Origin of the sequence: Shouchella oshimensis (assembly GCF_004375095.1) — a bacterium.
In the GTDB taxonomy this organism is placed as follows: domain Bacteria; phylum Bacillota; class Bacilli; order Bacillales; family Bacillaceae_D; genus Shouchella; species Shouchella oshimensis.
Genome location: NZ_SNUX01000004.1, coordinates 114,547 through 172,217 on the forward strand (window position 1 = coordinate 114,547; position 57,671 = coordinate 172,217).

The following is a 57,671-nucleotide window of genomic DNA, read 5'->3' on the forward strand; positions in this document are numbered from 1 at the left end:
AGAAGTAGGGTTACCTAAGTCTGTATACAGTAACACAACGGAAAACCCATCTTTTATACACTGATGGCATAAAGCAGTGACGCAACTTGTAGCGTATCCTTTTTTACGAAACGGTCTTGGTGTGTATACTAAATTAATTGTCACACTTTGACCAATTTTTCTCGTAGCATTCGCCATCGCTACAGGAATGCCATCCACTTCTAATAGATATAAACCACCTTTATCCAGCTGCTGTCGTGCGGTTTTTTCAGCTTCCTTTACCGTAATGCGCTTCTCTGATAGATTCGCTTCATCGTCAAATTCTTGAATCCATTTTGCAACAAATGGAAGATCTTCTCGCTTCATCTTTCGAATCGTTCCGCTAGTTAAAGGAATTAAAGATGCATGATTTAATTGATACAATCGCTGTTTCATTATTGTCAGCACAGAACTTGATCTCACTTTAGCTAATAGGTGAGCCAGTCGCAGGACCGGTTCCTTGACGCCGATAAAGCGAGTAATGGGTCGATCCTTTAGCGCTTGAACGAGCATATTCATTGTGGAAGCTGAAGGTTGGCGCGTTTTAAAAGCTAAGACGGCTTGGTTCGGTATTGTCTGCAAGCAAAACACATCATTTTCAGCTCTACACATAAACAATGGAGGGTTGTTCCCTCTTATTGTTTGCTGTAATAAACCTAAGAATAAACTATTTTCGGCGCTGTTCTCCTTTAACGCTCTTACACTTTCGTTGTAAAAAACGTCACTGTCTCTATACAGATGAACCTTCACCTCACCGCCTCCTTTCTATCTACGCTCTCTGTTCTACCATTTGAGCAATGTTCACAATGACTTGGACTGCTTTTTCCATATCGTCAACGGATATATATTCATAACGCCCGTGATAATTTTGTCCTCCAGTGAATATATTTGGCGTTGGTAATCCTTTATAAGACAGCTGGGAGCCATCGGTACCACCACGTATTGGTCCAACAATTGGGTCAATGTCGCATGCTTTCATAGCATCTAATGCTACATCAACAATCTCTGGATTAGGCTCGATCTTCTCTCTCATATTGTAATATTGGTCACGAATTTCAAGTGTGACATTGTGATCACCGTGTTTTCCTTGCATCTGCCTTACAACAGATTCCATTTTTGCTTTTCGATTAGCGAATGCTTTACGGTCAAAATCACGAATGATGTAATGCAATTCCGCATAATCCGTATCACCCTTCATTGATAGAAGATGATAAAAACCCTCGTAGCCTTCCGTAAATTCAGGCGCCTCATCTGCAGGCAATTGATCATTAAATTCCATGGCACGCTTCATGGCATTAACCATTTTATTCTTTGCTGTGCCTGGATGGGTGCTCACACCTTGAAAACAAACCTTCGCTGCTGCCGCATTAAAGCTCTCATATTGAAATTCACCTAGCGGTCCCCCATCTAACGTGTAGGCAAAATCAGCGTTAAAAGCTTCAACATCGAAGTGATGTGGCCCTCTTCCAATTTCTTCATCTGGTGTAAACGCCACTCGAATCTTGCCGTGCTTAATAGAGGGGTTGTCGATTAAATACGCCATTGCTGTAACGATTTCAGCAATACCAGCTTTATCGTCTGCGCCAAGCAACGTCGTTCCATCTGTTGTCATGAGCGTGTGACCAACGTAGTTTGCTAATTCTGGGAATTGTTTTGGCGACAGCGTAATCGTTTCGTTGAGCTGAATGTCGCCTCCACTGTAGTTCTCATGCACTTGTGGATGTACACCTTCACCTGTAAAGTCTGTCGCTGTATCCGTATGTGCTAAAAATCCAATTGTCGGAGTTGATTTGTCGGTAGTTGCTTCAAGTGTTGCCATTACATACCCATTCTCATCCATACTCACGTCGGTCATACCAATCTGTTCTAACTCTTCTACCAGTAACTGCCCGAGCTCAAGCTGCCCCTTCGTTGTTGGCACCTCATGACTGGCTTCTGATGACTGCGTATTTATTTTTGCATAGCGCATTAAGCGTTCAATAAGTTGTTGTTTCAATGAGCTAACCTCTTTTCCAATTGTATTAGCTTTAGTATAGCGATCTTTTTTTACAATGCACAGAAAAAAATGATCGCACCATTTGATAAACTATGATATATTCATATCTATGCATATTTATTAACTTATTCAATTTACAGAAAGTGTAGGAGGATACGAATGGAACACATGGGCTTCATCTCGCTCATTCCCCCGCTTATAGCGATAGGATTAGCGATTACAACTAAGAACGTACTCGTTTCTCTGTTTACCGGATTGTTTGCTGGCGTTCTTTTACTTACTAGCGGCAACCCAATAACAGCGACTACAGAAACAATAGGTGAATATTTATTCCCTCAATTAACAGATAGCTACAATGCTGCCGTCCTTGTTTTACTCTTATTTATCGGTGGATTTGTTGGATTGATTGAGAAATCAGGTGGATCAGCCGCGTTAGCAAAGCGAGTTGTCCGCTTTTTAGATACAAAGGCTAAAACACAGATGGCAGCTTATGTCGGGGGTTTAACGATCTTCTTTTCTGATTTAGGCTCTCCTTTAATTGTTGGTCCCATCTTTGAGAAGATTTTTGATAAAGCAAAATTATCTCGAGAAAAATTAGCGTGGATTATTGATTCTACCGCTTCCCCACTTGCCGTTATGATTCCTTTTATCGGCTGGGGTGTTTACATCATGGGGTTAATTCGTCAAGAGTTTGATAACATTGGTTCGGACATGTCTGAATTTACCGCTTTTCTTCAGGCCATTCCGTTTCAGCTTTACCCGATCTTAGCTGTCGCGATTGTTCCGTTTATCGCTTTAACCAAATTAGATTTTGGCCCAATGGCACGAGCAGAACAACGTGTTGAAAAAACTGGTGAATTGTACTGGAAGACCTCTCGTCCCCTTCGTTACAGTGAGCCAGTTGATGAGAACCAAAAAAGTTATGCGGTGTTAATTTGGTTACCATTATTAACACTCTTCGTTACATTATTTGGCCTTTTGCTAACCCATGGCTTTCCATTTGAACCTGTTGCCGGCGGTGATTTTCGGGTTGCTTTAAGTACGGCTTACTTGTTTGCTAGTATTGTTCTTATTGGCTTAATGGTTTTATTAAAAGTAAAACGGTTCTCGGAAGCATTTGAGCTTTATTCAAAAGGAATGCAGAAGATGGTGTTTGTATTAGCTACACTTGTATTAGCTTGGGCATTAGGAACCGTTATGAGTGAAATGGGGACGGCAAACTATGTGATAGAGTTATTACAAGACAGTGTTCCTGGTTACCTTGTTCCTGCAATTCTCTTCCTTGTGGCAGTCTGTATCTCGTTGGCAACTGCAACGTCCTGGGGAACATTTGCGATTATGATGCCGTTTGCGATACCGATGGCTTTTGGACTGGATGCCCATCTCGCGGTTTGTATCGGAGCGGTTCTCTCAGGAGGCATATTCGGAGATCATTGTTCACCTATTTCTGATACAACCATTCTTTCATCTACTGGTGCAGGTTGCGATAATGTCGATCACGTTAAAACGCAATTCCCGTATGCTTTGTTAAATGGTTTCATTGCATTTATCGTCTTTATTTTTGCTGGTATTACAGGAAGCTCACTCGTCTTTTTAGCTGCATTAGCTTTCATGATGATAGCCGTCTTCCTCATAGGAAAACGAAAACCAAAACATGCTCAAATCTAAAAAGAGAGTTGCTATTTCAAAAGTGATCATAGCTGTTACCGAGCTAATCCGTACCCGATCAACCGTTATGTTCATGAAGATGACTGCGCACGCAATTAATTGAGGTGAAACCATGACCACATCGTCCCTTTTGTTTAGGGACGGTGTGGCTCTTTTTATGATCGTAAAAAAAGCTTATTGACGTTTTTTCGTCAATAAGCCCTCGTAATTAACCCTTTACACCTGTTAATGCAATTCCTTCGATAATTTGCCGTTGTGCGAAGAAATAAACAATCAATACAGGAACAACAGATATTGTAGCGCCTGCCATTAGTAAAGGCCATTGTGTAACATACAATCCTTTGAACATGGCCAGTAAAAGGGGAACCGTGAACAACTCAGTACTACTTAGAAAAGTAAGCGGCTGGATAAAGTTATTCCAGATGCCGATAAACGAAAAGATTCCAAATGCTGCTAAAGCAGGTTTTATTAGCGGCAACATAATCCGCAAATAGATAAAAGCAGGGTTGGCACCATCCATTACTGCTGCCTCTTCCATTTCTTTTGGAATCCCAAGCATAAATTGTCTAAGTAAGAAAACGCCGAATGCATTAAAAAGTGCATTAGGAACAATAATGGATAAATGGGTATTTACCCATTGAAGCTGATCTAATATGAGATAAAGCGGAATAAGCGTTACTTGCATAGGCACCATCATCGTTGCTAAAAAGGCAATGAACAACACTTTGGAACCTGGAAACTTTAATTTGGCAAAAGCATAAGCTGCCATCGAGCACGTAATAATCTGACTAAGCACTACAATAGTTGAGATATAGAAGCTATTCCAGTATGCTCGCCCAAACGGCATTGCATTTAGGGAATCAACAAAATTACTCCACATAATAGGATCTGGAATAATAGTGGGGGGAATGGAAAACATTTGCTCAAACGACTTTAAACTGCTCAATCCCATCCAAATAAACGGTCCTGCCATAACAATAGAACCTAAAATGAGTGCAAGATGAAGCAAAACCGTAGAGGGTTTCACTCTTCGCTTCACTGCTGGTTGAACAGGAGGTTGTAATTGGCGCTGTGCGTTATCTGCCGTTGTCTTCATAGTGCACCCACTTTCTTGAAACCGTAAACTGGATTAAAGTAAAGATTAAAATAATGACAAATAATATCATTGCCGCAGACGTACTCGTACCGAACGAACTTCGCGTAAAGGCTTCATCAAAAATATGAAGCACGAGTGTATAACTGGCGTTTCCTGGTCCTCCTTGTGTCATTACGTATGCTTGGTCAAACACTTGGAATGAACCGATTACTGTCATAATCGCAACAAAGAACGTTGTTGGAGATAATAATGGCATCGTAATGTTTCTAAATTTCTGCCAAGCCGAAGCGCCATCAATCTCGGCCGCCTCATAGTAACTTCTTGAAATTCCTTGAAGACCAGCTAAGAAAATAACCATATTCGTTCCAAGTCCCCACCAAATACTCAGCATTGCGATTGATGGAAGAACAAAACGTCGATCTGTTAACCAATTTGGTCCATCAATACCAACAGACGCAAGCACTTGATTAATCAATCCAAAATCACCGTTTAACAACCACATCCAAATGACGGCGATAGAAACTGAGCTTGTGACGACAGGCATAAAAAAGAACATTCGATAAAAATCTTTTCCTTTTACTTTATTAAGGGCTAAAGCTGAAAGAAGTGCAGCAGCTATCCCTCCAGGTATGACAATGAGCGAGTAGATCGTTGTATTTCGTAACGCCGCTCTAAAATTAGTATCTTGAAATTGTGTAATGTAATTTTCAAGTCCTACAAAGGTTCGTTCTCCAAACCCGTCCCAATGCATAAAGCTTATACCAAAAGCGAATAGTAGCGGTAATAAAGAAAAGAGAATCATTCCAATCATCTGTGGTGCAATAAACGCGTATCCCCACCATTTCTCACGTTTTGTAAACAAAACAACCCCTCCTTTGAGAAAGAGGAGGAGACAAGCTCCCCCTATCCATGTTTCTCTATTTATTCAACCGCTGCTTTTGCTTTTGCTGTTGCTTGCTCTAACGCATCCCCTGCATCAATATCGCCAAGCATCATTAATTCATATATATCTTCTAAATCTTCACTTAACCCTGGAGATGTAAATTCAAGACCAATGACTCGCCCCACACTACGAGCATCTAGCAAATATTGACCATGTTCCGGACGATCCTGGTTTAAGACAATTTCATCAATACCAACAACCGAAGGAACCGCATTCCCTTCCCCATCCAAACGTACTTCCTGTCCATCTGTGGATGTGTAGTAGGAAATGAATTTCATTGCTTCTTCTACGTGATCTGATTTTGAGTTTACCGCCATATAGGCAGTAGCAATATTAGCTGTTTCAATTTGTTCATCTGTATTAGAAGGAAATGGAATGTAGTCAAAATCAATACTTGTGTCTAAAAACATTGGCGTTAACCAACGACCAGCTGAAACGAATCCAACTTGGTTAGACATAAACATCGCTTCAATTCCTTGACCTTCAGGCATCGTTCCTGCATAAGTAAAGTTTCCCTCATCTATCATTCGATCAACATATTCGAATGCTTCCATCGTTTTTCCATCAGTGTCTCCAACAATTGCATCCTCAGTCGCAAACTCCCCGCCATTTGTCCAAATCCAGTTTAGCATCGCCCCATGACCACTTTCTTGCATGTACCCATGATTACCAGATTCATTTAATTGACCCGTGATGTCTTCAAATGTGTCCCAATTCCATTCACCGTTCTCATATAATTCTTGAGGAGACGGAATATTGTTCTCTTCTAATAATGCTTTGTTGTAGTACATGAGAATAGGGTTACAATCAACTGGTAATCCATAAACAATGCCATCGTTTCTTGAAGCACCCCAGATATCTTCAGTAAATTCATCTTCCGTAACGTACGAATCTCCACTTTCTAAAAAATCTGATAATGGTTCAATTGTGCCATTTGACATAAGAGTAGAAATATTCTCGGCACCGACATAAAACACATCTGGTGCTTGACCGCCTTGTAAACGAGTTGTTAACGTTTGGAAATAATTATCGTTTGGTAAGCCTGTTAACGTCACTTGAACGTCATCCTGCATTTCATTAAACGCATCTACCGCCCGGTTGTATACATCCAGTTCAGCAGGATTGCCCCATGCAGAAAACGATAACTCAACAACATCTCCGTTAGTTCCGGTAGATGAGTCTGACCCTGATCCACAAGCAGCCAATGTCGTGATAGCTAATGCAGAAACGAAACCAACGCCAAAAACTTTTTTCATTTTTTTCACTCCCCCGATTGATTGAAAACGTTTACAAGTTGTACTATTAAAAAAATGACGAAAACGATTACGTTGCGTTTAAAAAAGGTTCATATCATTATTATAGAACAGATTCCACTTTTCGTTGTCTGTAAAATTTTTTATGACAAGGGTAATTTTTTGCGGTCTATACCATGATTCCATTCTAGGAGGATTTTCTTATGACTGATCACTCAGCCTTTATTAGAGGTACACACTCATTCACGTTTCAGTTCTTACCTGAAACCGGTTTACTCAGTTTATGGAATATCGGGTGGGAAGTACGATCAGATCCTTCTTATTATTGGGATGGGCAAGCAAGAAATGTAGATCATAATACACTAATCTTTCAATATACCATTGCAGGTTCAGGTAAGTTAGAAATTGATGGTCGAACCTTTACAGTTCATCAGCATGAGGCCTTTATCATTGCTGTTCCTGGTGATCATCGTTACTATTACCCTGAAGATGGGAAAGAGCCGTGGGAATTTATTTACATTGCGTTGCAAGGCCCGACAGTCGAAGATATTTGGTCACGTCTCATTCAAGAAACGGGACCAGTTGTCCCACTTTCACCAGATAGCTATTTAATTCGCTCGTTGTTCTCTATTTATGCGGAAACAAAAGCCGACAGACTTCGGGACCCTTACCTAGCGGCAGCCCAAGGCTATCAATTTTTACTTGAATGCTTTCGAACGCTGCACTCTCATACGCCAAAAGGGGATTCCTATTATTATCAGCAAGCCTACTCCTATATCGAATCCAATTTTCACAAACAGATTTCTTTAGATGATGTAGCGGAACAGATTGGGTTATCACGCTATAGTTTGACACGATTGTTTAAAAAGCAAACCGGGGCAACACCAATGGAATTTGTTCGCGAACTCCGAATTCGGAAAGCCTGTTCTATGTTAATACACACGAACCGTCCCATTAAAGATATTTCTTTCGAGGTGGGCTTTCTCGATGTAAATTATTTTCATAAAGTTTTCCGACGTTACACTGGATCCAGCGCAAGTTTTTTTCGCAAAAAAGGCGATTTCTCACAGATTTATTTACGTAAAACGAAACATGAGTAACATGACAAATGTAACAATACGATATCTTTTTTCGTAATACTATTCAAAAATAACCGCAAAGCTTCCGCAATAAACCGCACTCCCTTAAAGGTATGTGTAAAGTTGCGTTTATCCCTTCTCATCTGTTCGTTCTTACGTATACTAACTTGTACAAGAACATGAACAGAGAGAAGGCGGTGAACAAAAGTGGAAAAACGAATTCATTGGATTGATGCAGCGAAAGGACTCGGTATTATTCTCGTTATTATGAGTCATGCACCGATGAATCCAGAGCTCCGCGCCTTTTTATTTGCTTTTCATATGCCCTTATTCTTCTATTTATCTGGCGTGGTATTCAAGCCTAGTCGCCAAGCGCCACTTACTTTTGTTAAAAAGAAAGCGCGCGGACTACTGCTACCCTATTTTATCTTTTCAGCCATAACCTATGTGACTTGGTTTGTCCTTTTTCGTCATCTCCCATTTACACCAGGCGAGAATGTTGATCCAATCCACCCTTTTACCGGGATCTTTTTATCGACACCAGAGAACTATCAATTAACTTATAATCCTGCAATTTGGTTCTTAACTTGCTTATTTTTAGTTGAACTCTTATTCTTTTTCTATTATCGTTTGAGCCGTGGAAAATGGATCGGACTGTTCTTACTGACGGCCGCTATTTTAGGTTATGGTTCAACATTTTTACAATTCGCCATTCCTTGGAACGGATTTGTTGCTCTTACTGCCGTTGTTTTTTATGGACTTGGATTTTTAACAAAAACATTCTGGAAAACGTACTCTTGGAAAATCGTTGCTCCTATAACAGTCAGTTTCTTTAGCCTCATGTACATTATTCAATCGTTTAATGAACGCATTGATATGCGTGGGAATATTTTAGGAGAAGCGTACTTGTTTTATCCAGCAGCTATCTTAGGCATGATTGCTTTTCTCATGTTGATTCAAAAACTTCAACATACAAAAGGGTTGCTCTATTTAGGCTCAAATTCCATTATTGTATTGCTCGTTCATATGCCCGTTTTGAATTTGGTAAAAGCCATGATGCACTATGGATTTGGGGTCAATCTTGATACGGCTAATACGCTTCCTTGGACCCTTCTGTTTACAGGTGTAACACTCTTATTAACCATTCCATTTATTGTCTTTTTCAACAAACATCCATGGTTCCTAGGTAAGAAAGAGACGAATAAGAAGACGAAAATGAGAACCCCTCAAGTCTCATTTCGAGAGAAAAGCTACCCTAAAAGTATCTAAGAAACCCCGTTACGAATAGATCGTAACGGGGTTCTTTTTACGCTACTGGCCAACTTTCTTGTTTATATGCCATATCCCAAAACATATATTCGTAACGGCTTGTATTTAAGAAGATCGCTTCTAAACGATCAAGCTCTTCAGCTGATTTTGATTCAGCTAGCTGGTCGAGAGTAGCAATTAACCAGTCGGCAATGGATCCAAAATCCTCTGATGAATACATTCTTACCCATTCTCCATAGTACTCATGATCCAGTGCTCCTGGTAGAGCTGCAAGGGCTTTTCCAATTTCATAATAACTCCAAGCACACGGTAAAATTGATGCAATTAATTCAGCCAAAGACCCTTTTTGTGCTTCTGCTAGCATTGCACTACTGTAAGCTAACGTAACTGGTCCTGGTACAGTTGCTTCTAATTCCTCTCGACTTACACCAAGTCGTTCAGCGTATGTACGATGAAGCTCCATCTCTGTATTTAATGTTTCGTCAAGAGCTGTAGCAAAGCCAGACATTGTTTTTAAATCAGGGGCAAGTACTACTCCCATTGCCATCACTTTCGAGTACTCAATTAAATACTTATAGTCTTGCTTCATATAATACTTGAACGATTCTTTTGGTAATGTACCATTACCAATGCCTTGAACAAACGGATGGTCATGACTCGCTTTCCAGATGGCATCTGCACGTAAACGAATACGCTGTGTAAATGACATACAATCACTCCTTAGTTAAAAATAAAAAACCACTTTCTGAAAAAGGAAAGTGGGTACACGTCATCTTAAAAACTGATTCGTATACACTTCCCTCCGCTAGTCCAAACTAGATCAGGTTATAAGGGTTAAGGTTCATTACCTCTCTCAGCCGTTTATGGCACCCCTAGTGATTTTAACTTACTCGTTTCATCTTAGAACATCAAGAAGGTTTGTGCAAGACAGGTCCTTGCACATCCCCACACTCCTTTCCATTCTTTCTACTACGTGATTGACTTTAAATTGTTGCTTTTGCAGTGTTCATGCTATGCTTTTGATAATTCTAGATGCGAGGAGTATCGCCCATCATGATGTACGTTTACTTTTTTCTTTTTTTATGCCTCTACGGCCTTGCTTGTTACTACGTAGCCTTTAACGGGTATCGATGGCTTAAAAGGAGTTTTGGTTTTGGTTACAGAAGATCTTATACGATAATCATTATCTTTTTATCTGTTGCATTCATCGCCTCATTTATTGTTTCATCAAGGCTATTGGAACTAATTGGAGGCTACTGGCTCACTATTGTTGGGTACGGATTACTCCTTCTTCCTCTCGTGAACCTGATCTATTTTCTATCTGGAAGAAAGCCTCTTATTCATCTGCTTTCTGGTTATATCTTATCGTTTTGCTTTTTGTGCATTCTTATTGTTGGTTCCTTTAACGCTTGGTCACCGACAATTCGCTACTATGACGTTTCACTTACAGAGGAACCGACTCAAGAAATTCGTTTTTTACTTGGTGCGGACTTTCATTTTGGCACTGTTATCGGCATGAACCATTTTGAACGCTTCCTTCAACTTGTTGAACAAGAATCCCCTGATGCCATTTTTCTTGCCGGAGACATTATTGATGACAACATGGACACTTTTATTGAAGAACAAATTGCCGATGGCTTTTTACAACTTGATGCACCACTCGGTGTCTATGCGGTCCCAGGGAATCATGATTATTACGGGGGTGACCTTTCTTTACTAACACAAGAGCTTCGTTCTAGCGGAGTTACTGTCTTGTTAGATGAACACATACATGTAGATGGACTTTTCACCGTCATTGGGCGTAAAGATGAAACTGATATTGACCGAAAGAGTATAGCAGAACTAATGGAACACGCGAACGAACAGCTTCCAATTATTATGATGGATCACCAGCCACACGAAACGGTTGAAGCTGCTACTCACAATGTGGATATGATTTTTTCTGGTCATACACACCGTGGACAACTCTTTCCTGGAAATTTACTTACTCAAGCAATCTATGAGAATGATTGGGGATACAAACAAATCGACCAACTCCACTCTTTTACAACGTCTGGATTTGGATTTTGGGGTCCTGCCCTTAGAATTGGTAGTCGCTCTGAAATCATTATGATAACCGTAAAACTTTAAGAATTGGCTTCTTTGTACTGCATAAAAATAGACAACCTGCCTCTAATCCTTCATAGAAAGTTGGGAAATATCTGTCTTCTCTATTCAACTGCTGTTATACACGTTATAATGAAACAACTACCAGGTAGGAAGGGAGGCTGCACAAATGTCTTCAACTGTAGCCGCACCAGAAGTCGGAGCTAAAATAGTCGAGTGGTATAGTTGCATCATTTCCTATGATCGGGAGCAAGCCATTCTTTCCAAACATGAAGTCAATCAGTTGATGAACCGAATGGTTCCTGATGAAAAAGTAAAGTCCTATTATGAATTAGTAAACTTTAGACATCAATTATTTATTGAACCAAATGCAAGCGAGCAAAAACAATTTGCAGCAATTGCGATTGCTGACAAAGCAACTGATGAGTACATGCAGTTTATGTACTACTTTATGTACGGGCAGAATGAATTTCATAACGGACGTTATAAATCTGCTGTTCGCTCCTATAAAATAGCAGAGAGACTTTTAGAACAAGTACCTGATCAAATTGAAAAAGCAGAATTTTATTATCGATCTGCTATTAGCTATTATCGAGTAGACCAATACATCTTTGCTGTTTCTTATTTTGAGCAAGCACTTGAAATCTTTGAGAAGAAACCCGATCATGAAGAAATTGTGCTCAACATCCATATTTTCTTAGGTGGAATTAGTACGGAACTTCATAAATTTGAAGAAGCAGAAGATTTACTGCAACATGCCTTTAGACGTTCTAAGCCGTATCCTGTTACACGAGCACTTCTCTTGAGAATTCTCGGTTTAAATCGAGTCAAACAAAACCGACAAGATGAAGCGATCCAGTATTTTGAAGAGGCACTTCTAATTAAAGAACATAGAGATTCGGTAGTCGGAGCAAAAACAGAATACAACCTCATTAATGTGAAGCTAAGAAAAGAGCCGAATAAAAAAGAAAATCATGACATATTAAATACCATATCACATAAAGTTCAGTCCCTTCATATGACTGAATATGTCATCCGCTGTAAAGTAAGCCTCGGCCTTTACGTGTTAAATGATACAGAGATGATCAATGAAGGGCTTGAAGCATTACAACAAGCCGAATTATACTTTGAAGCTTCTGAACTAGCAGAAGAAGTAGTTGACGTGTATTCAAAGCTTGGAGAGTTTGAGAAAGCATTGCACTTCATGAGAATGGCACATCGAATGCGCATTCATCAATCTTGTATAGGAGTTGAACAAACATGAAAAAGAAAACGTTTCTTCTTGTTACACTAGCAGTTGCTTTGTCCATTGGTAGCTTCAGTTTAGACGCTAGTCATTCTGCTGACAAAGCAGACGGTCGTTCTATCACAGCTTTAGATAAAGCCGATGGTAGATAAGTCCATCGTGCCTTATGAAAAACGTATCCCTCATTCTAAGGGATACGTTTTTTTTATGCTGGAAGCAAATTTCGTCACATACGTCTCTTTACTTACTATCCTTGCTTTCTCCGTCACCTTGAATAGATTCTTCGGGGATGTTCTTATCAAATTCTTCCTTCATTTCTTCTAATTCTTGATGGGATTCTTTTTGATACCTTGGATCCCAATCTCGATGTTTCCTTTCCAATTTTAAAATATCGTACTCACTGCTTAATGCTTTCATCAATGAGATAGCCATCAATAAAACAACAAACACAAATGGGAATGCAGCTATAAGCATTGCCATCTCCAATGCTTCTAAACCACCAGATATCAAGAGTGCAGCTGCTGTAGCTGCTAAAATAAGTCCCCAAGCGATTTTCACTTTTACACTTGGGTTGAGCCTTCCACCTGTTGTCAACATACCTAATACGAATGTGGCTGCATCAGCAGATGTCACAAAGAAGGAAGCAATAAGTAAAATGGCTATTCCCATAATAACTGGAGCCATCGGGTACGACTCTAAAAAGGCAAATAACGCCACTTCATTTCCTTGATCCATAATTAATTGATACAAACCACCGCTTTGATTCGCATCCATTTCTAAACCCGCAACACCGAAGATTGAAAACCAAATGGCACTAAATAAAACGGGTACGCCCATTACTCCAATAACAAACTCCCGGATGGTTCTTCCTCTTGACACTCGAGCTATAAATGTTCCTACAAATGGCGACCAACCAATCCACCATGCCCAATAAAACAAGGTCCAATCATTCAGAAATTCTCGTTCACCAGTAAAAGCGTTCATGCCAAATGTCATGCTAGGTAGATTTTGAAGATAGTTCCCTACTGTTGTCGTAAAGGATTCAATCATCTGAATGCTAGATCCTAACAGAAAAACAAAAATCATAAGCGCAATGGCTACAACAATATTCATCCAGCTAAGGTATCGAATGCCTTTATCGACTCCAGATGCCGCAGATAAAATAAACGCAACCGTTACGACGGCAATAACCACTAGTGTTGTAAACGTTGAATTCTCTATCCCTTCAAAGCTATAGCTCAAACCAGCCGTAATTTGCGATGCTCCTAACCCTAACGATGTTGCAATACCAAAAATCGTTGCAAAGACAGCTAAGATGTCAATACTATGACCAATTCCACCTTGAGCATGCTTTCCAATTAACGGCGTAAAGGCCGAAGATATAAGCGCAGGGGAATTATGCCTAAATTTAAAATAAGAAAGGGCTAAAGCAACAATGGCATACGTTGCCCAGGGGTGAAATCCCCAATGAAATAATGTGTATAAGAGGGATTCTTCTGCGGCTGCGATACTATTGGCTTCCGTTGTTGGCGGACTGTAATAATGCGTTAATGGCTCTGTCACACCGAAGAATACGAGTCCGACACCCATGCCAGCAGTAAACAAAAAAGCAAACCAAGTAAAATAACTGTATTCTGGTTTTTCGTCTGGTTTTCCTAATGTAATTTTACCGAACGGACCAAAAATTAAAAACAATGCTAAGAGGACAAAACCTGTTGTTGCCAATATGTAGACCCAACCTAAATTTGATGCAACGAAACCATCAACTGCTCCTAACACGCTCTCAACGTTTTCTGGTAAAAAGATGCCCCATAAGATAAACACGCTCGCTAATAGGAGAGAACACCAAAAGACAACGGTAAGTGTATTCTTTTTCAACTAAACGCCTCCTTTAGGATTTTTTTCTTATTTTATCGACAAAAACCCTCAATATTCCTACTACCTATTTCCTTCTTTCGTATGATTAAAACCTCAAGCAAACAAATAGTCGCTACAAAAAAAGACTATGGATTGTATCCATAGTCTTAAAAGATTAGCCAACTCGCTTCTTTTCTTGTTTACTTCGTAACTGACCACAAGCGGCATCAATATCTGTTCCTTGCTCTAAGCGAACACCACAGTTAATCCCTTTTTTCTTAAGAGTTTGGAAGAACTCTTGAATTGCTTCAGGCTCACTTCGTTGGTATTGACCATGCTCATCAACTGGGTTATAAGGAATTAAGTTCACGTATGAAAGATGACGCTTATCTCCTATTAACTCTGCTAATTGTAGCGCTTCTTCCTTATGATCGTTCACATCTTTAATCAAAATATATTCGTACGTAACACGTCGATTGGTCTTGTCTAAATAATAGTTAACGGAATCCATAAGCTTCTCGATCGGGAACGCTTTATTGATTTTCATAATCTTTGAGCGGAGTTCGTTGTTCGGTGCATGTAAAGAAACAGCTAAGTTTACTTGACTCTTCAGATCTGCAAATTCTTTAATCTTATGAGCAAGTCCACTTGTCGATACAGTGATGTGGCGCGCTCCAATGGCAAGACCTTTATGATCTTTAATAATATCTAAAAAGTCGACCGTATTGTCAAAGTTATCAAATGGTTCTCCAATCCCCATAACAACAATATGACTAACACGCTCTTCTTTTTTACGCTCATCAAGGAAGAATTGAACATTCATGATCTGTTCAACAATTTCCCCACTTGTTAAATCACGATTCTTTTTAAGCAATCCACTCGCACAGAAGCTACAGCCAATGTTACAGCCTACCTGAGTTGTCACACAAACAGAAAATCCATATTTATGGGTCATGAGTACCGTTTCAATTAAATTGCCGTCACTCAGTTGGAATAAAAATTTCACAGTACCGTCTTTCGATTCCTGACGAATGTGCTCCTTTAATGATCCGAACACAAAATGCTCTTCTAATAAAGAAACCGTTTCTTTATTTAGGTTGGACATTTCTTCAAAACTTGTTACACGCTTGCGATAAAGCCAGTCCCATACTTGCGTTGCTCTAAACTTTTTATGGCCTTGCTCAACAAACCAGTTGGCTAATTTATCCATCGTCAGACCATAAATTGATTGCTTTTGCATATGATCCCTCTTTTCTATCAATTTCGTTCTTCATTTATATTAATGCTACACATAGTTAAATAAATACATTCTACAATCCTTTATTCTATCATACTTTTTATAAAAAAGAAAAGAAAGATCAAAAAAAGCTTTTTGATCGTATGATCAATAAGCCCTCGACTGTTTACCCAATAGGCGTTAACGCCATTCCTTCTTCTAAGTAAGAGATAATATTACCTGCAGCAAGTCGTGCCATCTCCTCGCGTGTTTCAACCGTCGCATTCCCTATATGAGGAGTTAAGACAACATTTGCTAAAGTCTTTAATTCTTCATGGATAAGAGGCTCTTTTTCAAACACATCAAGTGCTGCACCTGCAATTTCTTTTTGTTTTAACGCATGTACTAACGCTTCTTCATGAACAACAGGACCCCTCGATACGTTTAAAAGAATGGCACTGTTTTTCATTTGCTTAAATGTTTCTTCTTTAAATAAGTGATGGGTCTCTTTTGAATAGGCTGTATGTATAGAAACAATGTCCGCTTCTTGAATCAATTGGTTAAATGGTCGGTAGTTTATATCGTTTTCCGTTTCTTTCTTTGCTCTCGCCGTATATAAGATGTTCATTCCAAATGCTTGTGCACGCTTGGCAACCGCTTGTCCAATCTTTCCATAGCCCACAATCCCCAACGTTTTCCCTTTTAGTTCTCTTCCTAAAAAGAATAATGGTGCCCACCCATTGAACCCTACTGTGCGACAAAGTTGATCGCCTTCTGGAATCCGACGCATTAAGCTCAGCATTAACCCTAATGTTAATTCAGCCGTGGCATCCGTTGATACTTTTGGGGTATTGGTGACTACAATTCCTCTTTCTTTTGCTGCCACTACATCAATGTTGTCAAATCCAGCACCATAGTTTGCAATAATCTTAAGAGACGGCGCTGACTCAATTACTTTTCTTGTTACCTTTGTAGATAACGGGCAAAGTAAAGCTGTTGCTTCTCTTACACCTTTAATCAAATCATCTTCACTAATTACGCCCTCATTCTGATAAACATTAACCGAATACGTTTTTAATGCTTCATATCCACTAACCGGAATTTCGCCTGAAATAAAAATATGTGTCATTCCGTTACTTCCCCTCTTATGATTGCTGTTTTAGCCGATCCATTCGTTTTGCTAAACGTCTCTTCCAGTCCTCAGCCAATGGTTCAATCGAAGCAATCTCTTCCATTGCTTTCCAATCTTCATTTGCAAAATAGACCTGGTTACAAGTAAGGATTGACATCTTCTCTGGATGTTCTTCCACTAACTCAATAGTCGATTGTGATGTAATGGTTCCTTCTTCAAGCACTCGGGCTAAATACCCTGTAAAACCAGTCTCAATTGTTCGTTTCAGTAGTGTGTCAGCCTCAGTATACTGGTCTATTGTACTGCATGGAATCCGTCCTTGTGTAATTTGAACAAGGGCAGTGCCTACCTTGTAAATATTTCCTATGTACACGTTCTCTTCTAGCATATTCGTCACCGTAAGGTTTTCTCCAAAAGCCGCATTCGGAAGTACTCGACCCAATTCTTCTTCCCATTTTTTATAATGCTCCAATGGGTAAAAGCAAACTGCTCGATCTGGTCCGCCGTGATTTCGCTTGTCTGCCACATCGTCTCCTTTAAACCCATCTTTCGTTAAAAAAACCTCCTCTACACGGTCTTTTTTTATGCCTGTAACAATGGAGCGCTTCATCCCGTCCTTCTTCATTTCCTTTGGCAAACCTGTAGATAATGCATGGATCATTTTTCCCATCCGTTTATTCCCCCTTATAAAAAGTACCTGTCGTTTACACAAGTACAATACGTTATCATTATCATGCCACATTCATTCATAATTGACGAGGTTGGATTGATCTAATTTCACTAAAAAACTCGTACAACTGCTTTAAAATGAATAGGAGCCTATAATCTCTTTAGAATGGACGCTCAAAACACCGTCGCGGTAGTGTGTTCCTGTTTCATAAAAAAGATTTCTTATTTTGCCAACAGTTCTTGTTCGTTAACCGTTATCTATGTGAAGACAATTGAAAGGAGGGAGTGCTAAATCTATGATTGTTCACAAAGCGTTAGAAAGAGACATACAATCCTTTGCGCTTTCTATCGCCGCAAATGAACATGAAGCGAACGATTTAATCCAATATGCGTGGGAAAAATCCCTCTCCTATAAGGAGCTTCATGAATGGCCTTATTATAAACAAAAAGCATGGTTTTATCGGGTTATGAAAAACGAACTTATTGACTTGAGAAGAAAACACAGGCGTGAAATTGGTCTGGATGAAACGAAAGAACCCGTTTTCTTTCCAACAGAATTTAACAATCTAGAAATCATTGAGCTTCTTAATAAACTCCCACCTAAACAAAAAGACCTTGTTTTCAAACGCTACTGGCTAGGGCTATCTAGCGCTGAAATCGGCAAATCATTAAATATTCCTTCAGGAACCGTACGCTATCAACTTACTAAAGCAATTGGTTTCTTAAGACAACTAATTCAGGAGGCATACGAATGAAAAAAACCATCGGCAACGTAGGAACACTTAATTTGACAGAAGCAACAGAAGAAAGTATTTCAGCGATCCAGCATATTAACAACGTCGGGTTGTTGCTTTATTCCACTGAAACAGCTTCCCTTGTACCTAAGCTTTCAATTGGCAACCTAGGCTATTCTCTTAGAATACCGAAAGACGCTCAAGTCATTAACGGTTTATTCTCTGTAGATAATGAACTATTAACGTATGCTAAACCAGATCAAACGATCATTATCAACGGGTTATTAACGTTTTCAAATGACTTGCGCTTGGAAACGATCTTAGAGACAGAACTCTCGTTTATCGTAAATGGCATTGTTTACGTTCCATCTGCACTTAAAGGATCAGTAAATAGACTTATAAAAAAACACTCTGGCGTGTCAGTAGACTACACAGGAAGTGAACCTAAACTTTTATCAGGAGATACTCTACTAACAAACACATTGGTAGATAGTTATTCGCCTAAAACAAATGTAGCACTAAATGGAATCCTTACATTGGCAGCTGACCTTGATTTAGAACAAATACGCCATAAAATTGAATCGATACAAATTAACGGGATAATTGAGCTTTATGAACATCAAGTGGCAAGCGTCATGTCAAAAGTAACGATAAATGGAACAACAAGAATCATTCCTACTGATTACAAACAGCTAAAAAGCGTGTTTCAACTATCAAGCAAGTCGATCAGACGATTTAAACAAGAGCGTGTCTATACAACAAAACCACTTGTGTTTGATAAATCGATTACAAGAGAAGCGTTTCAAGATGCGTTCACTTCAATTCATTCTCACTCATTTATTCTTTGCTCCGAAGACATTGAGGACCTTGTATACGAAGTATTAAACCGCTTTGAAACAGATGTCTATACGTACAAGGACGATTTTCGATTCATTACAAACGAAACATGGAAATCGGAAACATTACAGCAGCTCGAAAGTCCAACAACCATTGTAGTCTACCGTTATCTGCGTTTTGACGATCCCTTATCGTCTGAAATCATAAAGGACCATTCAATCGTCCTCTTAGGTGAAATATCGGTTCTTAATGAACAATCAAAACACGTTATTCAACAACGAATGATCGAAAATAAAAATGGACTCATTCACACGTCTGATCAACAAGAACGAGGACTATCAAACTATGGTGAATTAAGTTTATAAGAAGGAGTCAGAAAATGTACTTACCACCAAAGGATCGTCTTGATCGACTATACAAAGAAGCAGAGACTCATCAACTGGACAAATCATTAAAAAGAGAACAACCTCCCAAAACCATATGGGGCATTCGTGGATACCCTGCTTTGTTCACCTCTTACAGTATTTCTGTTATTGGTCAATGGTTTGACTCCATTGCATTAATGGTTTTATTCGCTTATATTTGGCAATCAAGCCCCATTTATTTGGGCTTGATTCCAGTAGCATTGGCACTGCCACACGTTCTTTTGTCTCAGTTCGTAACGAACTTACTCAAACATTTTCACAAAATTCGGTTAATGGCATTTGCCGACTGTTTAACAGCCTGCTTCACCATCGGACTCTTTTTTTCACCAACACCATGGCTTGCACTCATTTTACTAAGTTTACGTAGCACGGCAAACGTTGTTCATTACCCTATCCAGCAAAGCCTTGTTCGAGAACTTATACCTGAGCACCTTCGACTGAAAGCAGTGTCATGGAATGGTCTAGTTAGTCAAGGCGCCAAAATAATTGTTCCTTTTCTTGGAGGGCTCTTTCTAACCGTACTTGCTCCACAAACATTGTTACTCCTTAATGCAGCTGCTTTTCTTATTTCTGCAGCCATTTTATTTTCGATTCAACAACTGGTTCCGTCAACGAATACAACTAAAACATATGCTAAAACATCTTTTTATGAACAATGGAAATCAGGTTGGCTAGCCCTTTTCTCTTACCCTTTACTTCTTTCGTTATTTAGTCTGTCTTTAATCGGTATATTTTGCATTCAATTTGTTGATTCCCAATTCCCTATCCTATTTAGGAAAATCTCAACAGATCCGCAATCTCTTACGATTGTTATATCCGCTATTGGTTTTGGGGCGGTAACCATTATGTCGATCCTTAACAGGTTGAAAAAACTTACCCATTTGCTTTTTTGGATTAGTCTATCACTCGTACTTATTGCACTTTCATTTATTGGCTTTAGCCAAATTCAAGCTCATCATTCAGCTTATTTTCTACTTGTCCTTGGTTTTATATGTGGAGTCGGTACAGGTTTGTCAATAACAACCATTAATTATGCGATACAGACCATTCCACGAGATGAAGAGGTAGCAAGTATTGCCTCTATCTCACAGTCACTTACAAGCCTTGTTGTTATTGTTGCACCACCGACTGGAGCCATCCTTACTCAAGTAGTCGGAGTTCAAACCATGTTCGCTTTGTCTGGCATTGTGCTAATCATCTGCTTGTCATTACCTGTTTTAGTAAAAGTGAAGCAGAAGAGACTCTCTACTAAAAAGAAAAGAATCCATTACGATAGCTCAAGCTTATGAGGAAAAAATGTACCTTTTGTTCTATACTACAAAGGAAAGGAGAATGCATATGCGAATATTAACAGTTGGTGCTGGAGGCGTGGGTGGATACTTTGGCGCAAGACTTGCAGAAAAAGGAGAAGATGTTACCTTTTTAGTAAGAGAAAAGAAAAAGAAAAAGCTTATTGAGCAAGGTTTACGCGTCAACAGTATTCACGGAGACATTCAGTTAACGCCGTCACTGATAACGTCAAACGATAAGGCAACCCCCTTTGACCTCGTGATTTTTACGACGAAAGCATACCACCTTGATCAAGCTATTCAAGATGTTCGTCCTTTTATAGACGACCAAACTTTGATTTTGCCATTGCTAAACGGCGTTGCGCATTATGAAACCCTCGATAAAGCATTTGGCGAGAATGTGATAGGCGGTCTTTGTTTCATCGAAAGCGCCATCGACTCAACCGGAGCAATTCGACAAACTAGTCAAGCTCACCGTCTCGTTTATGGAAGTCGCTCGAATCGCCAAAGAGATCGGATTGAGCAGTTACAAGCACACTTATCAGGAACAAAAGCAGATTTTCTTTTTTCCACTACGATCGAACAAGAAATTTGGCATAAGTACTTGTTTATCACGGTGGCTTCAGGCATCACAACCCTTTTTCGATCAAGTATTGGCCCCATTATCAGTAGTGAAGAGGGGAGAACCTTTATAAGAAGATTGCTAACAGAATGCGTTACGATCATGAAGGCGGAAGAGGCGCCTTTGTCCCCAACGATTATTGCGGATCATATGCGAACCTTTGAATCCGTTAACGATAATATGAAGTCGTCCATGCTCCGTGATATGGAACAGGGGTCAACAACAGAAGCCCACCATCTTCAAGGGTATTTGATGGAACGGGCTGCAATACACGGAATTGAAGTCCCAACACTTTCAACTGTTTATACAAATGTAAGCCTTTACGAAGCAAGCCTTACATAAACAAAAAGAAGGCATGGATGTACCACGCCTTCTCTTGTTTACTCTTTTCCTTCAAGAATGGCAACAGCTTCTTTTAATGTCTCAGGTTGCCCTACATTTCCTGGGAAGATTACATATGCTTTTCCTGGGAACTTACTTTCTTGTCCTGTTTTCCAAACAGGAATCCCTGGTTTGATTTGACCGGCTACGACAGCTCGCTCCACACTTAAACCAATTGTACCAATACTACTTGAGGTAATGCCGCCTTTTGCGACAATATAACTCGGTTCAACTTCTAGCTCTTTTACAATGCTTGTAACGGCATTAGAAATTTTAACCGATTGTTTCAATTCCTCTTCTTGCATATTGTCGCCTAAATCTAGACGTTCTCTACGTGTATAATAAACAACTGATTCACCATTTTTAATGGCCTCTTCACATGCAAGCCGTACGCGCTTCGTTTCCTGTGCAAATTTCTCGTCATCTTGCACAAGATGAACATCAAACTCAATTCCTTTTACTAAGCCACTTTCAAGAAGATGCTTAAGTTGCTCCGTTGTTTTTTTCACATGGGAGCCTACGGCAATTAGTCCACCATGCTGACTTCCTTCTGTTACCATATCTTCACGTTTAAGTAACGGTTTATCAGCAATTCCACCAATAACTTTTGTTAAAGCAGCAGCACTACGAGCTATATAATGCTTTCCTTGCTTCAACGCTTTTAGTAAAGCTGTTGCAAACACTTCAACATCTTCATAGCCAACTGCATTCACAACAATTTTTTGAAAATCAGTCGCTGCTGTTAATTGTGCTGTAATTTTTTCAATGGCAACAGCTCGTAAATCTTCAAGAGAAATGTAGATTGTCTCCTCTTTTTGGTAACGACCATTTGTTTTTTCTTCAATGTACTCACCTAGATGGGAAGCAGCAAAGCCAAATGTGCGGTCATTTGCAAATTCGGTTTCTCCAGCAGGCACAAGCACTTCGCCATTCTGAACGTAATGGATATTATGAATGGTAAAGCGTCCACCTTCTTTAAAGAAAGGAATGATAATTTCCCCATCAAAACGTTTTTGTCCCATTGATTCAATTTTTGTTTTAATGGTTTCCGTTTCTAATGGATAATGACCACGTAATGTTGAGTCACCTCGGCTAATGAGCAAGTATGGAAGATTCTCTTCATCCGCTACTTCTTGTACACGTTCTGCAATTTCTTCATGGCACTTAACGGTCTCCTCTTCAGTGAAACCTCGTGAATTCGTTAATATAAAGAACATCGATTGCTCTTCTTTAAAACCAGCTTGAATCGATGCTTTCGTCCAATCTGTAAATACAGAAACGCCATGAACAGTTTGAATGCCTGTTGGATCATCATCTAAAACGACGATTTTGTAGGGAGAAGCTTGTTGTTCCGCTTTTAACAGTGACTGTATTTCATTGCGATTGACAGCCTTAATGCTTGCAAACGTCTCTTCCGCATTTAACTGTTTCATTCTTTATCCTCCTTACGCTGAACGATGACATTGGCTAGCTTCTCATAATGCTGAACAATGCCACCGTGATCGATTGCTTGTTTACCATCAGCGCTTAACGAATGGAAGATTTCAAGTAGTTGGCTAGAAAGTGGTAATGGTACGTGCATCTCATGAGCTGTATTCATAACGTTCGTTAAGTCCTTCATATTAATATCAATTCGGCCACCAGCAACAAAATTGCGATCTAAAATCATCGGTATTTTTGCGTCCATGACGGTGCTGCCAGCTAGCCCGCCTCGAATGGCTTGGTACATCTTTTCAATATCAATACCTGCCTTAGATGCCAACACAAGCGCCTCCGAAACAGCTGCAATGTTCAAGTTAACAATAATCTGGTTTGCTAGTTTGGCTGTTGTTCCACAACCAGCATCTCCAACTAGAACAATGTCAGTTCCCATTGCTTCTAGCACAGGTTTTGCTTGGGCAAAAACGTCTTCTTCGCCACCAACCATAATAGCAAGCGTCCCATCTATGGCTTTAGGTTCTCCACCACTTACAGGGGCGTCCAAGAAATGTACACCTTTTTCTGCTACATGTGCTGCCATTTGCTTTGAATCAACAGGCGATACAGAGCTCATATCGACAATAATTAACCCCTGTTCTGCGCCTTCCATTACCCCATTTACGCCAAAAACAGCTGCCCGAACATGTTCACCTTTTGGTAACATCGTAATAATCACATCGCTGTTTTGAGCAACTTCTTTCCCTGACGAAGCTGCAACAGCACCTTCAGCAGCGATAGCCTTTACTGCTTCTTGATTCAAGTCAAAAGCCGTAACGCTAAAACCAGCTTTTAGTAAATTCCGCGTCATTGGCATACCCATAATACCTAATCCAATAAATCCTACACGTTTGTTCATGTTTCTTCTCCACCTTTATCTCTGTTGTTAATGGTTCATTTCTGTAAGAAAACCTGGAAAAAACCAACTAAGTAGTCGGTTTTTCCATTGTCATTTAAAGTCCTGGCAAAAATCCTGCGATTGCACTTAAGAAGAAAATAAAGGCAAGCGCTGTTACTCCAGCGATGAATCCGCCTAAACTCCAAACTCGTAGCGTTTCTGCAACGGACAATCGACCAAATTTAGAAACAACCCAAAAGCCCGAGTCGTTCGGTAATGAAAGACCGATACCTCCTGCACAAATGGCTAGTCCCAGTAAAACTGGCGACACACCTAGATCCATCGCCATTGGCCCTAAGATGCTTGCTGTTGTAACAAGAGCGACTGTTGCACTGCCAAGAGAAGCTCTTAAGATTTGCGCAAAAACAAAACCTAATAAAAGCGCAGGCATGTTCATTCCCTGCATAACACTTATTAATAAGTCACCTAAACCTGTTTCTTGTACAACTCGTCCAAAAGCTCCACCAGCACCTGTAATTAAAACGACCATACCAGAAGCTTCAAATGCTTGACGAAAGACTGTCGGAGTTGATTCTTTAATGTATTTAGGCAAAACAAACATTGCGACAACAACACTAATTAAGAGTGCCATGTTTTTGTCACCAATTGTGGCAAAGATTGTCGGAATGATTTGCTCTTGATCATTTCGATAGATGACGTTATTAATTAATGTGTTCGATAATATAAGTACAATTGGTAATGCAAGCATTGCATAGGAAAGCCAAGTCGGTATTTCACGTGATACTGTGTTATCAACGTTTTCGATATCTTCAACTGCATCATCTAAACGATTGCCATTTGGAATTCGTTTTCCGATAAATTTTCCATAAAGAACACCGCCTACTAACGTTGCAGGAATAGCTACAAGTAGGCCATAGAGAAAGAATATGCCAATGTCTGTGCCCATTTGGTCTGCAACAACTAAAGGACCAGGAGTTGGTATAATTAAGCTATGGGACACAATCAAGCCAATAGCAAGAATAGCTACAAAGGTCGCCAAAGAGATTTTTGTTTTAATCGATAAGCTTTGTACGAGTTTATTTAAAATAATAAAGGCTGCATCAAAAAATACCGGAATTGCCACTGTTGTAGCTGTAGCAGCCAAAGCGTATGGAGAATTTTTTATACCAAATGCCCGCAACATAGAGCTAGCAATTTTTTCAATTGCACCAGAAGCAGCAAGGAACTGTCCAAAAATAATTCCAAGACCAATTAAAATCCCAACTCCTGTAAGCGTAGCCCCAAACCCTTCCGCCACAACAGTCGGTACATTTCGTGTAGGAATGGCCGAAACAAGACCAAGTCCAACAGCGATAACGAGCAATGAGATAAATGCATCCCATTTAAATTTCATAATAAGAATAAAAAGAACGATAAGAGCGACAACAAATCCGATAATTAATCCATTGCCAGTTAACATGAGCCCACCTCATTAAATTGTGTTTTTACTTGTTTTAGCGTTTGTAAATCGTTATTTTTTCATGCGTGTTACGGCTAAACGTGATTGATTTATTTTTTTCTTCCCATCATCTCCCGCTTCAGCTGCAACTCTTGTATAAAGCGTATCCATTAAGACGAGTTGAACGAGCCTTGAAATCATTGCATCCGATTGACGCTTTGTTTCATGAGCCTGAGTGAGTAAAACATTGTCTGCAACATCGGCAATACTAGAATGTTCATTTGCCGTAATGACAATAAGATAGGCCCCGTGTTTCTTAGCCATCGTTAACACTTCATATATATTCGTCGTTTCTCCAGAATGAGAAATCGCCACAATGACATCTTTGTTCGTCATGTGACTTGCATAGATCGCTTGATAATGCGGATCTTTCACTGAAAGAACATTCCCACCTAAGCGCATAAATTTGTGCGCACCGTCTTCAGCCATTGTGGCAGATAATCCCTGACCAAAGAAGTAAAGTCTGTTTGCTTCAATAATGGCTTGAACTGCTTCTTCTACACGTTCATTTGAGAGCTTTTCTTTTGTTAGAGCCATGGCTTGAAAAACTTGATCAGCCATTTTTTCGAAAATGGTTTCTGCCGTATCTTCCTTCGCAATATCAATAATTTCTAAAGAAGACGGTTTCATATCAGCCATTTCTTGCGCTAAAGCAACTTTAAGCTCTTGATAGGATTGATATTCAAGCTTTTTATACAGGCGAACAACACTCGGTTCACTTACTTCACTTAGCATTGCTAATTCTCCCATAGACAGAAGAAATGGTTTGTCCTGCACTTTTAACTGATGAATGATTTTTTCTTCAGTTGCCGTAAGCGATTTCTTTTTAAGCGTAATGCGTTCTTCAAACCGAAGCATTCTCTTCCCTCCTCATTTCTGTAGTAATATTACTACATATATAACGCTTACACAACAGGATATTTTTCTTTTTCTACATATTTCGACTTGATTTGTATAAAATAGAGGCTTATTATGTGCTTAACATGTAGTTATAACTACAAAACAGGAGGAATTGGTAATGTTTACTACAACAAAAGACGTTCTTACTTATGCGGAAAAAACAAATACAGCTATTGCTGCATTTAATTGTTACAATGCTGAAACCATCCAAGCTGCTGTTCAAGCAGCAGAAAATCAACAGCAACCAGTGATTATCGCGTACGGTGAACGATACAAGGATTATATGAGTTTAGAAGCGTTTGCTACATTTACAAAGGTGATTGCCGAACAAGCTTCCGTTGACGTAGCTCTTCATCTGGATCATAGTTATGAGTTTGAAACGATTCGTCGCGCCGTTCATGCTGGATTCACATCGGTTATGTTCGATGGATCAGCTTTATCTTTGGAAGAGAACATTAAGCAAACAAAAGAAGTCGTTGATTTTGCTCATGAGCATGGAGTTGATGTTGAAGCAGAGATAGGTTCTATGCAAAAAGGCGCGTTTTCTGATGAAGAAGAAGGGGACGGTCGCTTAACAGATCCTGATGAAGCAGCCGATTTTGTTCGAAAGACAAACGTCGATTTTCTTGCAGCTTCTATTGGAACGGTTCATGGTATGTATGACGGTGACCCAGAGATTCGCTTAGATTTACTTGACGCATTAAAAGAACGAATTGAGACGCCACTTGTTTTACACGGCGGGTCAGGAACGCCTGAAAAAGAAGTACTTCAAGCTATTGAAAAAGGGATTCGCAAAATAAACGTTAATACGGAAATTTCTCTAACTGCTGTAGAAAGTATTGCTAAAACAGTAAAAGAAAATTCAAAAGCACACTTAAGTGTCGTCATGGAAAACGCTCAACATGCAATGGTCGATCATATGGAAAAAATTGTGACACTTTATAAAAATAATTAAGAACCAAAGATGGAAGCGACCTAAAAAGGGTCGCTTTTTTTATGTATGTTTTCTTTTCGGTTCGACATAATAAGCTTTATTCAGGAAAAGAAGGGGGGCATTCGTATGAGTAAAACAAAAGATTCGAACTCAGTCTATCTGCAGCCTGCTAAAGCTCTAGATGAAAAGATTGCGTACATCGAACAGGTTATAGGAAAGAGTGATGATCTTGTTCAGCGTCCATTTTCTTTTGGTAGAGATCATACAATACCAGCTGCCCTTCTATACATAGATGGCTTAGTCGACGATCGCGCCTTACAGAAAATGATGGCCGGAGCGAAACATACAGAGCTTTCTGTAAATAACCCGATGGAGGATATCCAGCTTAGCTTAGAAGAAATTGGTCATACAGAAAAAGCGTTAACGTATACCACCATCTTGGAAAAACTGTTAAAGGGGAATGCGATTTGCTTAACAGAAGGTTCATCAATTGCCATCGCTATTGCTATACCGCAATTCTCAGAACGCACCGTCGCAGAACCAACAACTGAAACCGTCGTCAGAGGCCCTAGAGAAGGATTCGTGGAAAATATGAGAGTCAATACCTCATTAATTCGACGGCGACTATCCGATGAGAATCTATGGATTGAATCCATGACTTTAGGCGAGCGCTCCAGAACCACGATATCCATTGCTTACGTAAATGGCATTGTCGATAAAACATTAGTAGAAGAACTTTATAGTCGCTTAAAAAGAATTGACACAGACGGGATTCTAGAAGATGGCAGCTTAGAAGAACTAATACAAGATTCTTTCTATACACCGTTCCCTACTGTTTACACTACCGAGCGCCCTGATACTGCCGCTGCTCATTTATTAGAAGGAAAAATTGCCATTATTGTGGACGGCACGCCAATGGTGATGATCGTTCCAGCATTGTTTGTTCACTTTTTTCATAATACTGAAGACTACACACAGCGATCCGATATTAGTACGTTAATTCGCATCCTTCGATTTGGTTGTATTTTAATCGCATTATTAGGACCTTCATTGTATATTGCTGTAACCACTTTCCACCAAGAGCTCATTCCTACTGGTTTATTAGGAAACTTGGCTGCTCAAAGGGAAGGCACACCTTTTCCTACTTTTATTGAGACATTGTTGATGGAATTGACGTTTGAAATTTTACGAGAAGCTGGGATTCGAATGCCTCAGCCTGTTGGGCAGGCTGTCTCGATTGTAGGTGCCATTGTTATTGGTCAAGCAGCTGTACAAGCTGGAATTGTATCTGCCGCAGTTGTTATTGTCGTTTCCATTACTGCGATTGCTGGTTTTGTGTTCCCAAGCTACAACATTGGCATTCCCATTCGTATTTTGCGTTTTGCTTTCATGGGACTTTCTGCTTCTTTTGGATTAGTCGGAATTTGCGTTGGTTTTACAGCACTTCTTCTGCACCTTTCTAGCTTAAAATCATTCGGAATTCCTTATATGCAAGGCTTCACACCGTTTGTTTTAAAAAATCAACAAGACATGATTTTCCGAGCACCTAAATGGATGATGAAAGAACGTCCTACACCAGGAGATTCCCTTGACCGAGTAAGAAACCGAAACAAGCGTCCAAGCCCAGAACAATAAAAAAGAAAAGGAGGTGCGTGTACAATGTCCTTAAAATCATTTTTCATAATCCTTCTTGTCATGTGCCTCCCACTTTCGGGATGTTGGGATCGTTGGGAACTAAACGAATTATCGTTAATTGTAGGGATGGCCATTGATAAAGATGAAGATGAGTACATCTTAACCATGCAAGCGATGAATCCAGCGGAAATTGCTTCTCAGGAAACTGGTAGAGGTTATGCTCAGGCGATGAATGTCCAAGAACGTTCAAAGACCATTCATGAATCCTTAAGAAAAATGGTACAAAAATCACCACGCCGTGCATTTATCTCTCAATTAAAAGTGTTAATTATAAGTGAAGAAGTTGCAAAAGACGGTTTAGAAAAAGTGCTTGATTTCTTTTATCGTGACCACGAGTCCCGTTCGGATTATTACATCGTCATCTCCTATGACAACAAAGCATCTGATGTCCTAGATATAATTACACCTTTAGAAAATTTACCTTCACAAAACGCCTTTGATTCAATTACGTTTTCACTGCGTTCTTATGGTGGCACAAAAGCGATTACAATCGACGAACTCTATCAAGAAATGATGGCAGAAGGAATTGAACCATCTATTATGGGCATTACCGTTTCAGGAGATATAGAAAAAGGCCGCACAAAAGCGAATGCGGAAGTGAATTCCCCTTTTTCTATGCTGCATATTAATAAAGCTGCCTTGTTTAAGGAGAATCAGCTTGTCGGCTGGCTTGGCCAAAAGGATAGCAAAGGCCTTGATTATTTAACTCATGATATAAGTGACAGTGTGGGAAGTTTCACATGCCCTGGTGGTGGGCAAATTGCTCTTGAGGTAAAGGATGTACAAAGGCAGCTAAAGACAAGCATTGATAATGATCAACCGAAAGCCACGTATAAGTTCGAAATCGAAGCGACCATCTCCGAAGTGGATTGTACAACGTTAAACCTTGCCCTGCCCTCTTCTTATAAGAAAGTGGAGCAGCTCGCGAGCGATGAATTTAAACTAACGCTAAACAGCACCATTGAGAAAGTAAAAGAACTTAACACAGACGTGTTCGGTATTGGTCAAAATATTTACCGTAACCATCCTGATTTTTGGGAAGCACATAAAGAAGAATGGGACGAACTATTTAAAGAAACCGAAATTGATGTTGAGGTTAATATCCAACTGACTGATAGTGGGAGTATTGTCAATTCATTTTTAAAGGTCGGTGATCAAAAATGATTGTCTTTCAATTATTTCTTTTGGCAAGCGCCGCCTTTCTTATTTATATCAGTCAGAGAAAGAAGTTAACAGGTGATAAAAAGATGTCGATTCTCTTTTTCACCATCCTTGGCATTGGTCTTTTTTATGGGTCTACTTACATTTTACAAATTGACATTCCAAGCTTCGCTAATAAGATGACCTCCATTGTAAAATCGCTTCAAGGGATTAAGACATGAGCAAAGAAAAATTAACAACCAATCAGTTTCGCATGCTTGTCTTATTTAGTACGTGCAGTACATCTCTTTTAAGCATGCCTTTAATTTTAGGAACGATGGTCGGAAGAGATGCTTGGTTAATTGTTCTTCTTGGAACTCTTATAGGAATACCCCACATCGCATTATTCAGTTTAATGGCACGACGGCACCCTCATAAGGATGTATTCGAAATGAGTCGAGCCATTTTAGGAAACAAAATTGGTACGATTGGCATGATCATCGTGACGGCTTTACCGCTCCTTACTGTTTCAACTAAGTTACACTATTCTCTCTCGTTCATCACGAACCATTTGTTGCCTGAGACACCTCCCGTCATGGTGATGTTTATTAGCATGTCTATTGTTGCAATGGGTGTTTATTTAGGCATTTGCTCACTTGGACGCACAGCAGAAATGCTAAGTATCTTCTTTTTTGTTCCTTTGCTTATGCTATTTGTACTAAAGGCATCTGACATTCACCTTGAATTTGTTTTACCCTTTTTTCGTGGAGAACAAAATCAATATACTGAAGCCATTCTGTTTTATTTAGCTATAACATCATGTAACAATTTTCTTATTTTAAGTATTTTTCCAAAGTATGTTGCTGACAAGAAGAAAGCGAGTCGCGCATTTTGGCAAGGCCATCTCCTCGCCTGCCTGATTTTATTACTCGTTACTCTTCTTTGTATTTCTGTACTAGGACCAGAGTTAATGACCTCTGCCTTTTTCCCATTATTCACATTGGCGCAACGGGTTTCATTCGGCAATTTCGCAGAACGTATCGAAGCCTTGTTAACGATCCTTTGGTTCATTACCATCTTTTTCAAAATTTGCTTGTACCTCTATGTGAGTGTTAAAGGAATTGGTCACACGTTTCAATTAAAAGATACAAAACCTCTCGTGCTGCCACTCGCCCTTATTTTCGTCTTCATACCGCTTCAAGCATTTGAAGATGCGGCAGCTGATTATGAGTTTTACATCGGACCAGCCATGTGGCTTTCTCTCGGTATTGGTGGTGTCTTGCCCATCATTCTTATCGTTATCGATTTCATTCGAGCTAAACAGAAACAACGAATAAGCGACCCGCCTAAGCCAAGTCAGGGAATATAAAGGAGGAACGAATAAAATGAAATCGAATCATACGTTCACCGCTGTTGCGTATACGTTTATTGTTATTTATGCAACTTGTAGTACGGCTCTCCTTGGTATCCCTGCTACGCTGGCTTTTTTCGTTGGACAAGATGCATGGTTATTCCCGATAATCGGAAGCCTTATCGGGATTCCGATCGTGTTTCTTTACACCATCCTTGCACGCTGGAATCCTAAAGGCACCATTTATCATATGAATGATTGGGTGTTCGGAAGAAAAGCTGGAAGAGTGTTGACTGCGCTATTTTTACTTTTTCCACTGTTTCATTTCCCTGCCATTGTTTCTTACAATGTTGGCTTTATAGGTAATTTCTTGCTACCAGGCACACCAGCATTTGTCATTTACCTCATCAGTATTCTTATTATTCTTTACGGAGTGTACTGCGGCATTGAGCCAATTGCTCGGACGGCTACATTAATTAGTGTATTTTTTATACCACCTTTACTCCTACTAATTGGTTTAAATGTACCTGATGTTGATGTAAAAATGTTGCAACCAATTATGCAAACAAACTTGTCTGACAGCTTGAATGCCCTTTCTTTTTTTATGGGCAATGTCGTTTGTAACGTTGTTATACAATTGACCATATTCCCTAGATACCTTACCTCAGCTAAAAATGGAGAGAGAGCTCTTTGGATTGGTTATTCGATTGGGTGTGCCATCCTGATCATTATGACTTTTCTTTGTATAACGGTTCTGTCTCCTGAAGTAACGAGCAGAGATTTTTACCCGGCTTTATCACTCGCGCAGCGAATTGAATTAGGTGAGTTTCTTGAAAGGATTGAAGCAACGATCACCATCTTATGGTTCATTTCCATCTACTTTAATTTGTTGCTCTACCTATTTGCGATAATGGAAGGCATTTCGCATTTATTTAAGTTAAAAGATAGTAAAGCACTTTTAATGCCTATGGGAATGTTACTTTTATTCATTGGTGTCACGATGTTTGATAGCGTTGTGCAAGAACGAGAATTCTATCGATTTGTCAGCATCCCACAGTCCATCCTCTCCGGCTTCGGTATTCCCTTACTTCTTGTTTGTATTGGAATCATAAAAAGAAAAAGAAAAAATTTACCTCTCTATCCAAGGTACTCAAAAAAATCCAGATCCTCAGGGACTGCTTCATCGAACATAAAAAGAGGCTGGGACAAAAGTAGATAGACAGACTAAAATGACGAACATCCCTGAAAATAGGAACGTTCGTCGTTTGTTTTATATGAACATTAGCGGAAGGAGAATCCGAAGACTCCTGGGGGATCAGCACGTGTCTGAAGACTCTGGAGTGGCGGTTTTCCACGGAGGAGGCTGAGGCCGTGTCCCCGGAAAGCGAAGGATTCTCTTGTAGCGGTGCTACTCAGCATAGTTTAGACTACTCGTCTTTTCAAATACTACTTTCAGTTATGTCCCAGCCTCTTTTTCACTTAGCTATTCTCTTGCTTCAGACCGTCAATAATACTTTCCTTCTTCATTTTCGACGAAGCATACATCATTGCAAGCGTAACAATCGCAAAAACCGCTATAATAACAGACACAATGGCGATCCATGGAAGTGTAAATGGATACGCAAAGCTTCTTACCATCGTGTGATACATGGCATACATAATCCCAAAACTAAGGGGTAAGCCAATCATTAACGAATGAATTCCATAAAACAAACTTTCATAACGAATCATTCTTCTAAAGGACTGCGGTGTCATACCAATGGAACGATACATTGCTAACTCTCTTTTACGTAAACCTACACCTGTTGAAATCGTGTTGATAATATTTGCAATGGATATAAGCGTAATGAGGGCGATGAATCCGTACGTAAATACACTAACGACAACTACCATTTGCAAATCACTTTCAACCCGTTCATAAAAATTGTATATCTGCCATTGGCCGTCACCTATGGCTTCAATGGCCGCTGTCGTTTCATTTGGTTCATCACTTTTCAAATAAAGAGTCTCGTAATCCACACTTTCATCTTCTATGTCTGCCAACAGCAATTGTACTGTTTCCGTTTCCATCATTAAAACGAGATTCCCTAAATATACGTTACCAACACTTAACGGTCGTTCTGCAGTCAAACCAATTACTTCAACTGGCGCAAGCGGAGTTGTTACATTTACATCATCCCAATCTTGATAAACCAATTGAATGGTATCTCCGATTGACGTCTCAATCGCATTCGTCTGTACATATTGCCCTGCCTCATCGTCAGGGTATTGGATCGTTTCCAGCACGATTGCTGGCACCGTACTATCTCCCCTCTGCTCACCAGTTTCAGTAGCGTTATCAAGAATGGCTTTATAAGACTCTTTATCTAAGCCAATTATGTCAACAGTATAATCAAATTCCTGAATCGTTTGTCCCCAGCTCTCGATGTCACTTTTCAATCGCTCAGGTAGTTGCTCTTCCCGTGCATCGCCTATAACCGTTACCGATGTAATGAATTGAGCAGCTTGAACATGCGCCATTACCTCTTTGTCCGTCAGTATATTCTCATAATCACGTTCTTCTGAATATACCGAGATATCGAATTGAGGATCTTGCTGGGTCATCATCATTGACTGTGTCATAGTTGAAGTGAAGAAGGTAACGGAAAGGAACAACATAATGCTCACAATTAATGAAAACACAGTAATATAATAGCGCTTTTTGTTTCGCTTTAAATTTTTTAATGCAAGCTCAGCCTCTGTGCCAAATAGCCATTTTGTTAGCTTAGAGGTTTTAAGCACTTTTTTCGTTAACTTTACATCATGCGTTTGACGAATGGCATCAATGGCAGTAATTCTCGATGCTCTTCTTGCCGGTACGTAACACGAGAAGAAAATCGTCACAATGGATATAGCCACTGCTGCTAAAATTGCTGTAGGGGTAACGACAGCATATAACTCTTGATTAATACCTAAAGTCGATTGAAACATGCCGTCAATGAAATGAAACGTAATAGCAATTCCCGTATAGCCTGCTATAAGACCAATTGGAATACTCATTGCCCCAATTAAAGCCCCTTCAAAATAAACAGAATTGCGCTTTTGCCTTTTGGTTGCCCCAACACTTGATAACATTCCTAGCTGTTGCGAACGTTCAGACACTGAAATGGCAAACGCATTAAAAATAAGCGAGATAGATCCAATGACGATAATGACTAAAATGATGGTGATGGCTGTATAAAGTGTTACTTGCAATTCATCGTTAAGGGTCAATCCATAATAGCGCAGCAGCTCATCATTAAAGCTTGCATCCTTCCCCATCTCTTTGCTTAGGGTTTTCACATCCCCATAAAGAGAGCGATTGACATGGTCTGCAACAATAAGCCCTGCAGATGCCGTTCCAGCGACTAGCTCTTTCTCATCATACAAAGTGACGGCTGTATGAGCTGGTCCCCATGGTGATTCCCAAGAAGGCACTTCAATAAAACCCACGATTGTAAAATTACGTTCTCCTGTAATCTCTAAGGTTTCTTCATTGGGAATGTATTCACCGTCCACACCATACGTTCCCTCAGGTAAAGAGTGCTCATCTAAGAAAATTCCCTGTTCATCAAAGCGGTCTCCGTACGTTAATGTGACTGTTTCACCAAGAGAAAACGCTTCTTCTACTGCTGTAGAAAGCACTAATTCTTTCGAGGAATGAGGTAACCTCCCCGATGAAAGCTCCATTGGAAAATAGTTCAACCCTGCTTCGTTAAATTCATTTATAAATAGAAAAGGTTTATTTTCATCCGTCGATCTTGCATCTTCCTCTACAAACCCTAATCGGTTATGAAGAATTAACTCACTCGTACGCTCAAATGTTCGTAGCGCTTCTACTTCGGGCCCGCTCACATCTTCATACGCCACATGCCATTCACCAGTGTTTGATATTGCATTCCGTTGCAACAAATCCATCATAGAAGCAGCAATCGTTGTAACAGCAAAAATCATTGCCACAGAAATAATCGTTCCAAACAAAGTGATAATGGTACGTTTTTTGTTTTTTTGTAGATTTCGGATCGTTAGTTTATTAACGATGTTCATCGACCAGTCACCTCGTCACTAGCAATCGTTCCATCTTCAATTGTAATAATCCGATCTGCTTGTAAAGCGATCCGTTCATCATGAGTAATAACAATTAAAGTTTGCTTTAGTGAGCGATTAAAATATTTCAATAAGTCAATAATCTCTTTACTGTTTTTACTATCTAAATTTCCAGTTGGTTCATCGGCGAGCATAATCGCAGGATTGCTTACCAACGCTCTACCAATTGATACACGCTGTTGCTGACCACCAGATAGTTGATTCGGCAAATGATGCAATCGTTCCTCAAGCCCAAGACGACTAACCATCTCATTTAAACGTTCAGCTTCTACTTTATGCCCGTCTAGTAAGATCGGCAGCGTCATGTTCTCTTCAACCGTTAGAATAGGGATAAGGTTATAAAATTGATAAATTAATCCGATCTGTCTTCTTCGAAAAACTGCAAGCTGAGTTTCATTTAATTCATACATATTTGTTTGATCAACAAGAACGCTACCACTTGAAGGCCGATCAACACCACCTAATAAGTGCAAGAGTGTAGACTTACCAGATCCAGACGGCCCGATGATAGCAACAAATTGACCTTTCGTTACTGAAAACGACACATCATCAAGTGCCTTCACTGTGGTATCACCTTTTCCGTATACTTTAGACAAATTTTCTACTTTTAACATCTCCACGTTCATTCCCCCAGTAAACTTGTTACTCCAAGTATAATTGTCTAAAGTGACGGAAGCGTGACAGGTTAAGTGACAGTTTTGTCATGTTCACGGTGATGATAAAAACGAACAGTAAATACGGTCCCTTTTCGACTGGCCGATTCCACATGAATAGCCCCTTCTTGCTTAGTCACAATATGATAAGATAAAGCCAAACCAATCCCAACGCTTTGTTTCTGAGCGTTTGAACCTTGATAAAACCTTTTGAAAATATGAGGAAGATCCTTGTCCTTTATGGGCTCCCCACTATTATGAATCGCGATCTCTGTATACAGGATTGTATCTGTAACACTAATGGTTATAACCCCTTTTGTATCTGTATGTTCGACTGCATTTTTCACAATATTAATCAGTGCTTCCTTCGTCCACCGAACATCGACAACGATCTTTGCTTGGTAATCGCCAACTTTTTTTACAGCAAGCTGTTTATCTTGTATTTGAAAAGCGAGCGGGGAAATGGTTTCGTCTACTAAACGTTGAACCTCTACTGGCTCCTTTGAAAACGTTATCGCTCCTGCATCAATTTTTGATAGCTTAAGCAAAGACGTAACGAGCCATTCCATTCGAATTAACTGACTCGATACATTCCCTAAAAATTCTTCTTTTTTCTCCTTTGGGACGTCTTCCTGCGCCAATAAATCTGTCATAACAGTCATTGCTGTTAGAGGTGTCTTTAATTGGTGTGAGACATCGGCAAGTGCTTCTGCGAGCTTTACCTTGCTTTCATCAGCCTGTACTGTTTTTTCCGATAACATTTGTGTCATTTTATAAATTTCGTTTTTTAAAATACTTAACTCACCTTCATCATTATCACGAACATCAAGAGAAAACACCCCTCCAGCCATCTTTTGCAAGTAAAGAGAAAGGCGCTCCATTTCCTTATACCGCTGCCATGAATAGAGTAGATGAATAAATGTTATAATTCCTATGACCATTCCAGTAATCACAGCGAGAAGAATCGATTGTCGACTTACAACAATCGTTAAAACCATCCCTAATCCAACGATCCAACATGTACTATGTCGCAACTTTTTATTACGAAACATTACGAGCCTACCCGATACCCTAAGCCTCGAACGGTTACAATGAACGTAGGCTTTTGTGGGTCGTCCTCAATCTTTTCTCGTAATCGCTTAATACAAACTGTTAAAGTATTATCATGAACAAATTCACCGGCTGAATCCCAAATCATATGAAGCAATTGATCCCGAGATAATACTTGACCAATATGTTTAGCAAAAATCATGAGCAGCCGAAACTCTAGCGCCGTTACATGAATTTCCTGCTGCTGTTTATATACTTTCCCTTCTAGCGGATAAATTTCAATAGGTCCAAATGGATACATTTCTGTTCTCATGCTTTGACGTTCATACCTTCTTAACACCGTTCTTAAACGACTGACTAACTCCTTCACACGAAAGGGCTTGGTTATATAGTCATCTGCCCCCATATCTAACCCTTTCACAACATTCCCTTCATCATCGATTGCCGTTAAAAACAAAACAGGAATATCACACTTTTGCTTAACTGAAGCACAAAGGTCATATCCTGATCCATCTGGAAGATTTAAATCAAATAGACAAACATCGATTGTCTTCACATGATGTTGGATAAATGAAGATGCTTTTTCCACTGTATGAAAAACGATGACGTCATATCCCTCTTGTTGAAGCGTATACTCTAACCCTGACACAATAATGAGATCATCTTCTACTAATAATAATTTCACTTAAAACGCTTCCTTTTTTGAAAAATGATGTCTCTTTCTTCATTATCCTATTACATCTCAACGATTACTACAATAACGTAAAAAGGACATAAAGATAAAGGCTCTTTACATCCCAATCGTTTCCGTTTTAATCAAATCATGTAGATCAGCTCGAATACGGCGAATCTCTTGATTCTCTCTACCAAAATGAACCCGATTCGTTAGCAAGATCACACGAAGACCATCTAGCGGGTCAAACCACATGCTTGTACCGGTAAAACCTGTATGTCCATACGAAAAGGATGTAAAATCCTTGCCACATGAAGCGTATCCGTAGTCTTTCATGATCCAACCTAATCCTCGACGCTCATTTAGCCCTTCTGTGCGACACTGCTTTGATTCCTTTAGAATCTTCTCGCTAATGATGCTCGTTTTACCGACTCTACCATTCCCTTCAACCATACTCGCATATTTCTCGAGGTCCTCAATCGTTGAAAACAGGCCGGCGTGGCCACTCACCCCCCCAAAGAAACGAGCATTTTCATCATGAACGATCCCCTTTAAATAACGATTTGTAGTACTGTCCCATTCTGTGGATGCAAAGTGTCCTCCTGTAGGGTTGAACGAAGTCTGATTCATTGAAAGAGGTCGGAATAGTTGTTCATTCGCGAATGTGACAAAATCCGTTTTCGTCACACTTTCAACCAACTGTTGAAGGATTATAAAATTTAAATCGCTATAAATGACTCGTTTTCCTGGTGGGTTTACAAGAGCCATTGCGCCCACTTCATCAATAATCGTCTTAGCTTTCCCTTCATAAAAAGGAAAATGTGCCTGAAAACCAGATGTATGGGTAAGAAGATGTTCTACAGTAATCAACTGTTTGTCTTCTGTAAAAGAAGGAAAAAAACGACTTATTTTTGTATCTAGACGTAGAAATTGCTTATCCATCAATCGAAGAACTAACGGTAGCGTGACGACTACTTTTGTTAAGGAAGCTAAATCAAAACGCGTCTGAATCGTCATTTTTTCTTTAACAGGACCATACGATGCATAGCCAAATGCCTCACGAAAAAGGGTGCGATCTTTTTTTGAAATGCTCAATACAGCTCCAGGTATCGCCTGATTATCAACCTCTTTTTGTAGATACCGTCTAACGTTCTTCATCCTACCACCTCTTCTTTTTAATGTTTACGCTTCACGTGTGTGAACAAGTAAAAGGAATTTAATGATTTTTACCGAATAATAAGTATGAGAAAGGCGGGATACATATGAGTGACATGCTTGTAGCTCTTTACTCTTTACCCGAGGAAACCATTCCGGCAAACCTTATTGTTCGTCGCGCTTTAGCACCAGAAAAAACAGTCGTCTTAGATTGGATTAAAGCGAATTTCAGTCAAGGTTGGGCAGATGAATGCGACGTCGCATTTAGTCGCGAGCCAGTATCATGCTTCCTCGCAATTCAACATGAACAATTAATTGGTTTTGCTTGTTATGACGCAACGCTAAGAAATTATTTTGGGCCAACTGGCGTCCACGAATCAGCAAGAGGAGCTGGAGCTGGTAAAGCTTTACTTGTGCGTACACTCCATACTATGAAGGACGCCGGCTATGGGTATGCCATTATCGGAGGCGTTGGACCAGCAGAATTTTACGAAAAAACCGTTGGTGCTATGCTTATCAAAGACTCTAGTCCAGGTATGTACAAAGGGATGTTAAAAAAACAAACGATTTCATCCATTCATTCGAAACACTCGAACGTGAAATAGTGTGTTTCTTTCGTTTAAAAAACGCTCAAAGACAGATGGTTATAAACCGTATCATTCATTGAATGGTCACGTACACCACTATTCAAAAAGCTCACCAACATAACTGCTGGTGAGCTTTTACTCTTGCTTCATTAATGGTGTAAGAATAGGCATCATTAGCGTATCAACAATACGTTCAATATATGCCCGATCAAATGGTTTTCCGATTAAGAAAATTCGATACGTAATTAAAGCGGGCCCAATATCAGCTAATAAATCTAAGTCCGTTTGTTTTAATTCGCAGCCTTCTTTAAAAAAGGGATTTACAATGGATTCAATCGTACGTCGATGGCGCTGGTAGAAATCATTGTGAAGCCCTTTTTCTAGTTCTTTGTTGTGGGGAATAGCCGACCCAATAGCAGTTAATGCTTTTTGATGATGCTCGTGATCACCTCGAAATACAAAACATAGTAAATCAATTAATTGATCACGTAACGGTTTAGTGAAATCTAGTTTTTGGCATAATGTCTTAAAAGGACTAATTGAAGCAGAGGCATCAATCACTAAAGCTTCCTTAGAGGACCAACGTCTATAAATCGTTGCTTTTCCTACTTTCGCTTTTGTTGCAACTGCTTCTATTGTTAAACCGTCATAACCGACTTCCGCCAGCATGGTAAGAGTTGCCTCCAATATCACTTGGTTTCGTGATAAATCCAGTGGTCTGCCTCTTTTTATTTCTTCGTTTACATCCTCTGGCATCGTCAAGTTCTCGCTCCCCTCCCTTTCTAGCATCTTCTGTTTCTTAGTGTAGCATTCAAAAATTCCCATGACAATTATTTATGAAACTGTTGCGTTTCGTAAATGTTGATGATAAGCTAATTTAGCTGAACAAAAGGGTTCAACTATTTATTTCATTAAGGGGGTATCATTATGGCAATCGTTACTGAGGGTACTGGTACAGCAAATGAATCAAACAAGCAAGCTATCAACCCAATACCTATTATTGCTGTTCTTCTTTCAGGTGCATTCGTTGCCATTTTAAGTGAGACGATACTTAACGTCGCATTAAATGCTATTATGGCTGACTTTGGCATTCAATCTAGTACAGCCCAGTGGCTTGTGACAGGATATATGCTTGTCATTGGGACGCTGATTCCTATATCCGCCTATTTTATGCAGCGGTTTACAACAAGGCAATTATTTATTACAGCAATGACATTGTTTTCTGCAGGAACATTGATTGCTGGTTTAAGCCCCTTCTTCCCTCTCTTACTTATTGGGCGCTTAACCCAAGCTGTGGGTACAGCTATTATGATCCCACTTCTTATTAACATTATTTTAGCTGTTATTCCAATCGAAAAACGTGGTGCCTCAATGGGTATGGTTGGCTTGGTGATCATGTTTGCACCGGCAATCGGCCCGACAGTATCAGGTGTCATCGTAGAAAATCTCTCTTGGCGCTGGTTATTTTTCATTATTCTTCCTATTGCATTAGGCTCTCTCTTATTTGGGATGAAGGTGTTAACCAACATAGCCGAAGTATCAAAACCCAAACTAGATATTCTTTCATTTTTACTATCGACACTCGGTTTTGGAGGAGTTGTTTACGGCTTTAGTGCCGCAGGAAAAGGAGATGCGAGCTTTGCAGACCCAGCTGTATTTACCTTTTTAATCGTCGGGTTTGTTTCTTTAGGAATTTTTGTCTTGCGACAGCTTAAACTTGAATCACCGTTATTAGATGTACGGGTATTCCGGTACCCTATGTTCACCATTGGTCTTCTTATGGTGATGATGGTCATGATGACGATGTTTGCGATGATGCTCGTTATGCCCATTTATATGCAAGGAGCTTTAGCATTTACGCCAATTATTGCAGGGCTTGTTATGCTTCCAGGTGGATTATTAAATGGGGCAATGTCACCTATCATGGGACGCTTGTTTGACAAATTCGGACCGCGTCCATTATTAATACCAGGAACAATTATTTTAGCAACAATTGTCTTTACGTATCGGTTTACGGTTCCTGGTGTACCGGTGTGGATCGTTATCGTCCAGCAAGCGATTCTTATGGTTGCTGTAGCGATGATTATGATGCCTGCGCAAACCAATGGCTTAAATCAAATCCCAGAGAAGCTGTATCCTCATGGAACAGCTATAATGAACACCCTCATGCAAGTATCTGGTGCTATTGGTGCGGCGCTTTTTATTTCTGTCATGGAGACAGGTCAGCAAAGTTATTTAAACGATCAAGGGACAACACCAGCTGAAGCGACAGAGGGTCAGGTTATAGAAGCCTTAACATATGGATCACAACAAAGTTTTTCTACCGGGTTTTATTTAGCGATTCTGACCGTCATATTGGCACTACTCGTTAAAAGAACCGCTCAAACAAAAAAGACAAATGCATAAGCATTTGTTTTTTTGTTTGTATAACAAATAAAACACCACTTCCATCTAATATGGAAAAATAATTAAATTCCTACGGAAAGAAAAAAGAAACTAATTTGAACTAGACAGACCTTATACAGAAAAAGAAGGTAACGTTGTTCTTACAACAAACCTGTAATGTTTATGTTACATGAAGACGTTATTTACTTTACTATAGGTTTATGAGCAAAAATCATGACGGCTCAACCTATCGGAAGAAACGCTAGTTAGACGCATAACGCTAAGCTCGCCCAACAAACAATAGCTTCTCTAACAAGAAAAAAGCTATTTCTCAGGTTTTGGCGAAATGATTGTTTATTGCGAGAAATTGCTCATTTATTTCCTGGGGAATACCGTCGAACAGATTAACAAAGCGATCTTCTCCGACAAAGTTTGTTATCATCCTGTCGTTTAATTACTTGAAAGGTGTTTTTTATGAAAAAAGTTAGTAGCTGGTGTGCTGTCGTTGTTTGGATGGCTGTCATTTTCTACCTCTCTCATCAACCTGGAAGCGAATCTTCCCATTTGAGCGGTGGAGTTCTTGAATTCATCCAAGCATTCATCCCTCTAGTTGATTTGTCTACAAATGAATGGATTCATACATTGGTAAGAAAAGGCGCACATCTTAGCGCTTATCTTATTCTTGGTGCGCTTTTTATGATTGCTCTTCATCATAGTGATCAAGGTAGACTGGGCAAACGAGCCATTGTAGCCTTTCTTTGTTGCTTTCTATATGCTATATCTGATGAAGTTCATCAATTGTTTATACCTGGTCGAAGCGGACAAGCTACTGACGTACTTATTGATAGCTTAGGTGCAGCAATAGGAATTGCGCTTTACTTAGCTATTTCAAAGGTCCGCAGAAGAAAAGCGTTTTAGCTAACAACCCATTTAGAACTACATGGTTCGAATTGATTTTTGCTATAATGAAAAGAAAAAGGACGGGTTCTATTTGAAGAATGTATTTGTGGTGGGGGATATTCACGGTTGCTTTGACGAACTCATTGAATTGCTACAGCATTGGGACAAGACTGAAGAGCAGCTCATTTTCTTAGGTGATTATATTGATCGCGGAAAAGACTCGCGAAAAGTACTTGAGTTCATTCAAAACCTTGTTCAAAAAGATGGTGCCATTGCGTTAAAGGGAAATCACGAGCTAATGTTTATTGATTGGCTTAACGAATGGCAATCAGACCGTTTCGTACGTAACGGAGGAAAAGAAACCATCTACTCACTTCTAGGTACTGATACAGAAATTGATGAACGTCGTGCTGTTGCAGAGGCGTACCCTCAAACACTTCACTTTTTAAAAAATCTCCCCCTTTATTATGAGTGGGGTAACTATTTATTTGTTCATGCAGGAATTAATCCAACCCTATCCAATTGGAAACAAAATACTGAACATGACTTTCTTTGGATAAGAGATGACTTTCATTTTCAAACAAATCCTACTAATAAAGTTATTATTTTTGGACATACTCCAGTCCAAATGCTTCATCCTGAACCTATTAGTCAACCTTGGATCTCACCTTGCGCTACGAAAATCGGAATGGATGGTGGTCTTGTGTTTGGCGGGAAACTCTTTGGTCTTCGCATATCTTCAGATGGTACACGTAAATGGTTTGAACAACAAAAACACGAATAGTTTTTTCTCAAGAAGCTTGGGTATTTCCTGAGCTTTTTTCACTAAAGGTAAAACTTAATTGATGCGCGTAAAAATAATTATTTAACTATTATGACTATAAGCTTTAATCTGGTAGTATCTTGTAAAAACAGACGTTAGACGTCTTTTTTTAATTCGTATGTTACACTATTGTAAAGAAACTGAAACGAAACATCCTTTCTTCTCCATTTATACACATTCTTTCATAATCACCCAGCTCTCACCTCTTTTTTTTCTTATCATCCCCCCTTATAGTAAAGCTTATGAAAACATTACTTACTTTTTTCACAACCCTTTTATTGTCTGTCACTTTAGTCTATGGTTTTTCATCAGAAGCAAAAGCAGCGTCTACTCACACTGTTCAATCTGGTGATACAATGTGGAAAATTGCGGTTCGCTACCAAGTGGGGGTTCAAGAGATTATTGATGCGAATCCACAGCTTTCCAATCCAAATGTGATTCATCCAGGTCAAACGATTCAATTACCTATTCAGCAATCACAAGGACAATCCATTGAAAAAGAAGTCGTTCGTCTCGTTAATGAAGAACGCGCTAAGCATGGTTTGCAACCTTTAAAAGAAAACTGGGAGCTTTCGCGTGTTGCTCGTTTTAAATCAGCTGATATGCGAGATAAGAACTATTTCAGTCACACATCTCCTACATACGGAAGTCCGCATCAAATGATTCGAGATTTCGGCATTCAATACCGTGCTTCTGGGGAAAACATCGCTGCTGGCCAAACATCCGCGCAAGCTGTGTTTCAATCTTGGATGAACAGCTCGGGACATCGACAAAATATTCTATCTCCAACCTATACTGAAATTGGTGTGGGGTACGCAGAAGGAGGTTCTTATCGTCACTACTGGACGCAAATGTTCATTAGTCGATAAACAAAAGCGATTGTGGTCAACCACATCGCTTTTTTTATTTAGCTACATTGACGCATAGTCTTAATAGAATAGGAAAGAGTAAACAATGAGGTGGTAAAGATGCATTCTCAAATAAAAAGTGTACTTTTAATAATCGTATGTATATATATGGTTTGGCAGCCAGTTGCTATGGCAGCAACACCGATAGACGTTTTTTCCATAGACGAAGAAAAAGTCGTTTATCAAACAGAGGGAACCCCTCAAGCCCAGCATACAGCTCAACAATTGATTCAATCCATTGACGGCCTAGTAACGGCCATTAACCCCCTTCCCGCGTCAGGTTATTTAGTGAAAGTCACGTTTGACCAACCTTATTACGTGAAGAATTACTGGTTTCATGCAGCGGTTACGCAAGCAATCTTTGTGTATGACAAGGGTAATCCCAGCTCTGTTATGTTGATAAATGAAGAGAATCAATCTATATTCTTTACACTTAGTCGAGATGTTGAAGAACTTTTTGCTCTTATCCAGTTTAAACCTACTCTATCTTAAAATGATCAGTGTTTTAGGCGCTTGTCTTATTTTTCGAAATAGTAGGTGTTTGGTTGCTCAAAGCGTCTTCTCCTTACATATAGTGCTATTGTGAGCTTGACTTATTGCTCACGTGGATGAACAAAACTGCCAGCGTGATGAAAGTCTAACATGATAGAAAAGCCTGAAATCATTCCCCTCTTTTTATTGAAAAAGATTCCTTCTCGCTTTTATGTTATGTTGGAGCTTTTGACTATGCTACCCATCTTGCAAACTCATGTTAAAGGACCTCCTCAAAAAGGAAGCGAACCGCCTTCGCTTCCTTTTAATTTTGAACTCCTTCATGGTCAATCGCTTGAAGAAGGGTGACCTTTCGCTTACCATGTTTTAGGACTTTAAGACGACGAAATAAAGGGTGTTCAATCAAGGTGAATTTGTCGCTTACAACTGCCACAACGCCATCATGAGCTAAGACACTATAAACATTTTGAAGCATCTGCTTTACAGGTGAGAGGACATTTGTATCCCAGCTAACGAGCTCACCATAAGGGAGGTCGGTCATAACGATATGAATCTCTTCAAGCTTCGGTACATCTTTGGAGGCAATATTAAATTGAAAGATCTCTCCTTTTACTTCTCCTGTTTTGTCCAAATAGCTTTTTAAACGGTCAACACTCTTAAGTGCCTCTGCATGAGCACTCTTGTTAAATAGCAAGTAATCCTTTTCGAGCTTTCTTTTCCGTTGTGCTAACCCTTCATACGTAAGTAAACGGAGGTTTGATTGTCCAGTTTCAATAATCGTTTCATTACTGTCTGATCCATATAACGTTTGAATAGAACCACCATGTAAGAATCCAATACCAGTAAGAAGATGCGCGCCACCACAACAAGGATCATACACGTTTAACTGGGAAGGCCTTTGAAGATAGGAACGGCTTATTTGGAAAATCTCGCTTGTTAAGCGTATCGGAAATCCTGTTGACCCTGGCGCATTATAGAGAACACGGCCACTTGAAAAATCACTAAAATCTCTTTTAATTGTTTCGTAAGTAAATTGCATCGTTGCTCAAAACTCTCCTCTTCACTCATTTCATTTTTTACGGTAGCTTTTTCTTTCCGTTCGTCTTTATGTATTTGTAAAATCGAGGAATTTCGGCTATAATTCCACTATAAAATGAATCATTGTTCATTTTTGATTTTATAAAAGTGAGGTTGTCTTTTTTCATGTTTAAAAAAAGGATAAACGAACAATTTAGGAACAATGTCCATATGGCAGAAGGAAACGTAACGTTCCATCAGATAGAGTTAAACACAATCAGTTTCGCTACAGACGGCATTATCATTGACGCCGCTGCCGCTTCTGTTAAATCCCTCTTTACGCCATTCTGGGAAAAACACAAAGTCGATGGGCTGTATTGTACCCATATACATGAGGATCATACTGGATGCGCATCTTGGTTTGAAAAAGAAAAAGGTGTTCCAATCTTTTTAAATGATCGCTCGGGATCAGAGGCAAGACGAAAAGGCTCCTACCCGCTATACCGACGCTTGTATTGGGGTACCCGCCTATCTTTTAATCCCATTTCTATGCCAGAAAGCTTTGAAAGTAGGACGTCTAAATGGCGAAGCATCCATACTCCAGGTCATTCTTATGATCATATGTCACTTTTAAATGAATCAACGGGCCAACTTTTTTCAGGTGATTTATACGTGCAAACAAAAACAAAAGTCGTTATGAAAAGCGAATCCATTCCAACAATTATTGATTCTTTAAAAAAGGTACTTCAATTTGATTTTGACGACGTTTTTTGTAGTCATGCTGGCTATTTGCCAAGAGGAAGAACTCAACTCCTTAATAAACTACAGTATTTGCAAGAAATTCAAGAAAGCGTACTAACATTACATAAACAAGGCCTTACTGCTAAAGACATCCAAAGACGTTTATTTTCACGAACATACCCCATCACGTTTTTTTCCTACGGTCAGTGGGACTCAAAGCATATTATTACATCTATATTAACAGAAGCTTCTTCTTCATAAGTCTAAATAAAAAGATCTACACCTCATTTAATTTGTCGTCTTTTCCATATAAGCAACATACATTGACTAAAACGTTTCAATGAGGTGATCTTTTTTGTACACACATATCGTTCAACCTGGAGAAACTTTATACACGATAGCGAACGATTTTCGAATTGATCTTACTACGTTACTAACAGCTAATCAACTACACCCTTCTATTCAGCTTCTTATTGGGCAAACAATCGACATTCCTACATTGCCAGACCCACAATCCATTTCTTACAGCATACACGTGTCCTTAAACCAGCACACGCTATCACTTTACCACAATGGGCAACTCGTTCAACAGTATCCAATTGCAGTAGGTAAAATGCTCACGCAAACCCCCACGGGCACTTATGTCATTATAAATAAAGCACCTAATCCAGGAGGTCCATTCGGTGTGATGTGGATGTCTTTATCAAAACAACATTACGGAATTCATGGAACAAACGATCCGTCTTCCATTGGGCGATCGGTTTCTCACGGCTGCATTCGAATGTACAACCAGGACGTAACACAACTAGCCGCAACAATTCCAATAGGAACACCTGTCACGATCTCACCGTAAGTAGTCTTATTTTCACGATCTATGATTGAGTTTTACCTTTCGTTCTATTAAAATTATTCTAAAAAATAGAAGTGAGGGGAACTTATGTCGGCTATCCAAAGCGAACGCATTCTTTTTATTGGTGACTCGATTACAGAGGGTTATCGAAGCGAAAAAGAACATCACTCTAACCAATTAGGTTACGGCTACGTTTCTTTTATTTATGCCCTTTTACAAGCAACATACCCTAGTAAGCATTATAAAGTATCCAATAAAGGCATTGGTGGCAACACCATTCGCGACTTACAAGAGCGCTGGCAGAGGGACGTTTTATCCGTTAAACCGGATTTACTCTTTATCATGATTGGTATAAATGATGTTTGGCGTCAATTCGACCAACCTTCTACTGTTTCTAAACATGTATACCCAGACGAATTTATCGAAACCTATCGCCATCTCGTCCAGCAGTCATCAGCTAAGAAGATTTTTCTATTGTCACCCTTTTATATTCAAAGTGAAAAAGGTGACCCGATGCGAAAAATGATGGATTATTACGGAACGCTGACAAAGTCAGTTGCCCAATCATGCAACATCTCATTTATTGACCTGCAAAAACAAACATTTGATCCGTTAATGCAGGGACTAGACGACATTGAAATTGCTCAAGATCGTATCCATCCTTCCTCTGTGGGACATATGGCGATAGCGAGAACGATTTTAACGCATTTAGACTATAAATGGGACAATTAAAAAACGTTGAAGTACTCTCATGGTGGGAGTACTTCAACGTTTGGCTTTTTAAAGAAATAACGGCATCAGCAATAGGCTTTTTTAGCTTGCTAACTTGAAAGAGAGTTCGATCTCCTCCGATAGTTGGTCGCCACCTAAATCGGTACTTGGTCCATTCATAGTTAACGTTAGTTTATTTACGCCTTGAATAGATTCGAGTGGGAATAACAAACGAACTTCCTTTGTATCACCCTCTTCAAAATGAGGCTCAATATCATCACTCAATACAAGGCTTGCTGTTTCAACCGCTTCCCCAGTATTCGCTTTTAAACTCGCTTCTCCATATGGGACATACATCGACTCATCAGAAGAATTCTCTATTGTTATCATCATTTCTACATAGTCAATCGTTTCATCTCCTGTTGTTGCTGCAACAAAACCTTCTAAATCAGCCATACCAACATCAATTTGATTTATTGTCATTTCCACTGGTCCATCTGCGTTGGCTGTAACATCGGTAAAACGTTCATAAATCGAAAATGTTCCCTCTTCTCGCTCTTCCTCCTCTAACACCGTTTCATACTCCGTTTCGTTTTCATTACTTGTGTCTTGTTCTGTTTCTTCTTCGAGGCTACCCTCACTATTACAAGCAGATGCCATAAGAAGTGCAGCAGTGATACCACTAAATAACCACTTATTCATTTGAGAAACCTCCATAAAAAAACGTTTGTACATGATCCTAACACACTAAAAAGAAGCTTGTAATGCCAGACACGTAAATGTTATTTAATCGTAAATGGTTTATTATAGAAAGGTGGCTTTTTCATAAAAATACCGAAAAGGCTTGCAAAAACAGAAATCATCTGGTAAGATTAAGATTGCTTATTTTTGTTCGTGTAATAGCTTAAGTCTTTCGTCTTGAGTTTCGCTTTGAGCAAGGATAGGAATACAATTGTGCGAATAACGCACTAGGAGGCAACAACAATGGAAACAGGTACAGTTAAGTGGTTCAACGCAGAAAAAGGATTCGGCTTCATCGAGCGCGAAGGTAACGACGATGTATTCGTTCACTTCTCAGCGATCACTGGCGAAGGCTTCAAGACGTTAGAAGAAGGTCAAAGAGTTTCTTTCGAAATCGAAGATGGCGCACGTGGCCCTCAAGCTGCTAACGTAGTTAAAGAAGGTTAATCTTCTTTCTATAAAAACAGACTCGGACATCCGAGTCTGTTTTTTTTATGTTAATTCATTTATCATACGCTCCCAAAAACGGATGACTTGACTGTTGTATCCAAATTCGTTATGTAGCCAAGGCAACTCTTGTTCCATGATGGACAACATAATCTCCACTGCTTTTTGATGGTCTTCTGGTGTGGAACAGTCCATCGCTTCAATAAAAGGTTTTACAATCGTGACTGGCGCATCCCGTTCTAAAGCTTTTATACCAAGCTGACCTCGTTCTGGCGCATAATGATGAAGCAACACTTTTGCCAATCGTGCGTGGACATAACTGAGCAGATGGGCTGCCCAAGCATGACTCCCTCTTTGGTTCGCTTTATAATATTGAAACAAGAACCAAGCAACATCATACGCTTCATCATAAAATTCTTGTTCCGTTAACACTAATGTTTGGCTAACTTTAAACTTATCCATAAGATCGTTAGGATCATAGACAACCGTAAAAAAGTCTTTAGTCACAAATGATTCTTCTGTTACAGTGTAAAGATCCACGTGCAAGAGATCATCATAAACCGCTATAATCTGTGGCGCGATAATAAAGAGATCCTCATGAAAAAGCAGCTCTCTATAGGCCGATAAATGGTTTAACCGATCTTCCATAAATGCCTTTTGATCTTCTTCTCGAACAAGAACATATAAATCAACATCAGAATGCGCATCATGTTCGCCCCTTCCCATCGAACCCTTTAAAAAGACCGCTTCTACTCGCTTATCTGCTTTAAGACTTTCCGTAATCGTATTTACAGCCGTTTCTTGCCTATCCATTTCATCCCTCCTGCTTGCTTTACTCTACCCAATGCTTTGGTCTTACCAAATAGCTTGGTACGATCGTTTCGTTATCGCCTATCGCAGCATTTAATTGAGACTGTGTTAAAAAAAGCGCATCCGATAAATCAGCTCTTTTTACTTGTGTATCTCGCATATCTGCGCCAAGAAAATCAACACAATGAAAATTTGCATCGTTTCCGTTAGCACCGATAAGCAACTTTCCACGAAGCGATTGTCCTGCTAACGAGCCACTAATGCGTATGCCAATATAATTCGATTTTAACTGTTTTTGTCTATATGCTTTTCGATAAGTAAGGCTCACTTCTTCTAAAAGAATTCCCACGCGACCACGATAATCAGATATGTTAAAGCTTCGAATGAATAGTGAATGACTTGTTTGTTCAAGCAACTCATCCTGTAAGGTTGAAAGCGGATGTTTATGCTTATCCTCTGCCACTTCCAATGCTTGGGCTAAATAAAAAAGCATTTCATGGATTTGCTGAACAATTGGAAAAACGGTAAACATATCATCGGCTAAATCCTTATTTACACGCCAGCTATCACCACTGTAAATGACTTCTGAAACATATTGACCTGCACCAAAACACTCGTAAGTCACGCAGCCTTTAAAACCGCAATTTTTTAGTTGATCATGAATTTGACAGTCATTGTTTATTAATAAATTTTCACAAGGAACACCGCTTGGTTTATCTTTTGGAAAATCAGCAGATTCGCCGTAAGGCAATGCGACACAACATAAACCAAAGCATCGACTACAATCTGATGACAACACTCTTTCCATTATGCACACCCTCCCTTTAGACGAAGAACTGCTAATTTCCTTATTATAGCATTGCTCTCTTCTTAACCGTTAAAAACAATGATCCTATACAACAAAAAAAGGCTTAAGTAGAGTCAAATGACTTCTTAAGCCAAAGCACCATTTACCTTGAAACACGATCTAACAATTCCGAATTCTGCGCTGCAGTGCCTCGGTAGTTGCGAATTCCGTATTGTGCTGCTAAGCGGGAGCGATTTGAGTAAGATGAATCCACACCAATTCTGTTTAAATAATTCACAATCCCTTCACCTTGACGTGGTTTTGGTCTCGTGTTCGGTTTTGTCGGACCACCACTTCTGAGAAGTTGCAGTAATTGTGTATTCTGAGCAGCTGTTCCTGTGTAATTAGAAATGCCATTCTCTCTTGCTAAACGCCCTCGATTATCGTAACTAGAGTCAACACCAATACTATTCAAATACGTGACAATACTTCCAGTAGTCTGATTTCCACCGCCTGCAGGTGGTCGGTTTGATGCATGATCACGATCACGAAGTAGTGATAGCAGTTGCGTGTTCTGTTCAGACGTCCCACGGTAATTCGTGATTCCATACTGCACGGCCAAACGAGCTCGGTTTTGAAAACTTGAATCTTCTCCAATACTATTTAAATAGGTGACGATACTTCCTGTTGTTTGATTTCCGCTCCCACTCGATGGTGGTGGAGCCGGTGACGGAGTTGGCGTACTTCCGCTAGACTCTTGTCCATCTCTAAGTAGCGCAAGTAGTCGAGTATTTTGTGCCGCTGTTCCTGTATAGTTTTCGATACCATTCTGACGTGCTAAACGAGCTCGGTTATCGAAACTCGAATCCACTCCAATACTATTTAAATAGGTAACGATACTTCCTGTTGTTTGATTTCCACTTCCGTTTGATGGAGGTGGTGTTGGCGCAGGTGCATTGTTTTCTTCTTCTACTGGGATCGTGCTTGAAGAAGGAATGAGTGTACGAAACGTTTCAATTCCACCTGCATTGATAATATTCGCCGGGCAACGTTTTCCACTCCAATGTTGGTGTGCCACAACACGATCAAGAGGAACCTGAAACTGATCCATTAATTGGCGAGTTAATTGTGCAGCATTTCTCATGGCTTGTTGGAAGTCACCATCCCGGTTTACACAAATTTCAATGCCAATTGACTGACGGTTTCCAGTTCCACTACCACCATCACCTGCGTGCCAACCGTTTTCATTTAACGGTAAGTGTTGGTAAATCGTTTGCCCATCATCAACTGTAAAATGCCAACTTACTGCCGTAGTAGGGTTTTTCACATATCTAGCGTGCATTGCAGCATCGGCTCCGGCACTAGTATTAGCTGTTTCATGAATCGTAATATAGGTTGGAGTTAACGCATAACCAGGTCGATTTCCATTAGAAGCAGGAATAAAGTCTTGAATGATATTCATACCAATCTCCTTTCGCTATTATTAAATACTTTATTCACTTATTAGAGAAAAGAGAAAGGCATATGCTGAAAATCAAACGAAATGTACGAATGTCTTTAGATTTTGTCGAGACAAAGCTATAACTTGGTGTTTTACACGATGGTTTATACTTTGTGACACTAAAGTTTGGTCAATAGATTTAAAGCCTGTTTCGTTGATTGAATGAGCGCTTCATCCTTTTTTCGTACTCTTAATGCATAAGCCTCCTCAAAGCACCATTGGGCCTTTCTTATTTTTTTCATTTCCCACAAACATTTCCCCTTGTGTTGTAGAATAAAATCATCATATTCATTCATACTTAATCGACGAGCCAATTCAGATGCTTTTTCAAACCATACGAGCGCTTCATCATGTAAGTTTGCGTACTTAAGAACTTCTCCATATCGTATTGAATTGATTAGTAAAGCTTGATTATTTCCTTTTTGTTCAGCTTTTTTTAGACAGAGCTGATAGTGGTATGATGCTTGTTCTGTCTTTCCGAGTATGCGGTAAAAATACCCGAGCAAACCATGGTCTTGATCCTCAACACAGTCTTTTAAATAACTGATTGCCGCTTCCAACTTTTTTGGGTCAGTTGTTTGCTCTCGTAAATAATTGGAGCGATCAAAATAAATGGTGGCGTTCGCTTCTTTTAGAATCATGTCGTTCATTATTTCACCTCTATCAAAATGGACTTCAAAAAGACTTCTAGCCATAGATGCTAAAAGCCTTTAAATCATTCTTATTCTTCATCGTTTGCCTTTCAGACAGGATTCGAGCTTATCTCTTGAACGTCTATTGCCAACTGTTATTTACGGGGATAACCATTCCACACTTTTGGCTTATAACGTTTTTTCTTTACAATAAACGTCACCACGATGATGGCAAAAAGAAATGCTAGACTCACATACAAACCGGGTCTACCTGTTTCTTCTAAAGCGATTCCTGTAATCGCGAAAAGCATGAGCAGGAATCCAATAATATGCCCACAGATTCGCCAAAGCGTAGGCTGAAGTAAACGCCAATTAGACAGTAAAATAATCATCCAATTAACTAAAATTAAAATGCCAGCTGCCGTTGTAATGTATTCAAATAAACGCCCTGGCAACAGCAATGCGGCAACTACAGCGAAGATTAATCCACAAGTGGCAAGTAGCAGCGAATAGAACGGTAAATCATGAAACGAGACACGCTTTTGAAAGAAAGACGGTGCGTGTTTCTGCTTGGCCAACTGAGCTAATAATGTCGTTACTCCAAACAACGACGCTGTCATTGCGGAAAAACCAGCGATAATGATTGCACCATTAAATACATGTGGAAAGAAGGCTAATCCGTACGCTGACATAGCTGTTACGAAGGGGCTCTCGGAGTCATTAAATGCAGTATAGGGGACGAGACTTATTGCGAACCCTAAAGAGAGTGTATACAAGACGGTAACGCCAATGAGCAACACTTTACCTGCTTTGGGTGCCTCTTCCTTTTTCTTTAATTGCATCGCCATTAGACCAATGACTTCAATTCCCCCAAATGCATAAAAGGCATATATGAGCGATCCCCAGAAGCCGGGAAAACCACGGGGAAACCATTCCTGTACATTCGATGGTAACATTGGCTCTTGACCAGTATGATTAATTAGGTGGAAAACTGCCAGTATCCCTAACACCACGAACATGAAGATTGCTGCTACTTTAATAACTGATAGTACGTTTTCAACAGAGTCAAACCCTTTTGTCCCTAAAATGACAACAAAGATCCCTAAACTAGAATAGAGCGATGCAAACACCCAAAGCGGCGTACTTTCAAACCAAAATTGCGATAAGATTGATAAAGCTGTAAGTTGACTTCCTATGATTAATATATTTGACACCCAATAATTCCAACCAGAGGCAAATCCAAGTTTTTCACCAAACGCTTTTTCTGCATAAACACTAAATGAACCTTCCTGAGGATCGTTAGCGGTCATTTGAGCCAGTGCAATAAAAACAAAGTATGTGCCAACAGCAGCAAGTAAAAACGAAGCGACGATAGCAGGACCTGCTAAAGAGATTCCAATACTCGAACCTAGAAAATAGCCTGTTCCAATTGTACACCCAATTCCAAGAAGAGAGAGTTGCCACCAAGCAAGACCCCCTTTTGCTTTTAACTTCTTTTGTTTAGCCATAAACGCTCCTTTTTTATAGCTAGTGTGCGATAAGACTGGCTCGTTTATCCAATAAAAAAGCTACAGTAAGGTTTGGTCCTTACTGTAGCCTAGCTCTAATTTGATTTGTACTGCTTATTCAGTTTAATCTCATCATCTGCAATACCAAGGGTTCCAACTTTATCAATAACACCTTTCTGCTTCAGGTCCATCATGACATCGCCAATAACGTGAGCTGGGTACCCATTAAATCCATCGAGACTTTTCTCAAATTTAACGCTTGATACAGTATCTACTTTTTCTAATTCTGCTATGATTTTTTCTTCAATTTCTTTGTGGGCCACTGTCGTCTCCTCCTCTTGATCCTCTCTTCTTTCTTTTGATATTCCACCGTTGCTTTTTTTTAATCATGCATTTTAGTACAAAAAAACAGAGATATGGAAATCCATATCTCTGTTTTTTATTATTCGGTTACTTTTTTCCATACATCCCATTGCCCGGAACGTCTTGGGTCTTCTCCTTGTGTCCACCACTTCGCTTCATAAAGCTGTCCTTCTACAAGAACTTGATCACCGGCAACATAAATTTGGTCTTTGATCCATTCTTGAGGACCTTCTGGAACCTCATAGCAATCAGCTACTTTTTTCCATACATCCCACTGACCAGATTGGCTTGGATTTTCTCCTTGCGTCCACCATTTTGCTTCATAAAAGTCACCATTGTACTCAACACGATCCCCTGCCGTATACACTTGGCTGCCACTCCATTCGTCAAACGAACAAACTGGCGGTTCAGGTTCTACAGGGCCTTCCTCTTCTATCCATTCATACGTACTAGGCGCTCTCATACCAGGAGTAGAAAAATAAGCTTCCAAAGAACCAGTGATACGTACTGCTTTACCTAGATTTGTTGGATTGCTTTCTAAATTTAACCCGTTTCTCACTGCTGTACCATTCACAAGCTGTACAGGCAGCATCTTACTACGATCGGTTTCATTCGGTGAATCCGCCAGTAACAGATTCGACGCAGCATGAGTTCCTTCACCAATCACAGGACGCTGGTTTACAATTGAACCGACAATGTATCCTTTTACAGGGTAGACTCCGCTATTGTTTCCAATTGCTTCAGCTACCGTTCTCGTACCAGTCGGATCACCTGGCTCTGAACCTTCAATCGTAATTCTGCTTCCTTCTTCATAATTAATCGGCTCTGTTTGATCCATTACATAATCAACAACAGCTTGCCATACTGGCCCATAAGAATCGTCCAGCACAGTTCCTAATTGATAAAAGTTCGTCCCATGCATGTAGTCATTATATGCAACCGTATACGTCTCTTGAGACTCTATCGGCTCTCCGTGCACGTTCACATTTGCTAGTTCATAACGATTTCCATCCGGTATAAGTGTATATGTTAAACCTGAAGCTTGTAGATCCACACCATTGTGATAACGGGATTGTTCTACTAACACTTCCATTATCCGTTCACCTGTTGTTTCCACAACAACAATGGCATTGCCAAACGAATCTAATGCTTCAATTTGGCGATCCGTTATACTTCCAGGAGGAATTTCTCCTGTAATTGAACTTCGATTTAAAAGCCCAATGTCGCTTCCTGTTTTTGCTCGAATGGCATCTGTGTATAGATTTCCGATACCAACATCTTGTGTACTTTTATTAGCAGAATAGAGACCCGTTTCAGTAGAACCAATAATGTCACCTGGGTTTGGTCCAGAAGGATCTACTTTAATGGCTATACGTCCTTCTCTATAGTAATTCAATTTTTCACCAGCATCGGTTAAACGAAGAGCGTACTGCTCCATCGCTGCTGTCATTAAGCCAACTGTCTCGTGAATCACTTCACCTTCAAACTGATACCCAGAACCACCTGTTCCAATATAATCAGCAACAGCAACCATGTAAGTCTCGTTCTCATCAACGGCTTGTCCGCCTATTGTTAAGTTTGCGTCTAAGTAATTTCCTGTTGTTCCTGTAATAATCTCATAGTGCAAGCCAGATGTTTGAAGATCTATTTGATTTCGATTGTCTCTAGAATAAGAAAACGCAATGACCTCTTCAATCGCTGCACCTGTCATCTCTATAACCATTATCTCGTTAGCGAATGGTTCAATGGAATATAGATCATTCAATGTAACTTCTCCCGGAGAAATACTGTCTCGTAATCCACCGTTATTCGTTAACGCTACATCTGCATCAGCAAAGTCACGCATGGCATCAGTCCAGAAATTTCCTAAAGGAGCATCGCCATTAAAACGTCCATCTCTCGTTAACCCTGTATCGCTATAGCCAACGACCTTGCCTAACACATCTTCCATTTCTTCAACGTAGCCATCAATTACAGCTTGAACCTCTTCATCAATGCTTGTCATAGAAGATACTGCCGTTAAGCTACCCGTTACATTCGTCACGTCTTCGGTCTCATCATTGTAAGTAAGCGTAAGCTCACCAAGGTTCGCTAAATTTGATCCAGTTTGTACGATCGGTGTG

The 57,671-nt window shown here is 39.7% G+C and carries 55 protein-coding genes and 1 riboswitch (2 of these 56 only partly in view); of the genes, 26 read left to right on the top strand and 29 right to left on the bottom strand.

What is annotated here, in order from left to right:
- Together E2L03_RS16160 and pepT are read right to left on the bottom strand one after the other, a co-directional pair.
- A protein-coding gene (locus tag E2L03_RS16160) for a GNAT family N-acetyltransferase (RefSeq protein ID WP_134259640.1) crosses the window boundary here: on the bottom strand, positions 1 to 768 show its 5' portion. Its footprint begins 75 nt before the window's first position; the window shows 768 of its 843 coding nt (coding positions 1-768); its start codon is at positions 766 to 768; the stop codon falls past the left edge of the window.
- A 19-nt stretch (positions 769 to 787) separates the two neighbouring features.
- Positions 788 to 2,014: a peptidase T gene (gene pepT / locus E2L03_RS16165; protein WP_134259641.1), complete on the bottom strand. Its 1,227-nt coding sequence runs from the start codon at positions 2,012 to 2,014 to the stop codon at positions 788 to 790.
- 159 nt (positions 2,015 to 2,173) lie between these two features.
- Here pepT and E2L03_RS16170 point away from each other — a divergent pair, with 159 nt between their 5' ends.
- On the top strand, positions 2,174 to 3,682 hold the full coding sequence (locus tag E2L03_RS16170) for a Na+/H+ antiporter NhaC family protein (RefSeq protein WP_038483271.1): 1,509 nt from the start codon (positions 2,174 to 2,176) through the stop codon (positions 3,680 to 3,682).
- A gap of 208 nt (positions 3,683 to 3,890) precedes the next feature.
- Here the strand turns inward: E2L03_RS16170 and E2L03_RS16175 are convergent, their stop codons facing one another.
- The 3 genes from E2L03_RS16175 to E2L03_RS16185 are packed head-to-tail and all read right to left on the bottom strand — an operon-like array spanning position 3,891 to position 6,977.
- A complete protein-coding gene (locus tag E2L03_RS16175; RefSeq protein WP_078440033.1) occupies positions 3,891 to 4,778 on the bottom strand; it encodes a carbohydrate ABC transporter permease in 888 nt (295 codons plus the stop codon).
- Positions 4,759 to 5,640 (bottom strand): carbohydrate ABC transporter permease, encoded by an 882-nt coding sequence (locus tag E2L03_RS16180; protein ID WP_038483274.1) that lies wholly within the window; start codon positions 5,638 to 5,640, stop codon positions 4,759 to 4,761. Before E2L03_RS16180 ends, E2L03_RS16175 begins: the two co-directional genes overlap by 20 nt.
- A gap of 59 nt (positions 5,641 to 5,699) precedes the next feature.
- Complete coding sequence (locus E2L03_RS16185) at positions 5,700 to 6,977, bottom strand: ABC transporter substrate-binding protein (protein ID WP_038483277.1); 1,278 nt, start codon at positions 6,975 to 6,977, stop codon at positions 5,700 to 5,702.
- A gap of 200 nt (positions 6,978 to 7,177) precedes the next feature.
- On the opposite strand from E2L03_RS16185, the gene E2L03_RS16190 reads away from it, so the two are divergent.
- Positions 7,178 to 8,074, top strand: coding sequence for a helix-turn-helix transcriptional regulator (locus E2L03_RS16190; RefSeq protein ID WP_038483280.1), 897 nt, complete (start codon positions 7,178 to 7,180; stop codon positions 8,072 to 8,074).
- Positions 8,075 to 8,260: 186 nt separating this feature from the next.
- On the top strand, positions 8,261 to 9,322 hold the full coding sequence (locus tag E2L03_RS16195) for an acyltransferase family protein (RefSeq protein WP_124742587.1): 1,062 nt from the start codon (positions 8,261 to 8,263) through the stop codon (positions 9,320 to 9,322).
- A 37-nt stretch (positions 9,323 to 9,359) separates the two neighbouring features.
- Here E2L03_RS16195 and tenA read toward each other — a convergent pair whose 3' ends face one another.
- Positions 9,360 to 10,031 (bottom strand): thiaminase II, encoded by a 672-nt coding sequence (tenA, locus tag E2L03_RS16200; RefSeq protein ID WP_038483283.1) that lies wholly within the window; start codon positions 10,029 to 10,031, stop codon positions 9,360 to 9,362.
- Positions 10,032 to 10,102: 71 nt separating this feature from the next.
- Positions 10,103 to 10,206, bottom strand: a riboswitch (TPP riboswitch).
- Positions 10,207 to 10,375: 169 nt separating this feature from the next.
- Between tenA and E2L03_RS16205 the strand changes: the two genes are divergently transcribed.
- From E2L03_RS16205 to E2L03_RS20555, 3 genes are all read left to right on the top strand, one after another.
- Positions 10,376 to 11,452, top strand: a complete 1,077-nt coding sequence (locus tag E2L03_RS16205) for a metallophosphoesterase (RefSeq protein ID WP_038483285.1) — start codon at positions 10,376 to 10,378, stop codon at positions 11,450 to 11,452.
- Between the two features lie 145 nt (positions 11,453 to 11,597).
- On the top strand, positions 11,598 to 12,692 hold the full coding sequence (locus tag E2L03_RS16210; protein WP_038483287.1) for a Rap family tetratricopeptide repeat protein: 1,095 nt from the start codon (positions 11,598 to 11,600) through the stop codon (positions 12,690 to 12,692).
- Complete coding sequence (locus E2L03_RS20555; RefSeq protein ID WP_158318551.1) at positions 12,689 to 12,826, top strand: hypothetical protein; 138 nt, start codon at positions 12,689 to 12,691, stop codon at positions 12,824 to 12,826. Before E2L03_RS16210 ends, E2L03_RS20555 begins: the two co-directional genes overlap by 4 nt.
- Positions 12,827 to 12,914: 88 nt before the next feature.
- Here the strand turns inward: E2L03_RS20555 and E2L03_RS16215 are convergent, their stop codons facing one another.
- From E2L03_RS16215 to E2L03_RS16230, 4 genes are all read right to left on the bottom strand, one after another.
- The gene (locus E2L03_RS16215; protein WP_095150699.1) at positions 12,915 to 14,552 is read right to left on the bottom strand and encodes a BCCT family transporter; all 1,638 of its coding nucleotides are present in this window, start codon (positions 14,550 to 14,552) and stop codon (positions 12,915 to 12,917) included.
- A gap of 154 nt (positions 14,553 to 14,706) precedes the next feature.
- Positions 14,707 to 15,771 (bottom strand): dual-specificity RNA methyltransferase RlmN, encoded by a 1,065-nt coding sequence (gene rlmN / locus E2L03_RS16220; protein ID WP_055736846.1) that lies wholly within the window; start codon positions 15,769 to 15,771, stop codon positions 14,707 to 14,709.
- Between the two features lie 163 nt (positions 15,772 to 15,934).
- Positions 15,935 to 16,876 carry an NAD(P)-dependent oxidoreductase gene (locus tag E2L03_RS16225; protein WP_038483296.1) on the bottom strand — a complete coding sequence of 314 codons (942 nt, stop codon included), beginning with the start codon at positions 16,874 to 16,876 and terminating at the stop codon, positions 15,935 to 15,937.
- Positions 16,877 to 16,892: 16 nt separating this feature from the next.
- Positions 16,893 to 17,549, bottom strand: coding sequence for an MOSC domain-containing protein (locus tag E2L03_RS16230; protein WP_038483299.1), 657 nt, complete (start codon positions 17,547 to 17,549; stop codon positions 16,893 to 16,895).
- Positions 17,550 to 17,844: 295 nt separating this feature from the next.
- Here E2L03_RS16230 and E2L03_RS16235 point away from each other — a divergent pair, with 295 nt between their 5' ends.
- The 4 genes from E2L03_RS16235 to E2L03_RS16250 are packed head-to-tail and all read left to right on the top strand — an operon-like array spanning position 17,845 to position 21,797.
- Entirely contained in the window at positions 17,845 to 18,303 is a 459-nt protein-coding gene (locus tag E2L03_RS16235) for an RNA polymerase sigma factor (RefSeq protein WP_095150701.1), read from the top strand.
- Entirely contained in the window at positions 18,300 to 19,484 is a 1,185-nt protein-coding gene (locus tag E2L03_RS16240) for a hypothetical protein (RefSeq protein ID WP_134259642.1), read from the top strand. Before E2L03_RS16235 ends, E2L03_RS16240 begins: the two co-directional genes overlap by 4 nt.
- 14 nt (positions 19,485 to 19,498) lie before the next feature.
- Positions 19,499 to 20,833, top strand: coding sequence for an MFS transporter (locus tag E2L03_RS16245; protein ID WP_134259643.1), 1,335 nt, complete (start codon positions 19,499 to 19,501; stop codon positions 20,831 to 20,833).
- Positions 20,834 to 20,882: 49 nt separating this feature from the next.
- The gene (locus E2L03_RS16250; RefSeq protein WP_095150703.1) at positions 20,883 to 21,797 is read left to right on the top strand and encodes a ketopantoate reductase family protein; all 915 of its coding nucleotides are present in this window, start codon (positions 20,883 to 20,885) and stop codon (positions 21,795 to 21,797) included.
- Positions 21,798 to 21,835: 38 nt separating this feature from the next.
- On the opposite strand, the gene E2L03_RS16255 is transcribed toward E2L03_RS16250, so the two are convergent.
- From E2L03_RS16255 to E2L03_RS16270, 4 genes are all read right to left on the bottom strand, one after another.
- The gene (locus E2L03_RS16255) at positions 21,836 to 23,269 is read right to left on the bottom strand and encodes a four-carbon acid sugar kinase family protein (protein ID WP_134259644.1); all 1,434 of its coding nucleotides are present in this window, start codon (positions 23,267 to 23,269) and stop codon (positions 21,836 to 21,838) included.
- Positions 23,266 to 24,171: a 2-hydroxy-3-oxopropionate reductase gene (garR, locus tag E2L03_RS16260; RefSeq protein ID WP_134259645.1), complete on the bottom strand. Its 906-nt coding sequence runs from the start codon at positions 24,169 to 24,171 to the stop codon at positions 23,266 to 23,268. Before garR ends, E2L03_RS16255 begins: the two co-directional genes overlap by 4 nt.
- A gap of 94 nt (positions 24,172 to 24,265) precedes the next feature.
- Positions 24,266 to 25,630, bottom strand: coding sequence for a GntP family permease (locus E2L03_RS16265; RefSeq protein WP_038483320.1), 1,365 nt, complete (start codon positions 25,628 to 25,630; stop codon positions 24,266 to 24,268).
- 51 nt (positions 25,631 to 25,681) lie between these two features.
- On the bottom strand, positions 25,682 to 26,527 hold the full coding sequence (locus tag E2L03_RS16270; protein ID WP_038483323.1) for a MurR/RpiR family transcriptional regulator: 846 nt from the start codon (positions 26,525 to 26,527) through the stop codon (positions 25,682 to 25,684).
- A gap of 160 nt (positions 26,528 to 26,687) precedes the next feature.
- Between E2L03_RS16270 and E2L03_RS16275 the strand changes: the two genes are divergently transcribed.
- The 6 genes from E2L03_RS16275 to E2L03_RS16300 all read left to right on the top strand — a co-directional run bounded on the left by E2L03_RS16275 (position 26,688) and on the right by E2L03_RS16300 (position 32,908).
- Positions 26,688 to 27,524: a class II fructose-bisphosphate aldolase gene (locus E2L03_RS16275; RefSeq protein ID WP_134259646.1), complete on the top strand. Its 837-nt coding sequence runs from the start codon at positions 26,688 to 26,690 to the stop codon at positions 27,522 to 27,524.
- A 105-nt stretch (positions 27,525 to 27,629) separates the two neighbouring features.
- A complete protein-coding gene (locus E2L03_RS16280) occupies positions 27,630 to 29,138 on the top strand; it encodes a spore germination protein (protein ID WP_095150705.1) in 1,509 nt (502 codons plus the stop codon).
- 24 nt (positions 29,139 to 29,162) lie between these two features.
- Positions 29,163 to 30,362 carry a Ger(x)C family spore germination protein gene (locus tag E2L03_RS16285; protein ID WP_134259647.1) on the top strand — a complete coding sequence of 400 codons (1,200 nt, stop codon included), beginning with the start codon at positions 29,163 to 29,165 and terminating at the stop codon, positions 30,360 to 30,362.
- A complete protein-coding gene (locus E2L03_RS16290; RefSeq protein ID WP_038483331.1) occupies positions 30,359 to 30,580 on the top strand; it encodes a hypothetical protein in 222 nt (73 codons plus the stop codon). Before E2L03_RS16285 ends, E2L03_RS16290 begins: the two co-directional genes overlap by 4 nt.
- A complete protein-coding gene (locus tag E2L03_RS16295) occupies positions 30,577 to 31,707 on the top strand; it encodes a GerAB/ArcD/ProY family transporter (RefSeq protein WP_134259648.1) in 1,131 nt (376 codons plus the stop codon). The genes E2L03_RS16290 and E2L03_RS16295 overlap by 4 nt, the downstream gene beginning before the upstream one ends.
- A 16-nt stretch (positions 31,708 to 31,723) precedes the next feature.
- Entirely contained in the window at positions 31,724 to 32,908 is a 1,185-nt protein-coding gene (locus tag E2L03_RS16300; RefSeq protein ID WP_038483337.1) for a GerAB/ArcD/ProY family transporter, read from the top strand.
- A 260-nt stretch (positions 32,909 to 33,168) separates the two neighbouring features.
- On the opposite strand, the gene E2L03_RS16305 is transcribed toward E2L03_RS16300, so the two are convergent.
- The 5 genes from E2L03_RS16305 to E2L03_RS16325 form a co-directional block, all read right to left on the bottom strand.
- The gene (locus E2L03_RS16305; RefSeq protein ID WP_134259649.1) at positions 33,169 to 35,754 is read right to left on the bottom strand and encodes an ABC transporter permease; all 2,586 of its coding nucleotides are present in this window, start codon (positions 35,752 to 35,754) and stop codon (positions 33,169 to 33,171) included.
- On the bottom strand, positions 35,751 to 36,434 hold the full coding sequence (locus E2L03_RS16310) for an ABC transporter ATP-binding protein (RefSeq protein WP_038483343.1): 684 nt from the start codon (positions 36,432 to 36,434) through the stop codon (positions 35,751 to 35,753). The genes E2L03_RS16305 and E2L03_RS16310 overlap by 4 nt, the downstream gene beginning before the upstream one ends.
- 65 nt (positions 36,435 to 36,499) lie before the next feature.
- Complete coding sequence (locus E2L03_RS16315; RefSeq protein WP_124742600.1) at positions 36,500 to 37,519, bottom strand: sensor histidine kinase; 1,020 nt, start codon at positions 37,517 to 37,519, stop codon at positions 36,500 to 36,502.
- A complete protein-coding gene (locus E2L03_RS16320) occupies positions 37,519 to 38,202 on the bottom strand; it encodes a response regulator transcription factor (protein WP_038483348.1) in 684 nt (227 codons plus the stop codon). Before E2L03_RS16320 ends, E2L03_RS16315 begins: the two co-directional genes overlap by 1 nt.
- 105 nt (positions 38,203 to 38,307) lie before the next feature.
- Positions 38,308 to 39,348 carry a serine hydrolase domain-containing protein gene (locus E2L03_RS16325; protein ID WP_134259650.1) on the bottom strand — a complete coding sequence of 347 codons (1,041 nt, stop codon included), beginning with the start codon at positions 39,346 to 39,348 and terminating at the stop codon, positions 38,308 to 38,310.
- A gap of 104 nt (positions 39,349 to 39,452) precedes the next feature.
- Between E2L03_RS16325 and E2L03_RS16330 the strand changes: the two genes are divergently transcribed.
- A complete protein-coding gene (locus E2L03_RS16330; RefSeq protein WP_051667634.1) occupies positions 39,453 to 39,950 on the top strand; it encodes a GNAT family N-acetyltransferase in 498 nt (165 codons plus the stop codon).
- Positions 39,951 to 40,067: 117 nt separating this feature from the next.
- Here the strand turns inward: E2L03_RS16330 and E2L03_RS16335 are convergent, their stop codons facing one another.
- On the bottom strand, positions 40,068 to 40,688 hold the full coding sequence (locus tag E2L03_RS16335; protein ID WP_276338677.1) for a TetR/AcrR family transcriptional regulator: 621 nt from the start codon (positions 40,686 to 40,688) through the stop codon (positions 40,068 to 40,070).
- A 171-nt stretch (positions 40,689 to 40,859) separates the two neighbouring features.
- Between E2L03_RS16335 and E2L03_RS16340 the strand changes: the two genes are divergently transcribed.
- The 5 genes from E2L03_RS16340 to E2L03_RS16360 all read left to right on the top strand — a co-directional run bounded on the left by E2L03_RS16340 (position 40,860) and on the right by E2L03_RS16360 (position 45,440).
- A complete protein-coding gene (locus E2L03_RS16340) occupies positions 40,860 to 42,338 on the top strand; it encodes an MDR family MFS transporter (RefSeq protein ID WP_038483354.1) in 1,479 nt (492 codons plus the stop codon).
- 453 nt (positions 42,339 to 42,791) lie between these two features.
- Positions 42,792 to 43,235, top strand: coding sequence for a VanZ family protein (locus tag E2L03_RS16345; protein ID WP_055736824.1), 444 nt, complete (start codon positions 42,792 to 42,794; stop codon positions 43,233 to 43,235).
- 22 nt (positions 43,236 to 43,257) lie between these two features.
- Complete coding sequence (locus tag E2L03_RS16350) at positions 43,258 to 44,001, top strand: metallophosphoesterase family protein (RefSeq protein WP_134259652.1); 744 nt, start codon at positions 43,258 to 43,260, stop codon at positions 43,999 to 44,001.
- A 281-nt stretch (positions 44,002 to 44,282) separates the two neighbouring features.
- The gene (gene safA / locus E2L03_RS16355; RefSeq protein WP_134259653.1) at positions 44,283 to 44,909 is read left to right on the top strand and encodes a YkwD family sporulation-associated protein; all 627 of its coding nucleotides are present in this window, start codon (positions 44,283 to 44,285) and stop codon (positions 44,907 to 44,909) included.
- Between the two features lie 147 nt (positions 44,910 to 45,056).
- Entirely contained in the window at positions 45,057 to 45,440 is a 384-nt protein-coding gene (locus E2L03_RS16360) for a hypothetical protein (protein WP_208394366.1), read from the top strand.
- Between the two features lie 304 nt (positions 45,441 to 45,744).
- Here the strand turns inward: E2L03_RS16360 and E2L03_RS16365 are convergent, their stop codons facing one another.
- Positions 45,745 to 46,479: a hypothetical protein gene (locus tag E2L03_RS16365; RefSeq protein WP_055736821.1), complete on the bottom strand. Its 735-nt coding sequence runs from the start codon at positions 46,477 to 46,479 to the stop codon at positions 45,745 to 45,747.
- Positions 46,480 to 46,688: 209 nt separating this feature from the next.
- Here E2L03_RS16365 and E2L03_RS16370 point away from each other — a divergent pair, with 209 nt between their 5' ends.
- The 3 genes from E2L03_RS16370 to E2L03_RS16380 all read left to right on the top strand — a co-directional run bounded on the left by E2L03_RS16370 (position 46,689) and on the right by E2L03_RS16380 (position 48,780).
- Positions 46,689 to 47,459, top strand: coding sequence for an MBL fold metallo-hydrolase (locus E2L03_RS16370; protein WP_243839543.1), 771 nt, complete (start codon positions 46,689 to 46,691; stop codon positions 47,457 to 47,459).
- 94 nt (positions 47,460 to 47,553) lie between these two features.
- Positions 47,554 to 48,051 carry a L,D-transpeptidase family protein gene (locus E2L03_RS16375; RefSeq protein WP_134259656.1) on the top strand — a complete coding sequence of 166 codons (498 nt, stop codon included), beginning with the start codon at positions 47,554 to 47,556 and terminating at the stop codon, positions 48,049 to 48,051.
- 84 nt (positions 48,052 to 48,135) lie between these two features.
- Complete coding sequence (locus E2L03_RS16380; RefSeq protein ID WP_134259657.1) at positions 48,136 to 48,780, top strand: SGNH/GDSL hydrolase family protein; 645 nt, start codon at positions 48,136 to 48,138, stop codon at positions 48,778 to 48,780.
- An 81-nt stretch (positions 48,781 to 48,861) separates the two neighbouring features.
- Here the strand turns inward: E2L03_RS16380 and E2L03_RS16385 are convergent, their stop codons facing one another.
- The gene (locus tag E2L03_RS16385; RefSeq protein WP_134259658.1) at positions 48,862 to 49,461 is read right to left on the bottom strand and encodes a hypothetical protein; all 600 of its coding nucleotides are present in this window, start codon (positions 49,459 to 49,461) and stop codon (positions 48,862 to 48,864) included.
- Between the two features lie 282 nt (positions 49,462 to 49,743).
- Here E2L03_RS16385 and E2L03_RS16390 point away from each other — a divergent pair, with 282 nt between their 5' ends.
- The gene (locus E2L03_RS16390) at positions 49,744 to 49,947 is read left to right on the top strand and encodes a cold-shock protein (RefSeq protein ID WP_035395033.1); all 204 of its coding nucleotides are present in this window, start codon (positions 49,744 to 49,746) and stop codon (positions 49,945 to 49,947) included.
- A 45-nt stretch (positions 49,948 to 49,992) separates the two neighbouring features.
- Here the strand turns inward: E2L03_RS16390 and E2L03_RS16395 are convergent, their stop codons facing one another.
- From E2L03_RS16395 to E2L03_RS16425, 7 genes are all read right to left on the bottom strand, one after another.
- Complete coding sequence (locus E2L03_RS16395; RefSeq protein WP_134259659.1) at positions 49,993 to 50,760, bottom strand: nucleotidyltransferase domain-containing protein; 768 nt, start codon at positions 50,758 to 50,760, stop codon at positions 49,993 to 49,995.
- Positions 50,761 to 50,779: 19 nt separating this feature from the next.
- Positions 50,780 to 51,565 carry a pentapeptide repeat-containing protein gene (locus tag E2L03_RS16400; RefSeq protein WP_134259660.1) on the bottom strand — a complete coding sequence of 262 codons (786 nt, stop codon included), beginning with the start codon at positions 51,563 to 51,565 and terminating at the stop codon, positions 50,780 to 50,782.
- Between the two features lie 142 nt (positions 51,566 to 51,707).
- Positions 51,708 to 53,006 (bottom strand): N-acetylmuramoyl-L-alanine amidase, encoded by a 1,299-nt coding sequence (locus E2L03_RS20960; protein ID WP_134259661.1) that lies wholly within the window; start codon positions 53,004 to 53,006, stop codon positions 51,708 to 51,710.
- A gap of 158 nt (positions 53,007 to 53,164) precedes the next feature.
- The gene (locus tag E2L03_RS16410) at positions 53,165 to 53,695 is read right to left on the bottom strand and encodes a tetratricopeptide repeat protein (RefSeq protein ID WP_038483389.1); all 531 of its coding nucleotides are present in this window, start codon (positions 53,693 to 53,695) and stop codon (positions 53,165 to 53,167) included.
- A 137-nt stretch (positions 53,696 to 53,832) separates the two neighbouring features.
- A complete protein-coding gene (locus tag E2L03_RS16415) occupies positions 53,833 to 55,185 on the bottom strand; it encodes an amino acid permease (protein WP_055736813.1) in 1,353 nt (450 codons plus the stop codon).
- 95 nt (positions 55,186 to 55,280) lie between these two features.
- A complete protein-coding gene (locus E2L03_RS16420) occupies positions 55,281 to 55,508 on the bottom strand; it encodes a hypothetical protein (protein WP_124742612.1) in 228 nt (75 codons plus the stop codon).
- 119 nt (positions 55,509 to 55,627) lie between these two features.
- A protein-coding gene (locus tag E2L03_RS16425; RefSeq protein WP_134259662.1) for a 5'-nucleotidase C-terminal domain-containing protein crosses the window boundary here: on the bottom strand, positions 55,628 to 57,671 show its 3' portion. Its footprint extends 710 nt past the window's final position; the window shows 2,044 of its 2,754 coding nt (coding positions 711-2,754); its start codon lies off the right edge, out of view; its stop codon occupies positions 55,628 to 55,630.

What these genes read in the sequence shown, in the direction of transcription:
- E2L03_RS16170 (WP_038483271.1), top strand. Translation starts at nt 2,174, where the DNA reads ATGGAACACATGGGCTTCATCTCGCTCATTCCCCCGCTTATAGCGATA.
- E2L03_RS16175 (WP_078440033.1), bottom strand. Translation starts at nt 4,778, where the DNA reads ATGAAGACAACGGCAGATAACGCACAGCGCCAATTACAACCTCCTGTT.
- E2L03_RS16185 (WP_038483277.1), bottom strand. Translation starts at nt 6,977, where the DNA reads ATGAAAAAAGTTTTTGGCGTTGGTTTCGTTTCTGCATTAGCTATCACG.
- E2L03_RS16190 (WP_038483280.1), top strand. Translation starts at nt 7,178, where the DNA reads ATGACTGATCACTCAGCCTTTATTAGAGGTACACACTCATTCACGTTT.
- tenA (WP_038483283.1), bottom strand. Translation starts at nt 10,031, where the DNA reads ATGTCATTTACACAGCGTATTCGTTTACGTGCAGATGCCATCTGGAAA.
- E2L03_RS16205 (WP_038483285.1), top strand. Translation starts at nt 10,376, where the DNA reads ATGATGTACGTTTACTTTTTTCTTTTTTTATGCCTCTACGGCCTTGCT.
- E2L03_RS16210 (WP_038483287.1), top strand. Translation starts at nt 11,598, where the DNA reads ATGTCTTCAACTGTAGCCGCACCAGAAGTCGGAGCTAAAATAGTCGAG.
- E2L03_RS20555 (WP_158318551.1), top strand. Translation starts at nt 12,689, where the DNA reads ATGAAAAAGAAAACGTTTCTTCTTGTTACACTAGCAGTTGCTTTGTCC.
- rlmN (WP_055736846.1), bottom strand. Translation starts at nt 15,771, where the DNA reads ATGCAAAAGCAATCAATTTATGGTCTGACGATGGATAAATTAGCCAAC.
- E2L03_RS16225 (WP_038483296.1), bottom strand. Translation starts at nt 16,876, where the DNA reads ATGACACATATTTTTATTTCAGGCGAAATTCCGGTTAGTGGATATGAA.
- E2L03_RS16230 (WP_038483299.1), bottom strand. Translation starts at nt 17,549, where the DNA reads ATGGGAAAAATGATCCATGCATTATCTACAGGTTTGCCAAAGGAAATG.
- E2L03_RS16235 (WP_095150701.1), top strand. Translation starts at nt 17,845, where the DNA reads ATGATTGTTCACAAAGCGTTAGAAAGAGACATACAATCCTTTGCGCTT.
- E2L03_RS16240 (WP_134259642.1), top strand. Translation starts at nt 18,300, where the DNA reads ATGAAAAAAACCATCGGCAACGTAGGAACACTTAATTTGACAGAAGCA.
- E2L03_RS16245 (WP_134259643.1), top strand. Translation starts at nt 19,499, where the DNA reads ATGTACTTACCACCAAAGGATCGTCTTGATCGACTATACAAAGAAGCA.
- E2L03_RS16250 (WP_095150703.1), top strand. Translation starts at nt 20,883, where the DNA reads ATGCGAATATTAACAGTTGGTGCTGGAGGCGTGGGTGGATACTTTGGC.
- E2L03_RS16255 (WP_134259644.1), bottom strand. Translation starts at nt 23,269, where the DNA reads ATGAAACAGTTAAATGCGGAAGAGACGTTTGCAAGCATTAAGGCTGTC.
- garR (WP_134259645.1), bottom strand. Translation starts at nt 24,171, where the DNA reads ATGAACAAACGTGTAGGATTTATTGGATTAGGTATTATGGGTATGCCA.
- E2L03_RS16265 (WP_038483320.1), bottom strand. Translation starts at nt 25,630, where the DNA reads ATGTTAACTGGCAATGGATTAATTATCGGATTTGTTGTCGCTCTTATC.
- E2L03_RS16270 (WP_038483323.1), bottom strand. Translation starts at nt 26,527, where the DNA reads ATGCTTCGGTTTGAAGAACGCATTACGCTTAAAAAGAAATCGCTTACG.
- E2L03_RS16275 (WP_134259646.1), top strand. Translation starts at nt 26,688, where the DNA reads ATGTTTACTACAACAAAAGACGTTCTTACTTATGCGGAAAAAACAAAT.
- E2L03_RS16280 (WP_095150705.1), top strand. Translation starts at nt 27,630, where the DNA reads ATGAGTAAAACAAAAGATTCGAACTCAGTCTATCTGCAGCCTGCTAAA.
- E2L03_RS16285 (WP_134259647.1), top strand. Translation starts at nt 29,163, where the DNA reads ATGTCCTTAAAATCATTTTTCATAATCCTTCTTGTCATGTGCCTCCCA.
- E2L03_RS16290 (WP_038483331.1), top strand. Translation starts at nt 30,359, where the DNA reads ATGATTGTCTTTCAATTATTTCTTTTGGCAAGCGCCGCCTTTCTTATT.
- E2L03_RS16295 (WP_134259648.1), top strand. Translation starts at nt 30,577, where the DNA reads ATGAGCAAAGAAAAATTAACAACCAATCAGTTTCGCATGCTTGTCTTA.
- E2L03_RS16300 (WP_038483337.1), top strand. Translation starts at nt 31,724, where the DNA reads ATGAAATCGAATCATACGTTCACCGCTGTTGCGTATACGTTTATTGTT.
- E2L03_RS16305 (WP_134259649.1), bottom strand. Translation starts at nt 35,754, where the DNA reads ATGAACATCGTTAATAAACTAACGATCCGAAATCTACAAAAAAACAAA.
- E2L03_RS16315 (WP_124742600.1), bottom strand. Translation starts at nt 37,519, where the DNA reads ATGTTTCGTAATAAAAAGTTGCGACATAGTACATGTTGGATCGTTGGA.
- E2L03_RS16325 (WP_134259650.1), bottom strand. Translation starts at nt 39,348, where the DNA reads ATGAAGAACGTTAGACGGTATCTACAAAAAGAGGTTGATAATCAGGCG.
- E2L03_RS16330 (WP_051667634.1), top strand. Translation starts at nt 39,453, where the DNA reads ATGAGTGACATGCTTGTAGCTCTTTACTCTTTACCCGAGGAAACCATT.
- E2L03_RS16335 (WP_276338677.1), bottom strand. Translation starts at nt 40,688, where the DNA reads ATGCCAGAGGATGTAAACGAAGAAATAAAAAGAGGCAGACCACTGGAT.
- E2L03_RS16340 (WP_038483354.1), top strand. Translation starts at nt 40,860, where the DNA reads ATGGCAATCGTTACTGAGGGTACTGGTACAGCAAATGAATCAAACAAG.
- E2L03_RS16345 (WP_055736824.1), top strand. Translation starts at nt 42,792, where the DNA reads ATGAAAAAAGTTAGTAGCTGGTGTGCTGTCGTTGTTTGGATGGCTGTC.
- E2L03_RS16350 (WP_134259652.1), top strand. Translation starts at nt 43,258, where the DNA reads ATGGTTCGAATTGATTTTTGCTATAATGAAAAGAAAAAGGACGGGTTC.
- safA (WP_134259653.1), top strand. Translation starts at nt 44,283, where the DNA reads ATGAAAACATTACTTACTTTTTTCACAACCCTTTTATTGTCTGTCACT.
- E2L03_RS16360 (WP_208394366.1), top strand. Translation starts at nt 45,057, where the DNA reads ATGGTTTGGCAGCCAGTTGCTATGGCAGCAACACCGATAGACGTTTTT.
- E2L03_RS16365 (WP_055736821.1), bottom strand. Translation starts at nt 46,479, where the DNA reads ATGCAATTTACTTACGAAACAATTAAAAGAGATTTTAGTGATTTTTCA.
- E2L03_RS16370 (WP_243839543.1), top strand. Translation starts at nt 46,689, where the DNA reads ATGGCAGAAGGAAACGTAACGTTCCATCAGATAGAGTTAAACACAATC.
- E2L03_RS16380 (WP_134259657.1), top strand. Translation starts at nt 48,136, where the DNA reads ATGTCGGCTATCCAAAGCGAACGCATTCTTTTTATTGGTGACTCGATT.
- E2L03_RS16385 (WP_134259658.1), bottom strand. Translation starts at nt 49,461, where the DNA reads ATGAATAAGTGGTTATTTAGTGGTATCACTGCTGCACTTCTTATGGCA.
- E2L03_RS16390 (WP_035395033.1), top strand. Translation starts at nt 49,744, where the DNA reads ATGGAAACAGGTACAGTTAAGTGGTTCAACGCAGAAAAAGGATTCGGC.
- E2L03_RS16395 (WP_134259659.1), bottom strand. Translation starts at nt 50,760, where the DNA reads ATGGATAGGCAAGAAACGGCTGTAAATACGATTACGGAAAGTCTTAAA.
- E2L03_RS16400 (WP_134259660.1), bottom strand. Translation starts at nt 51,565, where the DNA reads ATGGAAAGAGTGTTGTCATCAGATTGTAGTCGATGCTTTGGTTTATGT.
- E2L03_RS20960 (WP_134259661.1), bottom strand. Translation starts at nt 53,006, where the DNA reads ATGAATATCATTCAAGACTTTATTCCTGCTTCTAATGGAAATCGACCT.
- E2L03_RS16410 (WP_038483389.1), bottom strand. Translation starts at nt 53,695, where the DNA reads ATGAACGACATGATTCTAAAAGAAGCGAACGCCACCATTTATTTTGAT.
- E2L03_RS16415 (WP_055736813.1), bottom strand. Translation starts at nt 55,185, where the DNA reads ATGGCTAAACAAAAGAAGTTAAAAGCAAAAGGGGGTCTTGCTTGGTGG.